This window comes from Streptomyces sp. NPDC017890 (genome assembly GCF_044328675.1).
In the GTDB taxonomy this organism is placed as follows: Bacteria; Actinomycetota; Actinomycetes; order Streptomycetales; family Streptomycetaceae; genus Streptomyces.
This window is the reverse complement of sequence record NZ_JBIRHU010000003.1, coordinates 1-57,671: the sequence shown is the minus strand read 5'-3', so window position 1 is coordinate 57,671 and position 57,671 is coordinate 1. Positions and strand designations below refer to the sequence as shown.

Genomic DNA, 57,671 nt, shown 5'->3' with positions numbered 1-57,671 from the left:
TCCGCTCCAGCCAGGCGTGCTGCTCGCCGCCGAGGATGGTGGCCTTCGGGTCCCACTGCTCGGGGCCGGAGACCTGCCACTTGTCGCCGTAGGGCTGGTTGGTGCGGTACTGGCGGGTGTCCAGCACGCTGAAGGTCGCGGTGGCCCCGAACTCCAGACGCCGGTACAGCGGCAGCTCCGTGTCCACCGGCTTGCGCAGGCGGCGCAGCGGCATGTGCTCCCAGTACGCCTGGTAGGCGGCCCGGCGGCGGGCGGCGAAGTGGGCGGTGGTGTCGTTGCCCTGGCCGGCGTCGCTGTTCTCCGGGCTCAGGTCGGCGTAGTTGTTGTCGGTCTCGTGGTCGTCCCAGGTGACGACGAACGGCGCCGTCGCGTGCAGCAGCCTGAGGTCGGGGTCGGTCTTGTACTGGGCGTGCCGCGCGCGGTACTCGGCGAGGGTGTTCATCTCGTCGCCGTGGTGGGTGCGCACCTTGCCGTTGACGCCGGCCGCGTACTCGTAGAGGTAGTCGCCGAGGTGGAAGACCACGTCGGGGCGTTCCTCGGCCATGTGCCGGTACGCCGTGAAGTGGCCCTGCTCCCAGTTCGCGCAGGAGGCGAACGCGAAGTCGACGGTGGGCGCGGTGCCGGGGGCCGGGGCGGTGCGGGTGCGGCCGACGGGCGAGAGGGCGTCGCCGGCGCGGAAGCGGTAGTAGTACTCGTGGTGGGGCCGCAGGCCGCGCACCTCGGCGTGGACGGTGTGCGCCTCGGCGGGCACGGCGTGCTCCACACCGCGCCTGACGATCTTCCTGAACCGCTCGTCGAGGGCGATCTCCCAGCGCACGGCGACGGGGCGCCGGGGCATGCCGCCGTCGTCGTCGAGCGGCTTGGGGGCGAGGCGGGTCCAGAGCACGACGCCGTCGGGGAGCGGGTCGCCGGACGCGACGCCCAGCTGGAACGGGTCGCCCGGGACCCGGGCCGGGGCGGCCGCGACGGGTGCGGCGCCGGTGCCGAGCAGCACCGCACCGGCGCCGGCGGCGCCCGCGATGCCGAGGAAGCCCCTTCTCTTCAGGGAGTTCGCAGAGGTGGTGCGCGGCGGGGTCATCGAACCTCCAGGGGACGGATGGCCGGACGACAACCAGGCAAACGGCACCGGGTGAACCCCGACTGCTGTGCTCGTGGACCGCGCTTGACCGATACATGTCCATGAGAATGATCGGCGGGGAGGGCTCAGGGGCGGGTCAGGGTGTCCCATTCGACGGTGCGGTCGCACCAGCGGTCGAGGAGGACGCGGTCGTGGCCGACGGCCAGCAGCCCCGCGCCGGTGGCGGCACGGTAGTCCTCCACGACCCGGACCAGGGCGGCGGTGGTCGAGGCGTCCAGCATCGCCGTCATCTCGTCGCACACCAGCCAGCGCGGGCGCAGCACCAGGGCGCGGGCGAGGCAGGCGCGCTGCAACTGGCCGTCGCTGACCTCGTGCGGGCGCCTGCTCAGCAGGTCGGCGGTGAGGCCCACGGTGGCGGCGAGTTCGGCGACCCGGTCGGTGACGTCCTCGCGCCGGCCGGTGGCGCGCAGTGGTTCGGCGATCAGGTCGGTGAGCGTCAGCCTGGGGTCCGCGGAGAGCCGGGCCTGCTGGAAGACGACGCCGAAGGCGGTGCGCTGTTCGCGCGGGGCGCGGTGTCGCCAGCGCCGTACGGGTGTGCCGTCGACGACCAGGGCGCCGGCCTGGGGGTGGTGGAGCAGGGCCGCGACACGCGCGAGGGTGGACTTGCCGCAGCCGCTCGGGCCGAGCAGCCCGACGGCCTCGCCCGGCGCGACGGACAGGGAGATGTCCCGGATCACGGGCGCGTTCCTGTCGTACCCGGCGGTGATGGCACGTAGTTCAAGCACGGTCGGCGGCCTCCGTGAGCGCGGCGTGCGGGTGGTGGCAGGCGACCGTGGCGGTCAGCGGCGGCAGCGCGGCGCAGTCGTCGGTCGCCCGGTCGCAGCGGGCGGCGAAGGCGCAGCCCTCGGGGAGGGCGCCGAGTTCGGGCGGCAGACCGGGGATGGGGGCGAAGGCACGGTCGGGCAGGGCGTCAAGCAGGCCCCGGCTGTAGGGGTGGCGCGGGCCGGGGGTGCCGAAGAAGTCACGGGCGTCGGCCAGTTCGACGATCCGGCCCGCGTACATCACGGCGATCCGGTCGGCGATGCGTTCGGCGGCGGCCAGGTCGTGGGTGATCATCAGCAGGGCCCGGTCCGCCCCGTCCCCGTCCGCACCGTTGTCGACATGTCGCCTCAACTCGTCGACGGTGCGGTCCACCAGGTCCCGGTCGAGGCCGGTGGTCGGCTCGTCGGCGAGCAGCAGCGGGGCGTCACCGACGAGGGCGAGGGCGGTGGCGGCGCGCTGGGCCAGGCCGCCGGAGAGTTCGTGCGGGTGGTGGTCGAGGTGGTCCACCGGGAACGCGGCGCGCTCGGCGGCGGCCTCGGCGGCCGTACGCAGGGCCGCGCGGCCACGGACGGCGGTGAGTTCCGCGACCGTCTCCTCCAGCTGCGAACGGATGGTGCGGACCGGGGTGAGGTGGGCGGCCGGGCTCTGCGGAACCAGGCCGATCATACGTCCCCGCACGGTGCGGGCGAACGTCCGCTCGTCGGCGGCGAGCAGGTCCAGGTCGCCGAGGAGCGCGCCGCCGGTGGTCTGCGCGTTGCCGGGCAGCAGCCCGAGCAGGGCGGAGGCGAGGACGGACTTGCCGCAGCCGCTCTCCCCGATCAGGGCGAGGCACTCGCCGGCCGCCACGTCGAAGTGGGCGTCGGTGACGGCGGCGATCCGGCGCCCGCCCGGCATCAGGAAGCGCACCGACAGACCGCGTACCGACAGCACGGGGGCTCGCTCGGTCACAGCATCAGCTCCGATCGGCGACGGGGGTTGATCCGCTCCCGCCAGGCACCGGCGAGACCGGCGACGGCGAGGGTGGGGACGATGATGAACAGGCCGGGGAAGAGGGTCGGCCACCACTGCCCGGCGAGCAGCGAACCCCGCGCCTCCTGGATCAGGTTGCCGAGGCTCGCGGTGTGGGTGGGCAGCCCGAGACCGAGGAAGGACAGGGCCGACTCGTGCCACATGGCGTGCGGCACCATCAGTACGGCGGCCAGCGCGGCCTGCGGCAGCACGCCCGGCAGCAGGTGCCGTACGGCCACCCGCCACCGGGACGCGCCGCCGGAGACGGCCGCGTCGACGTAGGGGCGCGAGCGCAGGGACAGCACCTCGGCGCGGACGATGCGCGCGGTCGACAGCCAGTGCGTGAGCGCGACGGAGATCACCACCGGCCAGACGCCCGGCCGGAACATCGCGACGATGAAGATGCCCATCAGCAGGTGGGGCACGGAGGAGAGGGTGTCGACGACCCGCATGACGGCGCGGTCGACCCAGCCGCCCAGCGCCCCGGCGGTGGCCCCCACGGCGGTGCCGACCACGGTGGCCGTCAGCGCCGCCGCCACCCCGACGAGCAGGGAGACGCGCAGGCCGTACACGCAGCGCAGCAGCAGGTCCCGCCCCACGTCGTCGGTGCCGAACGGGTGCTCCCAACTGGGGGCTTGCAGCTTCGCGGCCAGGTCGACGGCCTGCTGGTCGAGCTGCACCAGCGGCGGCACGAGCAGGACGGCGAGGACGGTCACGGTCAGCAGCGTGGCACAGACGCGCAGGCGCAGGGTGCGGGTGGAGCGGCGGTCGGCGCCGCGGGAGCGCCACGCGGGGCCGGCCTTCTCGGCGGCGACGTCAGCCATGGGAGTCACATTTCACTGAGCTTCACCCTCGGGTCGAACAGTCCGTAGAGCAGGTCGGCGAGCAGGTTGCCCGCGAGTACGGCGGCGGTGGCGAGGGTGGTCAGGGCGGCCAGCAGCGGGAAGTCCACGGCGGTGGCCGCCTCGACGGTGGCCGCGGCGATGCCGGGCCAGCTGAACACGGTCTCCACCAGCAGGGCGCCGGTGATGAGTTCGGGAACGCGGGAGCCGATCAGGGTGAGCACCGGCAGCAGCCCCGAGCGCAGGGCGTGCCCGAACAGGACGGTGCCCTCTCCGATGCCGCGGGCCCGCGCCCCGCGCACCGGGTCCTCCGTCAGGGCGTCGCCGACGCCCTGACGTACGTAGAGGATGAACCAGGGCAGCTGGGAGACGGCGAGCACCCCGGCGGGCAGCACGATGTGCCCGGCGACCTGTCCGAAGGTGACCTGTTCGCTCGCGGTGTCCGTCAGGCCGCCGGCCGGCAGCACGTCCCACTGGAGGGCGAACAGCCACACGGCGAGCAGCGCGATCCAGAAGACCGGTGCCGCCTCCAGGGTGTACGCGAGCGAGGTGACGGCCCGGTCGAGCATCGATCCGGGGCGGCGGGCGGCCAGCACACCGAGGAGCGTGCCGGCCAGGACGGCGACGGCGAAGGCGACGGCGCACAGCAGAGCCGACCAGACGAGGCGTTCGCCGATGACCTGCGCCACCGGCTGGCGCATCACCCCGGAGTGGCCGAGGTCACCGGTGAACGCGGAGGTCAGCCACTCCCACCAGCGGACGACGAACGACTGGTCGACGCCCAGGTTGTCCCGCAGCCGGTCCAGGGTCTCCTGGTCGGCGCCGAGCGCGGCGGTGCCGGCGTACGCCTTGACGGGGTCGAACGGGGAGGCGGCGGCGATGGCGAAGACGCCGAAGGTGACGACGAGGACGATGGGCAGGGCGAACAGGGCCCGCCGCCCGGCCAGCCGTGCCATCGCCCCCCAGGGCAGCCGCCGGGGAGACCGGGTCATTTCTTCGGCTGCCAGTCCTCGATGTTCCACCACGGCCCGCTGGCGAAGCCGTGCTCGTGCGGCTCCAGCTGCGTGGTCAGTCCGTCCCAGCGGTCGGCGAGGACGTACAGGTGGTCGATGTGGGTGAGGAAGGTGTAGCCGGGGTTCTCCACGAGCGCCTGCTGGATCTTCTCGTAGGCGGCCCCGCGCACCTTCCGGTCCTGGCTGCGGCGGCCGGCGTCGAGGGCCTCGTCCACCGCCGGGTTGTCGTAGTGGGCCATGTTGTTGAAGCCGTCGCCGGCGAGCGAGGAGTGCAGCAGGGTGTAGAGGCCGAAGTCCGGGTCGCCGACGCTGCCGAAGCCCGCCAGCACCGCGTCGCTCTTCATCCGCGGCTCGATGACCTCCCAGGTGGCGCCCTCCACCTTCACCTCGATGCCGGCCTTCTTGGCGTCGGAGGCGTAGGCGAGTGCGTGGTCCTGGCGGACCTTGTCGCCCGAGGGGTAGTACAGGGTGAACGAGGCGCGCTGTCCGTCCTTGGCGCGGATGCCGCCCGAGCCGGGCTTCCAGCCGGCGTCGTCGAGGACGCGCTCCGCCGTGGCGAGGTCGCGCGGGCGCTCGATGCCGCGCGCGTAGGCGGGGTCGTCCAGGGGCAGCGGCCCGTACGCCGGCCGGCCGGCGCCGTCGAGGATCTTGTCGACCATGGCCTGTCGGTCCACGGCGGCGTCCAGGGCCTGCCGGATCGCGCGGTCGCCGGTGACCTTGCCCGCGGTGGGCAGGGTGACGGCCCGGAAGTCGTAGGACTTCGCCCGGTACGTGCGCCTGCCGTCGTCCTTCTCGAAGGTGGCGGCGAGGTTGGGCGGCAGGACGGCGCCGTCGAGGTCGCCGGAGCGCAGTCGGGTGGCGCGTACGTTGTCGTCGGCGATGACCGCCATGGTGAACGACTTCACCGCGGGCTTGCCGCCCCAGTAGTGCGGGTTGGCCTTGAAGGCGAGCTTCTCGCCCTTGCTCCAGTTCGTGAGGACGTACGGACCGGTGCCGACGGGCTTGGTGTTGAAGTCGCCGGTGTTGGGGTCCTGCTTGCCCGCCACGTGCTCGGGGACGATGGGCAGCACCGTCCGGGCGGCGAAGGGCGCGTACGGGTACTCGAGGGTGAAGACGACGGTGTCGTCACCGTCCGCGCGGACGTCCTTGATCGCGTCCAGTTCGCTGCGGGCGGTGTTGTTGGTCTTGGCGTCGAGGACGGTGCGGTACGTGTAGACCACGTCCTCGGCCGTCAGCGGTTCGCCGTCGCTGAACTTCACGCCGTCGCGCAGGGTGTACGTGTACGTCCGGCCGCCGTCGGCGATCTTCGGCAGCGCGGTCGCCAGGGCGGGCTTCAGCTTCAGGTCGGTGTCGCGGGCGAGCAGCCCGTCGAAGATCTTGGAGTTTCCGTCCTTGCCGTAGCCGAGCAGCGGGCTGAGCGTGTCCGGCTCGGAGCCCACCCCGATCACGACGGACCCGGCCGCCTCGGCCTCGCCGTCGCCCGTTCCGCCTCCGGGTGCGGAGCAGGCGGTGACGCCCGCGGCAAACGCCGCCGCGGCGGCGGCACTTCGTATCCGACGGGTTGTCATGTCTCCCCCACACTTGTTGCCTGTACGGGGTTATTGCACATCAGTGGCAATTGAACGTCAAGCCAGGTGAGAAGGGCTCCAGGACGTGTGGAGGGGTGGACGAGTGGACGAGTGCGCCGCGGAGCCTGCGTCGTCGGACGCGGCGCATCGTCGCAATCGGCGGCCGGCCCGCCCGCCGTCCGGTCAGGCGGGGGCCAGCCGCTGCCAGACCTGGGCCTGGGTGCCGTTGCACTCGTGGATCTGGACCTGAACCCCGTTGGTGAAGTCCGAGTAGGGCACGTCCAGGCACTTCCCGGACTGGGGGTTGGTGAAGGCGGCCGACGTGGGCCGGTCGTACCGCCATTGCTGCGCACCGGTGCCGTTGCACGCGTAGATCTGCGTCTTGGAGCCGTTGGCGGTGCCCCCGTCGGCCACGTCCAGGCACTTGCCCGAGTTCGGGTTCACCAGGGTGCCCTCGGGTGTGCTCTTCCAGGTCTGCCCCGATGACCCGTTGCAGTCCCACAGTTGCACCCGCGCGGCGTCCTGCTTGCTCGCGCCGCTCACGTCGAGACAGTGCTCGCCGCCGTCGGGGCTGTAGGTGAACTCCGTGGGCGCGGGCGACGGACCGGTCACCTCGAACTCGCACCAGGCGGCCCAAGCGGAGGGGCCGTCAGCACCCTCGGCCCGGATCCGCCATTGGTAGTCGCCCGGGCTGAAGGTGCTGGTGGGGACTTGGACCGCCCAATCGCTGCCGATCGGGCCCGTACTGAGCTGAAAGGTGCGGAACGGCTGCTCGCCCGCTCGCGCGAGCTCCATCGTCCCGCGCAGATCGGGCCGCGGGGTCACGCCCTTCACCGAAGCGGCGAACGTCGGGCCGAAGCTGTTGCTCGTGCTGAACGTCGGTGGGGTCTGAGCGCCGCACAGCTGGAAGCCCGCGTAGGGGCCGTCGGAGATCCGCAGCGTCTCGGGGACGTCGGGGGTGGCGGCCCAGGCCGCGGTGGGAACAGCGAGGAAGGCGGCGGCCAGGCCCACGGTGAGCACAGCACGGGTACGTCTCATGGTCACTCCGTCATCACAAGATCAGTGGTCTGGTCGCTCCGGAGTCCACACCACCGCCCACCTCCGCGTCAGCTCCGAAGGTGCCGACGTAAGGATTACGTCATATGTCGATCCCCGTCGGCCGGGACCGGCCGTCGGGCCGGCGGCCGAGCGGAAGACGTCGAGCCCCGCTACACGCGGCACACGGAGGCCGGAGACGAAAGGGGAAGCGGGAGGCGGGAGGGGGAGGCGGAGAGACGGCGTACGCCAACAGCGCGCTGCCACTCCGGAGGCCTACGTCATATGTGGCGGACCACGGAGACGGTCACGTCTGCCGCAGCCTGCGCCACACGGCCTTCGCCGCATTGTGCCCCGACATGCCGTGCACTCCGGGGCCCGGCGGGGTGGCCGACGAGCAGATGTAGACGGCCGGGTGCGGGGTGGTGTACGGGAACAGGGACAGCTTGGGGCGCAGCAGGAGCTGGAGGCCGGAGACCGCGCCGGAGGCGATGTCGCCGCCGACGTAATTGGCGTTGCGCGCGGCGAGTTGGGGCGGGCCGGCGGTGGCTCGGGCCAGGATCCGGTCGCGGAAGCCGGGGGCGAAGCGCTCCAGTTGGCGTTCGATGGCGTCGGTGAGGTCGCCGGTCCAGCCGTTGGGGACGTGTCCGTACGCCCAGAAGACGTGCTTGCCCTCCGGCGCACGGGTGGGGTCGGCGACGCTGGGCTGCGTGGTGATGAGGAACGGCGCGTCGGGGGCGCGGCCCTCGCGGGAGGCGGCGTTCAGTGCGGCGCCGATCTCCGCGCTGTCGGCGCCGATCTGCACGGTGCCGGCGATGCGGGGTTCCTGGGCGGTCCACGGGACGGGGCCGTCCAGCGCGTAGTCGATCTTGAAGACGCCGGGCCCGTACCGGTAGTTCGCGTAGTGGTTCCCGAGGCCGGCGATGCGGGCCAGGGCGGTGGGCGAGGTGTCGAAGACGTAGGCGCGGGCCGGCGGCAGGTCGTCGAGGCGCTTGACCTCGTAGTCGGTGTGGACGGTGCCGCCGAGGTCCTCGAGGTAGGCGGCGAGGGCGTCCGAGACGGCCTGGGAGCCGCCGCGGGCCACGGGCCAGCCGCGGGCGTGCGCGGCGAGGGCGAAGACCATGCCTATGGCGCTGGTGGCGAAGCCGCCGAGCGGGGCCATGACGTGCGCCACGAGCCCGGCGAAGAGGCTCTTGGCCCTGTCGTCGCGGAAGCGGCGCATCAGCCACGTCGACGGGGGCAGGCCGACCAGGCCGAACCGGGCGAGGGTGACCGGGTCGCGGGGCAGCGCCGTGAGCGGCAGGGACATGAAGTCCCGGGCCAGGGTGTCCCACCTGGGGAGGAAGCGCTCGACCAGCCTGCGGTACGTGCCCGCGTCGCGCGGCCCGAAGGAGGCGGCCGTCTCGCCGACCGACCGGGACAGCACGGCGGCCGACCCGTCCGGGAACGGATGCGCCATGGGCAGCCCGGCGTGCAGCCACTCGAGGCCGTACCGCTCCAGGGGCAGGCCGCGGAACGCGGGCGAGTTGATGCCCAGCGGATGTGCGGCGGAGCACGGGTCGTGCCGGAAGCCCGGCAGGGTCAGTTCCTCGGTGCGGGCTCCGCCGCCCACGGCGCCCTGGGCCTCGAACACGGCCACCGAGAAACCGCGGCGGGCCAGCTCCACGGCAGCGGTCAGCCCGTTCGGCCCCGCTCCCACCACGACCGCATCGAGCATCGACGGCACCTTCGGACTCCTTCGTCAGCCGATGGCCACTGGGAATCAGGATATGCCCGGGGTCCGACAGCCCGCGGCCGTGGGCGGGCGGGCCGCGCGCCGGTCGCTGTACCGGGCCGTCGGGGCTGGTGACCTCGCCGCCCGCGGCGGGGCTCACGCCGCCGCGGCGGCCCGGAACCCGCTGGGGCTCAGTCCCCTGTGGCGCTTGAAGGCGGCGCTGAAGCCGAAGGCGTCGGCGTAGCCGACGGACCTGGCGATCTCCGCGATGCCCAGGTCGGTGTCGGCCAGCATCGCCTCGGCGTCGGCCATGCGGCATTCGGTGAGGTAGGCGAGGGGCGGCCGGTCCATCACCTGGGTGAAGCGCTTGGCGAACAGCGCCCGGGAGACGCCGGCTCGCGTGGCCAGCGACGCCACCGTCCAGGGCTCGGCGGGCCGGTCGTGGAAGGCCTGCAGGGCGGGGGCGAGGACCGGGTCGGCGAGGCCGCGGTACCAGTTGGGCGCGTCGACGCCGGCCTGGTCGAACCAGTTGCGCAGGGTGCAGACCAGAGCCCAGTCGAGGAGCCGGTCCATCAGCGCCTGGGAACCGGCCGAGCGCTGGGCGGCGTCGGCGGCGGCCGTCTCCAGCCAGGCGCAGACCTCGACGTCCTCGTTGATCACCAGGACGGGCGGCAGGGCGCGCAGGAGCCGTTCGTGGCGGTGGCCGGAGGCGCGGTAGGCGCCCACGATCAGCGCGGTCGCCCCGTCCGGGTCGGTGCCCCAGCGGATACCGCCGAGTTCCTGGGCCGTGCAGGCGGCTTCCGTGAAGCAGGCGATCTCGTACTCGGCGTGCGGGCGGTGGACGGTGCCGGGACGGTCCGCCAGGCAGAACGGTGCGGGACCGCGCACGATGGCCGTGTCGCCCACGCCGACGGCCCGCTCCGTTCCGTCGGGCAGCAGCAGGGTGCCGCCGCCGCGCAGCACGCTGACCATGGTGAGCGGTGCGCCGTCGGCGAAGCGGATGGTCCAGGGCGCCGTCAGTACGGCGTGACTGACGACCGAACCCTCGGCCCGGATGCCGCTCAGCAGCGAACTCAGGGGATCCACGGAAGACATCGTAGACGCTCTCCTATGTTTCGGAGGGTTTCTCCCATGGATCATCCAAGTGACCGCGGCTGTACTGGACTCGTCGAACTGATCGAGAACAGCCGGGAGACACCGTGACGCAGCACAGCAGCGACGCCAGGACGGCCCTCGTGGTCCTCGCTCACCACCGCACCGATTCCCTCACCGCGCACACCGCCCGTCGCACCGCCGACCGGCTCGAGGCCGCCGGGTACCGGGTCGACCTGCTCGACCTGCACGCCGAGGGGTTCGACCCGCGGATGAACGTGGCGGACCAGCCGGACTGGGGCGACCGGGAGAAGCCGTACTCGGACGAGACGCACGCCCACATGCGGCGCATCCTCGCCGCCGAGGTCGTCGTCGCCGTCTTCCCGGTGTACTGGCAGAGTGTGCCCGCCGTCCTCAAGGGGTGGATCGACCGCGTGTGGAACTACGGGTTCGCCTACGGCCGCAGCAAGCCCCGCCTCGCGGGCAAGCGCATCCTGTGGCTGGGTCTGGCCGGCGCCACCGCCGACGACGCCGTCGTGGAGGGCATGCAGTCCGTCCTGGAGACCAACCTGAGTGAGGGCATCGCCTACTACTGCGGCTTCTCCCGCTCCACCGTCGGTCTGCTCACCGACGCGGAGGAGCGCCCGCAGCGCGTGGACGCCGAGGGCAGCCTGCTGGTCGGCGACGCGGTCGCGGGCGCCGAGCGTGAGGCGCAGTACGCCGATTTCGACCGTCGCGCACGGGAGTTCGTGGAGAAGTTCCTCGCCGAGGAAGTGGTGGTGGCCTGACGGGCCGGTACCCGGTGGACGGTGACCGGGTACCGGCTTCGGCCGTCACAGGTCGAGCTGGTACTCCAGGGCCTTGTGGGTGGGGACGTATCCCAGGGCGTCGTTGATGCGCCGCATGTGTGTGTTGCCGTCGGCCGTGTCGGTGACCAGGCCGGCGAGTGCGGGGTGTCGCGTGCGGGCGAGGCGGATCGACTCGGCCTTCATCCAGCGGCCGAGGCCGTGGCCGCGGTGCTCGGGCAGTACGCCGGTGCCGTAGTGGAGTCCGTCGCCCTTGCCGTCGCCCGGCACGACGAGCTCCGAGAAGCCGGCGATCGAGCCGTCCGCCTCGTCGACCGCGGCCACCGTGGTGAGCAGGTCGCCGCGGTCGGCGACGGCCTTGGCTGCGGCCAGGACCCGTTCGACGTCCCAGACCACGATGCCGTAGTCGGTGTCCCCCATCGGCATGTCGTCCAGCGCGCGGCGTGACGCGGCGAAGGTCTTCGCGAGCTCGTCGGGGACGGTGCCGTGCCATGACACGAGGCGGTAGCCGGGATGCGGCCGGTCGGCGATCGCGTGGGTCCCGTCGGTCCGGTCGGCGTCGGGCTCGTCCAGGGCGAGCCGGGCGTAAGTCAGTCCCAGCACCACGCGGAAGCCGCTCGCGGCGAGGAAGCGGTCGCCGGGCGTTTCCGCGTCGGCCTGAGCGACCACCGACCGCCGGCCGTCCTCCCGCGCGGCGGCCACCGCCGTGTCCAGGAGCCGGGTCCCGACCCGCCTGCGCCGCTCCGCCGCGTGCACGTTCAGCCGCAGCTCGGCCAGGTGTTCCTGGCCTTCCTCGGTGAACAGGCGCAGGAACGCGTACCCGAGCGGGTCGCCGTCGTCCCCGCAGGCCAGCCATGCGAGGCGATGGCTGGACGGGGTGCGGTCGGGGTCGGTGAGGGCGGTGACATGTATGGGCAAGGTGACTCCGGTACGTCCGATGACGACTGTCTGAACCGACAGTCGATCACGCGACGGGTCACCGGGGCACGGGGATCTGCCGGGCGGAGCCGCACCCCGGCGGTCAGGCCTCGCCCGCCAGCAGCGCCACCACCTGGCGGGCCGTGGCCGCGTCGCGGGCCGCGGTGAACGGCAGTTCGTTGCCGCCCGTGATCCGGAAGGGCTCGCCCGTGCGGGTCAGGTGGGTGCCTCCCGCCTCCTCGACGAGGAGGAGCCCCGCGGCGTGGTCCCACGCGGCCTCCCAGGAGAAGGCCGTGGCGTCGGACTCACCCTGGGCGACGGCGAGGTACTCCAGTCCGGCCGAGCCGCAGGCACGGGGTGCCACACCCGGGGTGCGCAGGCCGAGCAGGGCCTGCTTCTGCTCGTCGGTCGTGTAGTCCGGGTGGGAGGTGGCGACCCGCAGGTCGCGGCCGGGCTCGGGCGGGCCGGCGTAGAGCCGCTCACCGTCCAGGAAGGCGCCCCGGCCGCGCACGGCCGTGGCGAGTCGGTCGTCGGCGGGGGCGTAGGTCCAGGAGGCGTGCACGACTCCGTGGTGGGCGAGCGCCACCAGTGTGCAGAAGCCCGGGTCGCCGTGCACGAACTGCCGCGTCCCGTCGACGGGGTCGACGATCCACACCGGCGCCTCGCCGCGTATCGCCTCGTACGAGGCGGGATTGTCGTGCACCGCCTCCTCGCCGACCACGACCGAGCCGGGCAGCAGGGCGGCCAGGGCCTCGGTGAGGTACAGCTCGGCCTTGCGGTCGGCGTCCGTCACCAGGTCGTGCGGGCCGGCCTTCTCGTCGACCTCGTGTGCCGCGAGCCGGCGCCAGCGCGGCATGATCTCCAGGGCCGCCGCCTGGCGGACGGCATCCTCCACCTCGTCGGCGTGCCGGGCGAGAAACTCGTCGATGGTTTCGTTGTTCTCGATCATGACTCCATGAGAGCACGCCCCACTGACAATCCCCACCCGGGTGGTGTACTCCGGGTGGAATCGGCACGAACATGAGGTTCGGGAGTCCGCGATCACGTGGGCGGGAGTCCACGCACACGAGGTCCGGGTGTCAGCGGCCGACCGCGTATCCCTGCATGCCGCGCGGGTTCGCCGCCGCCGACAGCACGCCCGTCTCCGGATTCCGCGCGACGGCGCACAGCCGCCCCTCCGACCAGGCCTCGCCGACCGTCACGTCGTGCCCGCGGCGCCGCAGCTCCTCGACGACCTCCGTCGGCACGCGGGACTCCACGGTGACGCCGCCCGCCCGCATGCCGCGCGGGAAGAAGGAGCCGGGGAAGCTGTCGTTGTGCCAGTTCGGTGCGTCGATCGCGCCCTGGAGGTCGAGCCCGCCGCGCACGTGCGCACGCAGCGCGACCGCCAGCAGGAAGTGCGTCTGCCACTGGTCCTGCTGGTCGCCGCCGGGCGTGCCGAACGCCATGACGGGCACCCCGTCGCGCAGGGCTATGGAGGGCGTGAGCGTGGTGCGGGGCCGGCGGCCGGGCGTGAGCGAGTTGGGCAGGCCCTCCTCCAGCCAGGTCATCTGGAGCCGGGTGCCGAGCGGGAAGCCCAGTTCGGGCACGACGGGGTTGGACTGGAGCCAGCCGCCGCTGGGCGTGGCCGAGACCATGTTGCCCCAGCGGTCCACGATGTCGAGGTGGCAGGTGTCGCCGCGGGTGCCCCCGTCGGCGCCGACGTCCGGTTCACCCGGCACCGGGGACGTCGGGCTCTTGGCGACCGTCGGCTCGCCGACCCCCAAGGCGTCGAAGCCCTCTGCCTCGACGGCCGCCACGCGCGCGTGGGCGCTGAGCCGCGGGGTGCGCCCGCCGGGACTGCCGGGCCGCAGCTCGAAGGACGCGGTGTCGCCGACGAGCTTGCGGCGTACCGCGTTGTACTCCGGTGACAGCAGGTCGCCGAGCGGCACCCCGGCCGCGCCGTCCGCGTCCCCGTACCAGGCCTCCCGGTCGGCCATGGCGAGCTTGCAGCCCTCGATCAGCAGGTGGACGTAGTCGGCGGAGCCGTAGGCGGGCAGTTCGGGCGGGAGCAGCGCCAGCTGCTGGAGCAGGACGGGGCCCTGGCTCCAGGGGCCGGCCTTGCAGACGGTCCAGCCGTTCCAGTCGTACGTCGCCGGGGCCTCGTAGGACGCGGACCAGCCGGCGAGGTCGGCGGCCGTCAGCGTGCCGGTGCGGCGCTCGCCGCTGGTGTCCATGGTGGGCCGCCCGGCCTGCCGCACGAGGGCCTCGGCGACGAACCCGGTGCGCCAGACCTCCCGGGCGGCGTCGATCTCCGCCTCCCGGCCCCCCGCCCCGGCGGCCTCGGCGAGCAGCCGTTTCCAGGTGGCGGCGAGGGCGGGGTTGCGGAAGAGCTCGCCGGGGCGCGGCGGACGGCCGTCCGGCAGGTAGACCCCGGCCGAGGTCGTCCACTCCGTCTCGAACAGCTCCCGCACGGTCTCGACGGTCTCCGTCACGCGCTCCACGGGCGGGTGCCCGTGCTCGGCGTAGCCGATGGCGTACTTCAGCACGTCGGCCAGCGGCTTGGTGCCGTGGTCGCGCAGCAGGAGCAGCCACGCGTCGAAGGCGCCGGGCACGGCGGCGGCGAGCGGTCCGGTGCCGGGGACGAGGTCCAGACCGAGGCCCTTGTAGTGCGCGACCGTCGCCCCGGCGGGCGCCACGCCCTGTCCGCACAGCACCTGCACCTCGCCGCCCGCCGGGGCGAGCAGGATCGGCACCTCACCGGCGGGCCCGTTGAGGTGCGGCTCGACGACGTGCAGGACGAAGGCCCCGGCCACGGCGGCGTCGTAGGCGTTGCCCCCGTCCTCCAGCACCGCCATGGCCGACTGCGAGGCCAGCCAGTGGGTGGTCGCCACCATGCCGAAGGATCCCTGAAGCGTGGGTCGGGTGCTGAACTGCATGCCTCACCTCGGTTTTCGCCTGCGTCGGCCGGCCTCGTCGGTGCCGCGGACCACATCGGGAAGAGTCCGGGGAGTCTACGCCCGGCTCGGATCGGCCCGGAGGAGAGACCAGGCAGTCGCGCGGGGCCGTTGCGCGGCGGTGGCCGAGAATGCGGAGACCGTCCAGGTCGCGACGCCGGCCCCGGTCACATGACGCGGCGGGCGTAGTGGCGGCGGGCCTTGGCGCGGTTGCCGCAGCCGGCCATCGAGCACCAGCGCCGGGTTCCGTTCTTCGAGACGTCGTAGAAGTGCAGCACGCACTCGTCGTTGGCGCAGGGACGGATGCGGTCGGGGCGGTCGGCGAGCAGCCGCAGGAAGTCTTCGGCTGCCGACCAGGCCGGCAGCCAGGACGGCGTGTCGACCTCGACCACGACGCCCGGCCGGCCGTCGGGCCCCAGCAGGTGACGGACCAGGCCGTGCGCCAGGACGTCGTTGAGGGCGGCCACGGCTTCCGGAGCCGGACGGTCCAGGGCGGCGACGGCCTTGTCGAGCGCCGCGCGCGCCTGGAGGAGCCGGTCCAGCGTCTGCTCGTCCACCGGTACGGGCCGGTCACCGAGACTCCGCCGGACCGACGGGCTGCCCAGCCACACCGCCAGGCCCGCGACGGAGTCGAGCAGCTCGTGACGGCCTTCGGCGTCGATCCACCGGGTGTTGAGCAGGTCGATGGAGAGAGGCTCGCCGATCAGCGGCCGAGGGTCGGTCTCGGGAGGTGACGGCACGGGCCGGGTCCTTCCTTGGAGTGGAGACGTGATCGCCCCACCAACGGTAACCGGTCATTCGCTGATCACCGGTTGACGGGCCGCCAACCTAACCACTAACTTCATTTTCACCGGTTACGAGGTTCTCCTCGCCCCTACGGAAGGCATGTGATCGACGATGAGCAAGGCACCCGACCTGCAGACCGGCCACGTCGGACTGAACGTCACCGACCTGGACCGCTCGCTGCCCTTCTACCGCGAGGTCTTCGACTTCGACGTCCTGGCCGAGGGCAAGGACGAGAGCCGGCGCTGGGCCTTCCTCGGCCGCGGCTCCCGCCTGCTCGTCACCCTCTGGCAGCAGAGCGACACCGCCTTCGCGGCGGACCGGGCCGGTCTGCACCACCTCTCCTTCCAGGTCGACAGCATCGAAGAAGTCAGGGCAACCGAAGAGGTACTGCGCGGCCTGGGCGCCGAGTTCAGCCACGACGGCGTCGTACCGCACGGCGAGAGCGCCACATCGGGCGGCATCTTCTTCACCGACCCCGACGGCATCCGGTTGGAGATCTACGCCCCCACCGGAGCCGACCCGGCCGACGCCCCGACCCCCGGCGCGCCGACCTGCGGCTTCTTCTAGGGAGCAGGCCCCGCCGCCCCCGCATCGACCGCTCCCCGACGCATCGGGCCCTCCGGAAAGGTATGCCGTGGCCACTTATCACAGCGGTGAGGTCGCAGTGCAGGAGCGATCGGCTCTCACCGACCAGGCACGCTTCTCCCTCGGCGGCATCGGCGACTCGGTCCCCGCCGTCGCGGCCGCGTTCCTCGCCGAACAGCCGCTGATCGTCATGGGGGGTACCGACTCCGCGGGCCGGGTCTGGGCCACCCAGCTGGCGGGGGCGCCCGGGTTCCTCCGGGTGCCCGATCCCCGCACCCTCGTCATCGACGCGCTTCCGCCCGCCGAGGACCCGCTGTCGCCGGTACTGGCGACAGCGGGGGCCGACGGTCCGGCCCGGATCGGCATGATCGCCGTCGAGCCCGCCACCCGGCGCCGGATGCGCATGAACGGTACGGCCGTCCGGTCCGGCGGCGGCCTGCGCGTCGGCCTGGACCAGGTCATCGCCAACTGCCCCAAGTACATACAGAAGCGCACCCACCGCATCCTCCCGCCGGCCGAGTGGGAGAAGGCGGCCGGCGCCCGTACCGTCACCGACGGCACGGAACTCAGCGCCGCCCAGCAGCGGACGGTGAGCGCCTCGGACACCTTCTTCATCGCCACCACCTCGGACCGGGGCGACGCGGACGCCTCGCACCGAGGAGGGAACCCCGGCTTCGTGCGGGTCCTCTCCCCGACCCTGCTGCGCTGGCCCGACTACGTGGGGAACGCCATGTTCCTCACGCTCGGCAACCTGCTGCTCAACCCGGCGGCGGGCCTCGTCTTCCCCGACTGGGAGACGGGCTCCGCACTGCTTCTCACCGGCACCGCGCACACCGTGTGGGACGCCGAGGAGATCGCGCGGACTCCCGGCGCGCAGCGCCTGGTGGACTTCTCCGTCGAGGCCGTACGGGAGATGCCGGCGGCCTCCCCCCTGCGCTGGACGGCGCCCGGCTACTCCCGCTTCAACCCGCCGGCGGCCTGAGTGGCACCGGCGCCCCTCGACTCGACCTCGCACCCGCAACGGAGCCAGACATGCAGATCACCGTGGACATGAACCTCTGCGAGAGCCACGGGCAGTGCGTCTTCGCGGCGCCCGGGATCTTCTCCTTCGACGACGAGGACCACCTCGTGTACGACGCCGGTCCGTCCGACAGCCTGCGCGACGCGGCCGAGAGGGCCGCCGCCGTCTGCCCGGCGCGCGCCGTCACCGTCCGGGCGGCCGCCTCGTGAGCCGTACCGCCCCACGGGAGCTGCTGGTGGTGGGCGCCTCCCTGGCCGGCCTGCGGGCGGCCCAGACCCTGCGAGCCCAGGGCTTCACCGGGACGCTGACCGTCGTCGGCGACGAACCGCACCAGCCGTACGACCGTCCGCCGCTCTCGAAGCAGGTACTGGTCTGCGACGGGCCGCCCATGCGCACCGAACTGCCGCTGTCCGAAGACCTCGGGGCCCGATGGCTGCTCGGCCGGCCCGCGGTAGGCCTCGAACCGCACACGAGGACCGTGACCCTCTCCGACGGGTCGCGCCTGCCGTACGACGGGCTGCTGATCGCCACCGGTTCGACCGCGCGCGGCTGGCCCTCGGACCGGCCCGCACCGCCCCACGGCGTGTTCACCCTCCGCGGCCGGGACGACGCGCTCGCGCTGCGGGCCGAACTCCTGCCCGGGCGGCGGCTCGTCGTCGTCGGGGCGGGTTTCCTCGGCGGCGAGATCGCGGCCGCCGCCCGTCGCCGGGGCCTCGACGTCACACTGGTCGAGGCGGGTCCCCAGCCACTGGAACGTGCCCTCGGCGCCGAGGGTGGCGCATACCTGGCCGCGCTCCATCGCGAGGCGGGCATCGACCTGCGGACCGGCACCACGGTCACGGACTTCTTCTCGTCGGCCGACGGCCGGATCTTTGGCGTCCGGCTCTCGGACGGCAGCGAACTGCCCGCCGACAGCGCCGTGCTGGCCCTCGGGGCGGCCCCCGCCACCGGCTGGCTGGCCGGCTCCGGCATCGCGGCCGAGGGCGGTGTGCGCTGCGATGCGTACCTGCGCGCCCTGCGCCCCGACGGGACGGTCGTGCCCGGTGTGGTCGCCGCCGGAGACGTCGCCAGGGTGCCGCAACCGCTGGCCGGCGGCGAGCCACTGGCGCCGGGGCACTGGACCGACGCCGTGGAACAGTCGACGACCGCCGCGCACACACTTCTCGATCCGGCCGCCCCGCGACCGTACACGGGCGTACCGTCCTTCTGGTCGGACCTGCACGGCGTCAGGATCCGCTCGGTCGGTCTGCCGGCCGCGTCGGACGAGGCCCGCGTCGTCGAGTACGACCTCAAGGCCCGCCGCCTCGAAATCTCCTACCACCGGGCCGGCCGACTGGTCGGAGCCCTCACCATCGGCCGGACGAGCCGCCTCGCGGCCTACCGCGCCGGACTCGGCGGCCTCACAACTGCTCCCCGCCCGGCCCGGGAGTGACGGCGGTGGGACCCGCGTCCTGTGATCCGGCTCCGGCGGTGCCCGGGGAACCGGGTTCGACGCCCTCGTCGGCGCGGCGGCGGGCGGCGTCCTCGTCGGTCCGGGCGTCGTAGCTGAGCAGCTTGGGCAGCGTGATGGTGAGCAGGCCCACCGCGGCGACGCAGGCCAGCCCGCCGGTCCAGATCGCCGGGCGGGCGCCGGTCCAGCCGGCCATCGCCCCGGCGCGGACCTGGCCGAGTTGCGGACCGATGCTGTAGGACAGGACCTCGATGCCGGCCAGCCGGCCGCGCAGCCGGTCGGGAATGGTCTGGTTCCAGATGGTGGAGCGGCCCAGCCCGCTGACCATGTCCCCCGCTCCCGCCAGCGCGAGGCACATCAGGACCAGCCAGACCTGTGACGTCCAGCCGGCCGCTGCCATGGCCAGTCCCCAGCCGGCGGCGCCGAACACCACGAGCAGGCCGTGCCGTCGCGTCCGTGACACCCAGCCGCTGGTCAGGCTGACCACCAGCGACCCGACGGCGCCCGCCGAGTACATCAGACCCAGCGACCAGTCGGCGTCGAGCTCGTCGGCGAGGAAGGGGAAGATGGTGTTCGGGAAGGCGAAGAACATCGCCGCCAGGTCGATCGCGTACGTGCCCAGCAGCACCGGCCTGGACCAGGCGTACCTGGCCCCTTCGGCGATGCCGCGCCATGACGGCTTGGCCGCGTGCTCGGCGGGCGGCACCGGCGAGAGCCTGCGGCACATCAGGATGGAGAGGGTGAAGCAGACCACGGTGGTGGCGTACGCGGGGATGTTGCCCGCGTAGGCAACGACGAGGCCCGCCGCCGCGGGCCCGGCGATCGCGCCGGCCTGCCAGCGCAGGGCGTTCAGCGCGGCCGCCGCGGCGAGCTGGTCGTGCGGGACGATCCGGGCCAGCAGCGAGTCCAGTGCGGGGCGTTGCAGTCCGGCGAGTGCCGCGACCGATGCCGCCACCACGTACAGGGGCCACAGTGCGGGCTGCGGCAGCATCGCGTTCAGCAGCAGGACGACCGCCAGCAGTCCCATTCCCGCTTCGGTCAGCACGATGACCTTGCGCCGGTCCACCGCGTCCGCGAGTGCCCCGCCGTACAGGCCGAAGACGACCAGCGGTACCAGTTCGACGGCGCCCATCACGCCCACCGCGAGGGGTGAGCCGGTCAGTTCCTTGATCTGGAGCGGCAGCGCGATCAGTGCCATCACACTGCCGAGGTAGGTGACCAGTCCCTGCGACCACAGGAGGCGGAAGTCCCGGGACGAGCGCCAGGGCGCGAGGTCGGGCATCAGCGCGGCGAGCTTCGAGGTCATGGCTCAGCGGCTCCCGGCCGGTCCGGGCGCCGGGCGCACGACTGGCGCACACCGCGGCGACGCGGCTGCCGCGGGGGGCGGCTGCGGGTGGGACGAGGGCATGGACGTACTCCGTGTTCCTGGTGCCGGGGGCGCCGTTCGGGCGTTCCGGGCGTGATCGGTGGTCTGGGACGCGCCGGGTGGCGGACGGGCACGGGGGGCGGCCTCGTCCCGTCCATGATCCGCGCGTGTGTGATGACGCCCCGGGCCGGGGTGCCACCACGCGTGGTCAGCCCGTGCTCCGCGCGGTCGAAGGGGCCCCGGCCGTGGCCCCGGCATCCGCCGCCGTCGAGTGGTGGCGGCCGATCGGCAGCACGAGCGGCTTGCCGGAGACCGGGTCCTCGATGACGCGGCTCTCCATGCCGTACACGGCCCGGACGGTGTCCTCGGTCATCACTTCCCCGGTCGTACCGGCCGCGTGGAGTCGTCCGGAGGCCAGGGCGACGAGCCGGTCCGCGTAGCGTGCGGCCAGGTTGAGGTCGTGCAGGACCATGACGATCGTGGTGCCGCGGGTCCGGTTCAGGTCGGTCAGCAGGTCGAGGACCTCGATCTGGTGGCTGATGTCGAGGAACGTGGTGGGTTCGTCGAGGAGCAGCAGGTCGGTCTGCTGGGCCAGCGCCATCGCGATCCACACGCGCTGGCGCTGGCCGCCGGAGAGTTCGTCGACCGCCCTGTCCATCAGGTCGGTCGTGCGTGTCGCCTCCAGCGCGGCGGCGACCGCCTCGTCGTCCTTCGCCGTCCAGCGGGAGAAGGCGCGCTGATGGGGGTGGCGGCCCCGGCCGACCAGGTCCAGCACGGTGATGCCCTCGGGCGTGACGGGTGACTGGGGCAACAGGCCGAGGGTACGGGCGAGTTCCTTGGCGGGGGTGCGGTGGACCTCCCTGCCGTCCAGGACCACGCGGCCGGTGCGTGGGACGAGCAGTCGGGACATCGCGCGCAGCAGCGTCGACTTGCCGCAGGCGTTGGCGCCGACGATCACCGTGATCCGCCCGGCCGCGAGGGTCAGGTCCAGGCCCTCGATGACGGCTCGGTCGCCGTAGCCGAGCGTGAGGTCCTCGGTGGCGAGGGTGTGGGACGCGGTCACAGTGAGCCTCCGGCCCGGTTGGTGCGGACGATCAGGTAGACGAGGTAGGGCGCGCCGAGGACGCCGGTGACGATGCCCACGGGGTAGCGGGTGTCGAAGGCGTACTGGCCGGTGAAGTCGGCGACCAGCACGAGCAGGGCGCCGACGAGGCCGGCCGGCACCAGCAGGGATCCTCCGGTCCCCGTCAGCCGGGCGGCGATCGGCCCGGAGAGGAACGCGACGAAGGCGATCGGTCCGGCGGCCGCCGTGGCGAACGCGATCAGTCCGACGGCGGCGACGATCACCGTGACGCGGGTGCGTTCGACGCGGACGCCGAGCGCGGAGGCCGTGTCGTCGCCCAGACTCAGCGCGCTCAGGTCGCGGGCCCGGGACAGCAGCACGGGTCCGAGTACGAGCACGGCGAGGACGGCGGGCACGGTCTCCTCCCACGTGGTGCCGTTGAGGCTGCCCGTGAGCCAGCGCATCGCCTCCTGGAGGTCCCATTCACCGGCCTGCGACAGGACGTAGGAGGTGACGCTGTCGAGCAGGGCGGCGACACCGATGCCGATCAGGATGAGCCGGGTGCCGGCGACCCCGTCGCGGAACGCGAGGGTGTACATGAGCAGCGCCACCCCGAGCGCGGCGGCGATCGCCACGACCGACACCTCGGTGCCGCTCATCGAGAACGTCACGATGGCGATGGCCGCCGCCGCGCTCGCTCCCGAGCTGATGCCGATGACGTCGGGGCTGGCGAGCGGGTTGCGGAGCATCGTCTGGAAGGTGACGCCGGCCATGCCGAAGCTGAATCCGGCGGTCAGGGCGAGCACCGCCCGCGGCAGCCGCAGCGTGCCGACGGTGAAGGACGCGCCCGGGACCTGCTCGCCCATGACCACGCGCAGCACGTCGCCGGGCGGGTAGAAGGTGTGGCCGGCCATGAGTGTCATGACGAACGCGGCGACGACGAGGAGCAGCAGCGTCAGGACGAGAAGCCGGCGCCGGTACGCGCCGCGGACCCGTGCCCGGGTGACGGCCGCCCGCGTGGACGGGGCGCGGACGGCTGGGGCGCTCACAGGGACCTGACCTTCTGCCGGCGGACGATGTGGATGAAGAAGGGGGCGCCGACGATGGCGGTCAGGATCCCCACGTCGATCTCGGCCGGCCGGGCCACGACCCGGCCCACCACGTCCGCGGCCGTCAGGAGGACCGCGCCGCTCAGCGCGGAGAACGGCAGCAGCCAGCGGTGGTCGACGCCCGCCAGGAGCCGGCAGGCGTGCGGTACGACGAGACCGACGAAGACGATCGGTCCGGCGACGGCTGTGGACGCGCCGCACAGCACGACCGCGCCCAGCGCCGCGCCGGCCCGGACGAGGGCCACCCGCTCACCGAGCCCGGCGGCCATGTCGTCGCCCAGTGCCAGCGAGTTGAGGGCGCGGGCGGAGGCCAGGCAGATCACGAATCCGGCGGCGAGGAAGGGCAGGACGCTGCCGAGCTGGCCGTAGGAGGCGCCTCCGACGCCGCCGATCTGCCACAGCCGGAAGGCGTCGGAGATGTCGTTGCGGGGCAGTACGACGGCACTGACCAGTGAGGTCAGCGCGGCCGTGATGGCGGCACCGGCGAGGGCCAGCTTCAGGGGGGTGGCGCCGCCGCGGCCCAGCGAGCCGATGGCGTACACGAAGCCGGCGGTCAGCGCCGCCCCGAGCATCGCCACCCAGATGTACCCGGACACCGACGCGAGGCCGAAGTAGGCGATGGCGGTGACCACGGCCAGGGAGGCGCCCATGTTGACGCCGAGGATGCCGGGGTCGGCCAGGGGGTTGCGGGTCACCCCCTGCATGACCGCGCCGGAGAGTCCCAGGGCGGCGCCCACGACGACGGCGAGGAGGGTGCGGGGGATGCGCTTGGCGACCGCGGCCTCCTCCAGGGTGGACTCCGCTCCGCCGAGCGCCGCCCACACGTCGGACCAGGCGACGGTGCGGGAGCCGAAGGCGAGGGAGGCCGTCATGGCGGCGATGAGGACCGCGGCGACCACGAGGAGCCACAGGACGCGGACGCGCGCCGGACGCCGTACGAGGACGGCGTCCGGCGCGATCGGGGTGTCGGTGACGGTCACTTGACCTTGTCCGCGGCCGCGGCGAGCGCCTTCACGTAGTCGTCCAGGACGTACGGGATCGACAGCGGGGTGGGGTTGGCGGCGGTGGCCAGCGGGGTGCTGCCGGGCAGCAGGTAGATGGAGTCCCGCTCGACGGCGGCGAGCTTCGAGGTGAGCGGGTCCTCCTTGAGTGCCTTCAGCAGTTCGCCCGTGTCGTCGCCGTAGCCGGTGATGATGTCGACGTCGTTGAAGTCGTCAATGCGCTCGGCGCTCTTGGTGAGGACGAACTTCTTCGTCGACTCGGACGGCCCCGAGACGCTGGCGGGGATCTTCATGCCGAGGTCGGTGAAGAACTGCGTGCGGGTGTCGTGGGTCGTGTAGAAGCCGACCTGGCTGACGTCCTTGGACGACACGTGCGTCATGAACATCGCCGTCTTGCCCTTGAGCTGCGGGTACTTGGCGGCGGTCTCGCTGATCCGGCCCTCGAGCCCGCCGATGAGCTTGTCGCCCTCGTCGGCGAGTCCGATGGCCTTGCTGTTCTGGCGGATGATGTCGCGCCACGGGGTCGCCCAGGCGGCCTCGGGGTAGGCCACCACGGGGGCGATCTGGCTGAGGGTCTCGTAGTCCTGTTCGGTCAGCCCGGAGTACGCGGCGAGGATGACGTCCGGCTCGGTGTCGGCGACGGCCTCGAAGTCGATGCCGTCGGTCTCGTCGAACAGGACGGGCGTCTTGGCGCCGAGTTCCTCGAGGCGCTTCTCGGTCCAGGGCAGGACGCCGTCCGCGTCGTCGTCGCCGAAGGTGGCCTTGGCCATGCCGACGGGTACGACGCCGAGGGCGAGCGGCACTTCCTCGTTGGCCCAGTTCACGGTGGCGACGCGCTTGGGCTTCGAGGGGATCTCGGTGGTCCCGAGCGCGTGCTTGATCGTCACGGGGAACTGGCCGGAGCCGTCGGCGCCGGCACCGGCACCGGCGGCGCTGCTGTCGTCCTGGTCACCGTCCTGGCCGCCGCAGGCGGTGAGGACGGACAGGAGGGCCGCCGCGAGGGCGAGCGCGGGAAGGCGTGGAGGTCTCATCGACGCGTGTCGTCACTTTCGATGCAGGGTGCGACTTCAGAGGTGCACGGCAACTTAGGTAAGGCTTGCCTGCACAGCGTATGGAGCCGGTGTGCGCACATCAATCGAGCCTTTTCGACAGCCCTTGTAGCGATCGGGACATCGGCGGACACGGGCATCGCTACGGAACGGCGCCGGCTTCCGGGCAGGCCCTCGCCGCCCCCGCTGTGTCAGCGCGCCCGGAACCTGCCCGGAGTCGTGCCCGTCGTCCGCCGGAAGGCCGCCCCGAAGGCGCTCGCCGAGCGGTAGCCGACCGCGTCGGCCACCACGTCGACCTCGAATCCGCGGGAGAGGAGCTGCACGGCGTGCTGGGCCCGTACCGCGGCGACCCACCGGGCGAAACTCGTGCCCGTCTCGGTCCGGAACGCACGGGTCAGGGTGCGGGCACTGCACCCGAGGGAGGAGGCCCAGCCGGTCAGCGTCCGCTGGTGGGCGGGGTCGGCCCGTACCGCGTCCACGATGGGCCGCAGCAACGCGGACGTGGGCATCTGCACCAGCAGTGCCCGGGCCGACGGCCGCAGGACGTCGAGGACCATCGTCTCGGTCACGGCACGGGAGCGCGACGGCAGGTCCGCCTCCTCGAGCCGCTCCAGGAGGAGCCGGAGCAGCGGGGTGATGTCCACGGCGACCGGCACGTCGGGCAGCGCCGACACCGTGCCGTGCCGGAAGAAGTGGGCCCGGTACGAGGTGCCCGCGACCGCGGAGGCGGAGTGCAGCTGGCCCGCCGGCATCCACAGTCCCAGTGTCGGCGTGACGCACCACACGTGGGAACCCACCACGACCGTGGACGCGCCGTGCTCGTTCCACAGGAGTTCGTGCCACGGATGCGAGTGTTCGTTCCAGGCCGTGTCGTCGGCGACGACCTCCTCGTACCCCTTGATCACGAAGGGCACGTCCACTTCGCCGGCGGCGAGCGACGGCAGCTCCCTGGTGACACGCATGCGGTCAGGCTAACCGGCGTCGGACAGGGCGATGCGGGCCGTGATGCGTTTGCCGGCCGGCTCCTGCTCGATGAACAGGTCTTCGGTGACGGCCTTGACGATCTCCAGGCCGTGCTGGCCGATTCTGGCGGGATCGGCGGCCCGCGCGGTGGGAACGGTGGGGTCGCTGTCCCACACGACGACGTCCACGCGGCCGGCGGTGACGCGCAGTTCCATCAGGACGGGGCCGGGGGCGTACTTGCGGGCGTTGGTGACCAGTTCACTGACGACCAGTTGGGTCAGGTCCCGCACACGTGCGGTCACGGGCAGGTGGTGGTCGGCGCGGGCCCGGTCGAGGAAGACGGCGGCGTGGTGCCGGGCGTCCGCGATGCAGCCGTCGTCCCCGCCCAGGGCGTAGCCGGCGCGCATCGCGTGCTCGTCCGCTCCGGTACGACGGTCGTCGTCCGCGTGGGATCCCAATGGTCCCGCCCTCCTTCCCCCTCGCCCGCGCGGCAGTACCCGCCTCGCGGTCACCCGTTCCACAGCGGTGGCGCCCGGCAGCCGCACGAGCGCGTCCGGCCGGGACGGCCGAGCAGGGACACTCGCGTACGCCCCTGGCCCGGAGCAAGCGTAGACGCAGTCGGGGAGACGGTGACCGGCAACGGGAAAGCAGGCGGGGCGGGCGGCTGTCCGCCGGGTCCCGCGTGTCCGCGGTGTCCTCGTCGTGACCGGACCGCACGGTCACCGAGGTTCAGGGGTGGGCGTACCGCTGGTGCGGCGGCGCTCCGGACGGTTGCCGTGCCAGTCCAGGATCAGTGTGGTGGCATCGTCGGGCAGTGATCCCCCGCACGCGTCGTGGACCGCCGCGGTCAGCGCCCGGACCGCTTCACGGGGGTGTTCGTCGCGGGTGTCGCGGATGAGGGCCCGCAGGTCGACCGCGGCCGCGGCGCGGTCGTGCATGCCGTCGGTGATCAGCACCAGGCGGTCGCCGGGCTCCAGTCGCAGCCGCTGCACCTGGTAGGTGACCGGAGCGGGCACCCCGAACGGCATGTTCACCTTTATGGCCAGCTGGTCGACGCGGGTGCCGCGCAGCCGCAGGGGCCAGGGGTGGCCGGCGTTGACCAACTCGCAGGCGCCGGTGTCCAGCTGGACCCGCAGCAGCTGCCCGGTGGTCATGCCCCGGGCATGGCTGGTGATCGCCTCGTGGGCGGCGTACGCCTGGTCGAGGATGCCGCGTCCGGCGCGGCGTGCTCCGCGCAGCGCGTTGACGGTCAGCGTGGCCAGCAGTGCGGAGGCGGTGTCGTGTCCCATCGCGTCGGTGATCGACAGGTGGAGGGTGTCCTGGTCGAGGGCGTAGTCGTAGGTGTCGCCGCCGATGTCGTCGGCCGGGACCAGGCCTCCGACCAGGGTGAAGTGTTCGGCCTCGCAGCAGGGCGCCGACGGCAGCAGCTGGTGCTGGATCTCCGCGGCCAGGCTCATGGGGGTGGTGCGCCGGCAGCAGTGGTAGAGGTCGGTGAAGCGGCGGTCGGTGACCACGATGTACGCGAGCGCGTGCGCCGCCTGAGCCACCGCGTCGCGGACCGTGTCGTCCGCGTGCGGCACCACCAGGTCCAGTACGCCGATGCAGTCGCCTCGGTTCGTCACCGGGGCCACCATCCGGTGGCAGCCCTCCCCGTCGTCCTCCTGGTGCAGGCGCTGGGAGCGCAGTACCCGGTCGTACACGCTCCCCGCCAGCCCGAGTCTCTCCGGCTCACCGCGCTCCTGCTCCGCCGTACCGGCTCTGGGCAGCCGTACGGCTTCCCGACCGAGCATGTCGACGAACAGGAAGGACACTTCTCTCGCCGAGAACCGCTTCTCCAGGTTCCGGGCCACCACGTCCACCGACTCCACCGGCGCGGCTCCCTCCGCCGCCCGCAACACCTCGTCCAGGCCCAAGCCCTCACCACTCAGCACAGGCACCTCCCCAGTTCATCCACTTCGGATGCCCGGCGACCTGGCCCTTCACGCGTCGGCCCTCCGGCGGAGCGCGAGTCCGGTGCGGTGAGCCACACGCATACCGGCGCCGGTGCGAGGGCTGCGCTGCCCGGCTTCTGCCGCCGCTGACGCGCTGTGGCGTGCGGGACGGTCTAGCAGGCGGCGGCCTCCTCCACCGTCGCCCCCACCTTCAGGACGGTGTCGACTCCGGTGAGTTCCAGGATCCGCCGCAACTGCTGTGTCGGCGCGGCCACGCGCAGGTCGGTCGTGCGGTGGGTGAGGATCAGCAGGTTCAGCAGCGTCGAGTCCGCGAACGTGATGCCGGAGGCGTCCAGGACCACCTTCCGGTGCTCCGTGGCCGCGGTGTCCAGCGCGTCCGCCAGGGGCGTGATCGAGTGCATGTCGTAGGACCCGCGTGCGACGACGACCCAGGCGTCGCGCCATTCGTACTGCACCACCGCAGCCCCGTCCCACTCTCTCAGGCCGGCCTGTCCGGCCGACCGCTCCCCGATCCCGCCGCCCTCGCGCATGTGCCCTGATGTACAGGCCTCGTGCCAAGACACCCTCGGGCCCTCCTCTGAACTTTCCCGTGGGGTTCACGCCATCCGTTACGCGAAAAGTATGTCACGTATTCGGTGTCCGGCAACAAGGGTCCCTAGAATGCCCGCATGGTTGGACTGCCTGAATCTCACACCGGATGGACGTTCGTCACCAACCACGCGCGCGTGCTGGCGGCCATCGCCGACAACCCGAACGTCCGGATCCGTGACATCGCTGCCCACTGCCGGCTCACCGAGCGCGCCGTCCAGCGGATCATCTCCGATCTGGAGCAGGACGGTTACCTCTCCCACACCCGGGACGGGCGCAGCAACACGTACCGCATCGAGCCGGACAAGGTGCTGCGTCATCCGGCGGAAGCCGGCCTGTCCGTGGCCTCCCTGCTGTCGCTGCTCGTGCACGACGAGACCGACCGCATGCGGCCCGGGCCCCGGTCGCCGCACCCGGTGGACACCGGCGGGGCGAGGCAGCCCGGGCTGTAGCCCGTCCCGGGCGGTCAGGGCCGGCACGCCTCGCTCGTCCGGATACCGACGTGGCCCCCTCCTGCCCGCCGTGAGGACCGGCCCCGATGCGCTCGCGGAGTCAGGCGGTCAGGAGCGAGTCGTCCCCGGCGCGGGCTCCGGACAGCCGGCTGCGGGCGGCCTGCAGGGCGGCGCCGATGTCGCGGGTGCCGGTCGACACGCACAGCGTGTAGGCGACGTCGTCCATCCGTCGGCGCACTTCCTCACCGTTGCTCTCCGCGTGCAGGACGCGCAGCGTTTCGTACTGCTCGATCAGGTTCTTCAGCACGGCCGGGTGTGCCATGAGCATGGGGAGCCTCTCTTGTCACCACACGTCGCAGGGATTCTTCCCCGACCCGTCTGCCCCGGGCCCCGCCGGCCATTCTCGTCAAGAGCCGAACATGCTCCAGCAGCTCTCCGGCACGCGGGGATCCCTCATCTCCGCCCGGCGGCACCAGAGTTGGCGATGCCGAAGGCGCGCCCGCGCCCGCCGGGCCGACCGCCTGGGCGGGGCCCCCGCGCAGGGGCCGCGGGCCGGTCCCGGGCCGCACCGCTTCGATCAGCGAACCAGGGGTACTCGCGAAGCATGGACCGGAGCCGGGGGAATCACCGTGGATGAATCGTCGCTGCGGGCGGTGGGATGGGCGCGTTCGCTGCCGCTGCAGAGCAGCCCGAAGACGGCCCGCGACTGGGCCCGCGGGCACCTGGAGACGCTCGACTGGACCGACAGCGCTCCGCAGACGGTGGATGACGTGCTGCTCACCGTGTCCGAACTGGTCACCAACGCTCACGTGCACGCACATTCCCATGCTCAGCTGGTGATGACGTGGGACGGCCACTGCCTGCACGTCGCCGTGCACGACGCCTCCAGGGACCTGCCCGCACCGCGGCCCGCGAGCAGCCAACGCCTCGGCGGACGCGGCATGTTCCTCGTCGACGCCCTGGCCGACAGCTGGGAGGCCCGTCGGTGTCCGGACGGCAAGACCGTCATCGCATGTTTCCACCCGCCGACCGCGGACGGGGACGCTCGCTGAGGGGGCCTGCCGTTCGGCAGCGGAACCGGGCGGCGACGAGGGGACGACGCGCCCGAGCGGGAGCTCCACGCGGGCGCGTCCTCGGCGCGAGCGGGCGTTAGGGTGCGATACGAAGTATGTGCGCGTCTGTCCGGATGTCGGAGCAACTGGCTCACGACCCACCCCCGCGCACGGGAAGGGAACGAAGCCGTGCATGGCGAATACAAGGTGCCCGGCGGCAAGCTGGTCGTCGTGGACCTGGAGGTCGAAGGAGGTACCCTCCGCGACGTGAGAGTCGCCGGGGACTTCTTCCTCGAGCCCGACGAGGCGATCCTCTCGATCGACAACGCCCTGGAGGGCGCTCCCTCTTCGCTGGACACCGCGGGCCTGGCGGCCCGGATCACGGCGGCGCTGCCGGAGTCGACCGTCATGTTCGGGCTGACCGCGGAGGGTGTCGGCATCGCCGTTCGGCGAGCGCTGGCCCACGCGACCGAGTGGAGCGACTACGACTGGCAACTGGTGCACATGGAGCCGCAGGCCCCGGCCCTGCACATGGCACTGGACGAGGTTCTCACCGCCGAGGTGGCCGCCGGGCGACGGGCGCCCACGTTGCGGGTCTGGGAATGGGCCTCGCCCGCCGTGGTCATCGGCAGCTTCCAGTCACTGCGCAACGAGGTGGACCCCGAAGGGTCGGCGAAGCACGGAATGACCGTGGTGCGCCGCATCTCCGGCGGAGGGGCCATGTTCGTGGAGCCGCCGAGCACGATCACGTACTCCCTGTCGGTGCCGGAGGCGCTGGTCTCGGGCCTCTCCTTCGCCGACAGTTACGCCTATCTCGACGACTGGGTGCTGGGCGCACTCGGCGACATGGGCATCAAGGCCTGGTACCAGCCTCTCAACGACATCGCCACCGACGCCGGCAAGATCGCTGGTGCCGCCCAGAAGCGGATGGTCGGACCTGACGGTGGTCCTGGAGCCGTCCTGCACCACGTGACCATGTCGTACGACATCGACGCCGACAAGATGCTCGAGGTCTTGCGCATCGGCAAGGAGAAGATGTCCGACAAGGGCACCAAGAGCGCCAAGAAGCGCGTCGACCCGCTCCGCCGCCAGACGGGCCTAGCCCGGGAGCAGGTGATCGAGAACATGATCGCCTCCTTCCGCAACCGCTACGGCCTCGCGCAGGGGCACGTCACCCCGGAAGAGATGAGCCGCGCCGAAGAACTCGCCGCCACCAAGTTCAGTGGTGAGGAGTGGACCGCCCGCGTGCCGTAGAGCCCGCAGGCTCCGGTGGGCCGCGCTCCGGATGCCTCGCGGCCCGGTCTGCCGACCGTGCCGTGACCGCGGACCGGGCCGGCCCGCCTACCGCGCTCCGCGTGCCGCCACCAGGCCCGATTCGTAGGCGAACACCACGAGCTGCGCCCGGTCCCGGGCGCCCAGCTTGGTCATCGCCCGGCTGATGTGCGTCTTGGCGGTCAGGGGGCTGATCACCATGTGCCCGGCGATCTCCTCGTTGCTCAGTCCGCGGGCGGCGAGCGCGGTGACCTCGCGTTCGCGGCGGGTGAGGCAGTCCAGGCCGGGGGCGGTGGCCCGGTCCGGGGGCCGGGCCACGAACTCGCCGATCAGGGTGCGGGTGACCGACGGGGAGAGCAGCGCCTCACCGCGCGCCACCACCTCGATGGCCTGGAGCAGGTCGGCCGGCTCGGTGTCCTTCAGCAGGAAGCCGCTCGCACCCGCCCGCAGAGCCTCGAAGACGTACTCGTCCAGGCCGTAGTTGGTGAGGATGACCACCCGGACGGCGGCCAGGGCCGGATCGGCGGCGATACGACGGGTCGCCTCGATGCCCGACATCACGGGCATCTGCACGTCGACCAGTGCCACGTCGGGCACCTGGGCCCGCACCAGTGCCACGCCCTGTTCTCCGTCCGCGGCCTCGCCGACCACCTCGATGCCGTCCTCCGCGTCGAGGAGCGCCCGGAAGCCGGCGCGCATCAGCGCCTGGTCGTCGACGAGCACCACCCGCAGGACCTCGCTCACACCGTCTCCCCCAGTGGCAGCCGGGCCCGCACCGCGAAGCCGCCCTCCGCGCGCGGGGCGGCGGACAGGGTGCCGCCGAGAGCCGACACGCGTTCCCGCATGCCGGTCAGGCCGGTGCCCGGGGCCGGCGGGCGGGCCGGGTCGGCGGCTCCGTCGTCGTCCACGTCTATCGCCAACTCCCCGCTCCCTCGGCCGTAGTCGATCCGGACCCTCACCTTCGCCGGTCCCGCGTGCCGCGCCGCGTTGGTGAGCGCCTCCTGGACGATGCGATAGGCGGCCCGGTCGACGGCCCGCGGCAGCGGGCGCTCCTCACCGGTGACCGTCAGGCCGACGGCCAGACCGGCCGCGCGGGCCCGCTCCACGAGCAGCGCCGGGGTGCCGGCCGGTTCGTCGTCGCGCAGCACCTGGAGGGCGGAGCGCAGCTCACGCATCGCCTCGCCACTGGCCTCCTGGATGGCGAGCAGTGCCGGTGGCACCTCCTCGCCGCGTTTGCGGGCCAGGTGGACGGCGACGCCCGCCTGGAGCTTGACGATGGAGATGCTGTGCGTCAACGAGTCGTGCAACTCACGGGCGATACGCAGGCGCTCCTCGCCGGCGCGGCGCAGGGCCGCCTCCTCCCGGGTGCGTTCCGCCTCCATGGCGCGCTGTTCGGTCTGGCGCAGATACGCCTGCCAGTTCCGGTCGGCGAGTCCGGTCACCACCGCACACAGGAACCAGCCGGCGAGCAGCCCGGCCCGCTCGGCCACGTCCTGCGTGCCGGGGCCGGCCGCCACGTACCCGGCCAGGAACACCGCGCCGCCGGCCGCCGCCACGCCCCGGTGGCCGACCCGGGCCGCGGTGTGCACGGCGGCCAGCACGGGCAGCGCGGAGAGCGGCCCCGGGTGGGCGTGCAGGACGTAGGCGGTGCCGAGCACGGTGGCGACGGCGAGTACCGCGCGCGGGGCGGCGCGGTGGAAGGCGAGCGCCGCCGAGGCGAGGGCGACGAGCGTCCGGCCGAGGGCGTCCGTGCCGTCGTCGAAGGCGGCGGCGGTCGTACCGAGGGCACCGACCACGACCGCGAGGATCACGTCGGCGAGCCGTTCGCGATCGATCTGACGCCCACTCATGCCGGCACTTTAGACGGCGCGGCAGGCGGCCGCGTCGGCCCTGTGGACGGCTTTCGGACTACTCCCGGCGAAGTAGTGGCCGTCGGGGCCGGGCCTCGGCGGCGCAGTGCCGACTGCATCCGGCCGTACGACGACCCCGGGCACCCCGGTGACGGACGCTGCTGTCCATGCCCACACCCTTCCGTCACACCGAACCGCTTCCGCCGAAGGCGGCCACCGGCCGCGTCGCGGAGGTCTACGCGCAGATCGCCCGGGACTTCGGCATCGCCGGACCGTCCACCTTCGTCGTCCTCTCCTCGGCCCCCGCGCTCCTGGCCCCCGCCTGGGCCCTCATGCGCGAGTCCCTGATCGCCGGCCCCGGCGGCCGTACCGGCAAGGAGGTCGCCGCGTTCGGAGTGTCGCTCGCCAACAAGTGCCCGTTCTGCGTGGACGCGCACACCGTCCTGCTGCACGCGACCGGTGACCACGCCCTGGCCGAGCGGCTGGCCCGCGGACAGGAGCCGGAGGACGAGGGGCACGCGCGCGTGCTCGGCTGGGCGCGGCGCACCCGGGTTCCCGGGGCCGCCCGGGAGCCGTACCCGTTCCCGCGCGAGGAGGCTCCCGGCTACCTGGGCACCGTGCTGGCCTTCCACTTCATCAACCGTGTCGTGTCGGCCCTGGTGACCGAGAACCTGCTCCCGGGCGACGCCCAGCGGCTGCGCCCGGTACGCAGCCTGGCGGGCCGGTCGCTGTCCCGCGCCGTGCGCCGCCCCGCCGTGCCCGGCGCCGCCCTGCCCCTGCTCGACGGCCCCGGCCCGGGACCGGCGTGGGCGGCGGGCACGCCGGTGGGCCCCGCGTACGCGGCACTGCGCACCGCCGCCACGACGGGCGCGGGTCTCCTCGACGCCGACGACCAAGCCCTCGTCGGGCGGGCCCTGCGCGCCTGGGACGGCTCTCATCCGCCGCTCGCCCCGGACCCGTTCCCCGGCCGGCGGGAGCGGCCCGGCGCGCGGCTGGCGCTGCTGGCCGCCCTCGCGCCGTACCGGATCACGGACGCGGACGTCGCGGCGTGGCGCCGTCCCGAGCACACCGACCACTGCCTGGTGCACCTCGTCGCGTACGGCGCGTTCGCGGCCGTGGACCGCATCGAGACCGCCCTGACCGCCCCCACCGCCGAATCCGCCGAATCCACCGAATCCGTCGCTGTGCCCACCACCGAGGAGACCTCATGACCCTCACCGCCGGCCCTCGCCGGGCCGGAGACCGCACGGCCCTCGCCGCCGGCCCGCGCCGGGCCGAGGCCCACGGCGGCTACGGCGCGGTGGCCGCGACCGGCACGGTCGGCGCCGAGGTGGTCCGGGGCCGTGGCGCGCGGGAGGCCCTCGAGTTCCTGCTGTCACCCGTCCCCGGCGGCGCGCTCCCCGCCTCGCGGCTCGCCGGCCCGGCCGGGACGCCGTGTCCCTCCGCCACCGACGGCCGGGACGAGCCGGTGCGGCCGGCGGGTGGCCGGTGACGCCGGCCGGCCATGACGGCCCCCTCCTCCGGACCCGGCGCTCCCGTTCGTCTGCGTCACCGGGCGGCCACGCACCGAGTTCGCCCTTCCGCCTCACGGGGACTCGTGTGACACTGGCGTCCCGTCCGCAGTGCGGACCCTCTCCGCACCGTCCCCCACGAGAAGTGCGCCGTGCGTTCTCTTCCCCTGCCGCTTGCCCTGACCGCTCGCCTGGCGCCGGTCGCCGTGCTCGCCACGGCGGGCTGGGCGCTGTCGTCCGGGCCGGACACGTCGTCGGCCGCGAAGGACAAGACCCCTCCCGACACCACGAACCGGTCGGCCTCCGCACCGGCGACCGAGGCGGTGACGAAGACGTACGCCGCCGCCCCGGCGCCCTGCGAGAGCCTGGCCGGGAAGACGGTCACCTCGCTCGTCCCGGGCGCCAAGGCGGAGGGCAAGGAGATTCCGTCGACGGACACCGAGGTGCGCCGCACGTGCTCCTGGAACGCTCTCAAGGGGTACGACTACCGCTGGCTCGACGTCTCCTTCGAGGTGATGGAGTCGGACGAGGCGGCGCAGAAGTCGTACGAGGAGCGGACCGCCGGCAAGGCGGGCGGGGGCGCGGTACCCGGTCTCGGTGACGCCGCCTACTCCGTCGTGAACCTCACCACCGAGGACAAGCAGGAGACGCGCGAGGGCACCCTGATGACCCGTGTCGCCAACGCGCTGGTGGTCATCACGTACAACGGCAGCGACTTCGAGACGCGGAAGGCGCCCAGCACCGACGAGATCAACAAGGGTGCCATCAAGGCCGCCAAGGAGGCCGTGGAGGCCCTGGGGAACGGTCAGGGCTGACCGTGCCCGGAGGGCCGGCGCCCGCCGCGGGGCCCGGCCCGCCCGTCGTGCGGTCGTCGGACGGACCGGGCGCTTCCGCCTCCGGGCGCGGCTCGGCGCCGCTCGGCGGGATACGGCCGCGCGGTTCAGTGCCGCTCGGCGAGAAGCGGCGGTGAGACCGGTACGGGCTCGATGAGCTCGGTGTCGGACCGCAGGATCGCCTGTTCGAGGTCGCGGAGCTCCGGCCCCGGCTCGATGCCGAGTTCCTCCACCATCCGGTCGCGCGTGACGCGGTACGCGGTGAGCGCCTCGGCGACGCGTCCGCAGCGGTGGAGGGCGACCATGAGCTGCCCGACCAGCCGCTCACGCACGTAGTTGGTGCGGGCGGCGGCCATGAGGTCGTCCACGATCTCGTGGTGCTCACCCAGTCGCAGCCGCAGTTCGTACCACTCCTCGGCCACGGTGAGGCGCGTGTCCTCCAGACGGGCGCGCTCCATGTCCAGCATGGGGCAGTCGCCGACACCGGTCAGCGGAGTCCCGCGCCACAGGGTGAGCGACTGGTCCAGCAGTCGCGCCGCCTCGGCCGGGTCGTGCCGCCGGACGGCGCGGGAACGCCGCACGAGCTCCTGGAACCCCTCGACGTCGATGGCGTACTGATGGCCCGTCAGCCAGTATCCGCCCGACTTGGTTTCTATGAGCGGGGCCGGCAGTGCCTTGCGCAGCCGCCTGACGTAGTTGCGCAGGGTGACGGCGGCCGTCACCGGGGGCGTCGCTCCCCACAACTGGTCGATCAGTTCGGTGGAGGTCGTCACCCGTCCCCGGCTCAGTGCCAGGGTGGCGAGCGTCGCACGCAGCCGGGGCGCACGCACGGCCCAGGGAGTCCCGTCGTCGTCGACCACTTCCACCGCGCCCAGCAGCCTAATCTCCATGACAGGCCCCGAGCGCCGAGCCGGTACATCCCCGGGCACCCCGGCTCCGGACATGACGTCCGGCGTTGCCTCCCGGATTCCTTCCTTCGACACGGAACACTGCGTTCATCAGTACCACTCCCCCGGAATGCAATCGCTTGCGGGACGGCCGATCCGGCCTTCCACTCGCTGACCCGTGCGGCGGCCCTTCGCTGCGCGCGCCGGCGCCGCGGCGGTCGCTCACGTGGCGGCGAGCGCTTCGCGCAGCACCCGGGCACCGGGCGAGCAGCGCTCCTCCAGTGCGGCCAGCTCCCGCGCGGGCAGGCGCGAAGCCGCGCCGCGGCGGCTGCCGTCCAGAAGGCGGCGTCCGGCCTCGAGCCACTCCGCGTGCGGCTCCACTCCCGCGAACTCCGCGAGCCTGGTCAGTTCCTCGTCCGGCGCGGCGAGGAGCCGCTCGTATCCCAGCGCCGTCCGCGACGCGGCGGGCACCGCCGCCAGGTGGACGGCCCCCTGCTTGATCATTTCGGACCACACCGACCCGAAGACGGCCGGCGACGGGCTGTGATCCATGATCCGTACGGGGTCGAATCGGTTGGCGACCACCTCCGCCAGGCCGGTCGGCAGCTGCCGTACATGGGCGTCGGTCAGCTCGGAGAGGTGGTCGACCCCGGTCCGCTCCAGGATGTCGAGGGCCAGCCCCGCGGCCCGGTAGCCCGGGTGCCGGCTCATGGACAGCGCGCAGTCGGGGCCGTGGCGGTACATGTGGACGAACCGTGCCCCGGGGAACGACGCGTGGAGCGTGGGGACCCAGGCGAGGGAATGACCGGATCGCTCGACGACCGCCCGCCGCCCGAACCGGTCGGCCAGCAACGCGAAGAAGGATTCGTAGTGCCGTGCCGCCGGCCGTCTGGGCCATGAGGTGACACGCGGGGCGAGTTCGTCGAGCAGACCGTCGGGGTCGTCGGTGAGGTGCGGCAGCACCATGAGGCTGAGCGCCGGTGTCCCGGTGGGTCCGGCCTCGTGCCCGCCGGACCGCCGGGCGTGGAGGAACTCCGGCAAGGGTGTGCCCGCGCGGATCATCGCGTCGAACACCGGGTGCGGGTCGGTGAGGATCCGCCAGAAGCGCTCGCCGTCGACGGGCTCTCCGGTCAGTCCGGCCGGGCCGTTCAGCGAGACGAACAGCTCGTTGAGGCTCAGCACGTCGGGGTGGAGGTTCAGGATGCGGGACAGCGCGGTGGAACCGGTGCGGCCGGTACCCACGACGAAAGTCAGTGGTCGCATGCCCGCATTCCATCCGTGCGCTCTATCGCCTCCCTATTTTTCCGCGGAGCGCACGGTTCGGTTACCGGCCCGGGTGGCCGGTTCTGGCCGTCGCGCGACATAGACGATCTTCGGGTGCCGCTGCTCGTCGGCGGGCTGGACCAGCTTGCCGGGGGCGGTCATGTCCCCGAACCCGTACGAGCCGACCAGGTCCAGACCCGCGTCGGCGAGGGCGGCGCGGACCGTGTCGTCGCTGAAGTGGTGCTCCAGCACACTGGCGTCCCTGCGGGCCCACAGGCCGTCGCCCTGGTGCCGGAAGGCCGTCATACGGGCCTCGGCCGGGGAGTCGGCGGCGGGCTTCGCCGTCATCCCGGTCGCGATGAGAACGATGTCGTCGCGTTCGATGACGTTGCGGCGCCTGAGGCCGTAGCCCACGGTGAACGTGGCGAGGGTGTTGGTGTCGAAGACCAGGAGTCCTCCCGGGGCCAGCGCGCCGGCGCTGCTGCGCACGGCGGCTCCCAGGTCCGCGGGGCCGAGCAGGTGGTTGGCCACGTCGTCCAGCCAGTGGATGATGTGGAAGCCGTCCAGGGAGGACGGCAGCGAGCGCATGTCCGCCTGGAGGAAGGTGACTTCGCCCGCCTGGTCCTTGGCCCGCGCGACCTCGAGCATCCCCTCGGAGATGTCGCAGGCCGTGACCTCGAAGCCCCGGCGGTGCAGAGCCAGGCTGCTGGTGCCCGTTCCACAGCCGACGTCGAGGAAGCGGCGGCCGGTGCAGCCCTGCTCCTTGAGGACCTCTTCCAGGAGGTCGGCCCAGATCTCGTAGTCGGCGGGCGTCTTCAGCACGTCGTACACGTCGGCCAGGGCGTGGTGGTAGAGGTCCGCGGGGGCGGTGGTCCGTGTCATCTACGAACTCCGGATTCAGTGGTGGATCGTCTGTCGGGGCCGTGCGTTGCGGGACGCGGGCCGGTCACCCGCCCAGGGGCGACGGCTCGAGGCCGGCCGGGGGCTGCAGCCACAGCACGGAGGGGACGCGTTCGGGAGCGGCGAGGCGCATGAGTCCCATGCACACGCCGGCGGTGCCGATCATCATGCCCGGCACGTCCACGGGCGCGCCCGGTACGCCGCTGCGGACGCCCGTCTCGTCGATGCGGGTGAGGGTCGCCTGCGCGATGTGCTCCGCGGTCCGCCGCCAGTGCGCCGCCCGGTCCGCGTCGGGGAGTGTCCGGGCGGCCAGCGTGAAGAGCTCGAGGTTGCCGAAATCGCCGTGGCACAGGCTGTGGTTGTGCCCGAAGCCCCAGTCCTGCGCCGTTTCCAGCGCCACCCGGGCCTCGTCCAGCATCCGCTCGTCCGGCTCACCGCGTGACATCAGCAGCCGGGACAGGCCGATCCCGACACCGCCGTTGCACCACCAGCCGGCCTGCTCCTGCTGCCGGTCGGACGTGATGCCCTGCTCCTGGCGCAGATCGCGCCAGCGGCCTTGCTCCGGGACGAACAGCCGGCGGTCGAACTCCACGGCCTTCGCGGAGAGTTCCCGCAGGTCGGTTGAGCCGAACAGGTCGGCCAGTTCGGACAGCGCCCAGGCGATTCCGGCGGAGCCGTGCGAGAAGCCGCCGAGGGGCGGTGACTTCTCCGCCGGCTTCCAGCCTGCCGCTCCCCGGGACTCGACAGCGGTCTCGGTGAGACGGTGCGCGCACAGCTCGGCCACCTCACGCCACCGTGCGTCACCGTGGCGCCGGTACAGCCCGGCGGCGACGACACCGCAGCCGGCCAGGCCGCCGATCACGTCCGGCGCGGGCTCCTCCTTCGCCGTGCGCAGCAGCAGCGGTGCGGCGGCGGCGATCTCCTCGGCGTAGTGGGGGTCGCCGGTGAGCCACGCGAGGTGGTCCAGTGCGTACAGCAGTCCGCTGATGCCGTCGAAGGCTCCGCAGGACGCGCCCAGCCCGTGCTCCGCCGCGTCCCTGAGGTGGTCCACCACCGGTACCGCGCTGCGCCGGGCGAGGTCCAGGTACCGGTCGCTGCCGTGGAGGGCGGCGGCGTACCCGAACATCACAGCCGTGCCGGCGAGGCCGTCGTACAGCCCCGTGCCGAGCGGCTTGTAGGTGAGGGCGTCCTCCCGTCCGCCGTCGATGCTGATGCCGATCCAGCTGCAGTCGGTACGGCCGAGGACGACGCGGTCCGCCAGCTGGGCGGCGAGCCTGTCGGAGGCGGCCGCCGCGGCTTCGGGGGCGAAGGGCCGCCCGTCGCCCGGGGTCCGTCGGCGTGCCTGCCAGGCGCCGCCGGCCAGGGTGCTCATCGTCTCCCGGACGATGCGCTCCTGGACGTCTCGGTGGTCGGCTCCGTAGCGCCGGAACCGGCTGCTCATGACGTCGAGGCTCGGCCGGGTGAAGTAGCCGGGGACCTGTCCGTATCCCGGGGCGTCGAGTTCGGTGCCGCTCGGCCGGGTGCGGAAGCACGGGATGTCGCCGTGCAGCAGCTGGCGTTTCTCCAGCTCGACGAGCGGGACGAGGCCCGGGCGGGTGTCGGCCGCCGCCCACAGCTTGTCCAGGAGCCGCTCGCGGTCGAGTGCGTCGCGCAGGTAGTCCGGGTGGTAGCTCTCCGTCAGGAACAGGCCGTACCGCCGGGTCTGCCGGGCGAGGTGGCGGATCTCGACGTCGGCCGCCCGGTCGAGGATGCCCTGGAAGGCGTCGCTGTTCTTGGTGAGGATGTCGTACGTCTCGTTGAAACCGGCGACGATCTCCTCCGTGTGGTCCTCGGGCCGCACCTCTCCGTCCGTCGTGAAGGGCCGGTTGAGGGACTTCTGCATCTCGGGGAAGCGGGCCTCGATCCTCATCGTGTCCCGGTACTCGTCGACCACCGCCGGCAGGGCCCTGGACGCCTCCTGGGGCATACCGCCGCCGATGCCGCTGAGGTCGACGCCGCCCCTTCGGTGGTCGCCGAAGACCAGGGCGGGCAGCATCCCGGTGGCGAGCACGCTCTCGAAGAGCGTGTGCATCGCGATCTCGTGGGCGGTGATCGCCTCGTCCTCGTACGGAGCGTGCTGGAACACCGTTTCCAGGTCGACCGGGACGGGGTGCGCTCCGGCCGCGATGATGTTCTCGAGGTGGAAGTCGATGGCGCCGAGGTACAGCAGGTTCGCCAGTGTTCCGCCGACCCGCCGGTAGAAGGCGGGTACGTCCTCGGCCGACGCGCAGGGCACGTGCTCGACGAACTCGCACCACCCGTAGTCGTTCCGCTCGATCACCCGCATGGCCCGGTTGCCGAAGCGCGGCCCGTGGGCGTTGACCGCCCGCACGACCTCGCTGTACAGCATCTCCGTGGCCATCGAGCGTGGCTTGTAGACCACACGGCTGCCGTCCTCGAAGGTCAGCGCGACGACGGACCGCCCCTTGTTGTGGGGGTCTCCGAGGTCGAGCCGTATGTCGCGGGGGTCGCCGGCGGAGGGGCCGACGAGTCCGAGCGCGCGCAGTTCCGGCATGTCCGTGACCAGGCGGCCGAGCATCTCGGTGACGTGGGCGACCCACTGGCCGCCGCTCTCCGTCATCGACCGGCCCAGCACGGGGTACTCGTCGAACAGTGCCCGGAGGTAGGCGGGTTCGGTCAGCAGCTCCCTGCTGTACCAGTCGTAGCGCTCCTCGGGGGTGGCTCCCTCCAGCCGGCCGTCGACCCGTGCGACGTTGAGTTCCAGGATGAGGGTCCGCAGGGAGATCAGCAGCAGGCGGTTGGCGAGCGAGCCGAGCAGCTGGCCGCGCAGGGCGTGCGCGATGCGGCGTGCCGCCTCGGGCCGCGGTCCTGCGGCGAGCCTGTCCGAGAGCCGTCCTTCGTAGTGGGCGAGCAGCGGGCCCAGCAGGCCCTCGAACGGCAGTCGTGGGAAGACGGTGGCGAACTGCTTGGTGCTCAGTGCCAGGTCCACGGCGTCGAGGCACGGTGTCGCCAGCGCGGCGGCGAGCTCCTCGGTCCACGCGGTCGCCCCGGGCGCCGGGGTGAAGGGTCCCTCACCGATCCGGGCCCCGAAGGTCTCCTCCGTCAGGCCCGTCTGCCGCAGCCGGGTCCGGAAGGTCTCCTCGGACGTCAGCATCGACTCCCGCCAGGCGGCCACCGCCGGAGCGTTCCCGCCGCCGGTGCCCGGGTTCTCCGCCGGTGTGCGCTCGTGGCTGTAGGCGGCGTTGGCCGAGCGGGCGAACGTGGTCTCTTCGGCGACGGTCATGTCACTCCAAACGTGCGTCCGTGCTGACGGTGGGAGCCGGTGGGAAACGAGAGGGGCGGCGGCCGGGGCGGACCCCGGCCACCGCCCGCTCGGATTGACCGCCGGGTCCGCGTTCACGGACCCGGCGGGCTCTCATTCAGCGAGCGGATTCAGCAGCCGCACTCGGTGGTGATGGTGCAGACGTAGCCGCTGCTGAGCCAGTGAGCCTTGTGGTCCTCGCGCAGGTCCTCCAGCGCGAGCTCACCGAAACCGGCACCGGCCGGGTTCGTCTCGTCCTGGCCGTTCTTCCACTGCTTGGCCTCGACGCTCATGGTTGCCTCCTTGGATGAGAGTGCGTTGTCGCCGGCCCGGGACGAGTGGCCCGGGCCGGCGATCACCGAGTCTTCCCGACCGTGCGTAGTGCCGAGGTAGCTGGCCGGTAGCACCGGTGGTCAGAGGCGGTGCGGGCGGTTTTCGGGCGGCGCCGGCCGGCCGTGGCGCTACTCGGACCGGATGGCCTCCAGCGGGTCCATCCGCGCCGCGCGGGCGGCGGGCCACAGGGCCGCTACGACGCCGACGACGAGGGCGAAGACGAGGAACACCGCCATGCGTCCCGCAGGGAGGACGAGTTCGTAGGTCACCATGTGCTGGGCGACCAGCCTGCCCACCGCCCAGCCGAGGAACGCGCCGAGCCCGACACCGAGCACTCCGCCGAACAGCGAGATGGCCACCGACTCCAGACGGACCAGGTGCCTGACGCCCCCGCGGTGCAGCCCGATCGCGCGGAGCATGCCGATCTCCCGGGTCCGCTCCACGACCGACATGGCGAGCGTGTTGACGACCCCCAGGACCGCCACGACCACGGCCATCGCCAGCAGCGCGTAGACCATGTTGAGCAGCAGGTTGATCACCTTGGAGATGGACTTGGACACGTCGTCCTTGGTCTGCACCCTGATCGCGGGGTTCTCACCGAGCGCCGTCGTCAGTGCCTCCTCGACGGCGGCCGAGGCTCCGCCGCGGGTCTCGAGCAGCACGCTCGAGTCGCCGATGCGGTGCTGGTGCGGGGCGAGCGTGGCGACGTCCAGCATGACGCCCTTGAACAGGTCGTTGCCCTCGTACAGGCCGGAGACGGTCAGCCGCCCCTTGGTGTCGTCCTCGTAGGTCATCTCGAGGACCGAGCCGTTCGTCCAGCCGCGCTTGTCCGCCGTCTTCCTGTCGACGAGGACCCGGTCGCCGCCGAGTCCGCGCAACGAGCCGCCCGTGACGTCGAGCCGGGCCAGCTCGTCGATCGACCGGGCGTCGACACCGGTCAGCACGACCGACCGTCCCGCCACCCGGCCGGACGTGGCCCGCAGGGGGCTGACGGCCCCCACCTGGGGCTGGTCGCGCAGTGTCTTCTCCACCTCGGGGGACAGCGGCTGCCCGTTGGCCATGGAGACCATGTAATCCGCCCGCAGAGCGTCGGTGGCCATGTTCTCGATGCCCTTCTGCACGCTGCCGGCGATCACCGTGAGGCCCGTGACCAGGACGAGTCCGATCATCAGGGCCGACGCGGTGGTCGCGGTCCGGCGCGGATTGCGCATGGCGTTGCGGGCCGCCAGCCTGCCCGTGACACCGAGGCGTTGCAGCACGCGGCCGACGGAGCCGAGGAAGAGGAGCGACAGGAGCGGGGTCAGCACGATGACGCCCACCAGCAGTACGGCCGCGCCGGCCGTCATGAGGGCCCGGCCGTCCTCCGCGACGAGCGCGGCGAAGAGCACCAGGGCCAGTCCGCCCAGGGTGAGGACGGAGCCGACCGTGTTGCGCAGCAGCAGGCCACGGCGCGTCGCCGGGCCGTGCACGCTGCCCATGGCCGCCACCGGCGGGATCTTGGCGGCCCGCCGGCTCGGCAGCCACGCCGCGAATGCCGTCACGCCGACGCCGACGGCCAGCGCGGCCACGACCGTGGCCGGTGCCACCACGAGCGGCCCCTCGGGGACCAGGGCACCCGTGGAGCGCAGCAGCGGGCTCAGCAGTGCGCCGATCCCCACCCCCGCGAGCAGTCCGGCTCCCGCGGCCACGAGTCCCACCAGGGAGGCCTCGACGAGCACGGAGCGTGTCACCTGGCGGCGGGTCGCGCCGACCGCGCGCAGCAGTGCGATCTCCTTGGTCCGGGCGGAGACGAGCATGGTGAAGGTGTTGGCGATGAGAAAGACCGCGACGAACAGGGCGATGGCGGCGAAGCCGAGCAGTCCGGTGCGCATGGTGGTCGTGCTGGTGCGCAGTTGCGCCGCCTGGTCGTCGGCCAGTTGCCGGCCGGTGACCGCTTCGGTCTGCCGCGGCAGGACTTCCCCGACGGCGGACCGCAGGGCCGTCTGGGACATCCCCGGGTCCGCCACGAGTTGCACCTCGGTGAACCGGCGGGGCTCTGCCAGGAGCCGCTGGGCGGTCTCCTGGTCGAAGAGGACGAGCGTGCCGCCGGCCTCGACGTTGCCGTCCTCGGTGGTGAAGACGCCGACCACCTTCATGTGGAGTACCGGACCGTCCACGGAGAGGCGGACGGTGTCCCCGACGTCGTAGTGCGCCCGCTCGGCCGTCCTGCGGTCCAGCACCACTTCGCCGTCGGTGCCAGGCGGCCTGCCCCGGGTGATCGGGTAGCGGGGGTCCGCGCCGTCCACGGGTGTGTAGTAGTTCCCTCCCCGGGACAGGAACCCGTTGCCGACCGACTCGCCCTGCTCGTCGGCGACGGCGGTGAAGCCGGAGACGACGCCCGTCGCGGACCGCACGCCCGGCACCCGCTCCAGCCGGTCCAGCAGTTCCTGGGACACGAGTGGCGCGGTGCGCGGGCTGCCGCCCGGCTCGGTGCCGTCGTCCGGGCGGACGACGACGTCGATGGCGTCGAACCCTTTGTCGGTACTCCTTTGGAACGCCGCCGAGACGCTGGAGGAGAAGATCAGGGTGCCTGACATGAAGGCGACCCCGAGCATGACGGCCAGTGCCGTCATCAGAAGCCGGCCCTTGTGTGCCAGGACGCTGCGCAGGGCGGTACGTAACATGAGTGACGGGTCCTTAGGGGTGTGAGCAGGACATCGGCGACGGCGCGACCGGCTCGGGAAACCGGCGCCCGGGCGCGTCCCCACATCGTGGAGCTCCGTGGGGCGCGGGGGCGGACGGCTCACCGACTGCGCCGGCCGTACAGCCGGGCCGCGCGGTGGTCACCATGAACGCGCTCCTGTTTCACAGCCGATGTGGGGGGCCACCACATTCTCGACGTCCCGCGCGCCACTGGAGCCAGCCTGCGGTCGCAACTCTCGGGCGACTGAAGTAGGAGCCGTCGGCCGCCGACTACGCCTCAGGTAGGAGAGGATCGGCGTCGGGCCGTCCCGGGAACCCGCATCCACCTGCACCCGGCCCCTCAAGCGGGTACGGCGGACCCCCACTCGAACGCGTGTCTCGTAACGTGGCCGCGGAGGAGCCCGCCGGGGTCGTCACCGCGCCCCCGGTCACACCGTTTCGGCCCGCCCCCGCCCGGGCGGGACACCCCGCCGGCCGCGTCGCAGCGGGCGCCGCGCCCGTGCCCGCCGCGTCCGACGCGTGCCGCACGCGGCACGCGACATCTAGCAGCAGGGATGCATTGGATGGAATTCCGCCTTCTGGGCCCGGTCGAGGCCCTGGTCGACGGCCACCCGGTCAAGCTGCCCGGCAGCAAGATCTGCACCGTGCTCAGCACGCTGCTCCTGGCCCGCGGCAGATCCGTCACGTACGAGCAGCTCAGTTTCCGCCTCTGGGGCTGGTCCCCGCCGTCCTCGATGCACGCGCAGATCCACACCTACATCCACAAGCTGCGCAAGAACCTGGGCGGGGACCTGCGGCTGACCCGGCAGCACCGCGGCTACCGGCTCGACGTCGACGACGCCGCCGTCGATCTGGCGCAGTTCGAAAAGCTCGTCGACGCCGGACGCCGGGCGTTCGAGCAGGGTCATCACCGTACGGCGGCGGCCAGACTCACGGCCGGCCTCCAGCTGTGGCGGGGGACGGCACTGTCCAACGTCACCGATCACCTCGCCGAGCTCGAACGGCCGGCTCTCGAAGAGGCGTACGTGGCGGCCACGGAGCAGCGCATCGCGGCGGAACTGGTGCTCGGGGAGCACGCCCGGCTGATCCCCGAGCTGACGGGGCTCGTCGGCCGGCATCCGCTGAGGGAGACCTTCCGCGCCCAGCTCGTGGTGGCACTCGGGCGCAGCAGCCGCCAGGCCGACGCCCTGCTCACGTACCACGAGGGGCGGGCGCTCCTCGCCGAGCAGCTGGGCGTCGATCCCGGTCCGGAGCTGTCCGAGGCGTACCAGTCGGTCCTCGACGACCCGCCGGAACCGCCCTGCGGTCCGCCGCCCGCGGTGGTCGGTCAGGCGCGGCCGAGACGAACGGCGGCCGTGCTGCTGCCCGCGGACATCGCCCCCCTTGTCGGCCGGGGTGCGGAACTGGGGGCGGTCGAGGAGGGAGTGACCGCTGTCGCGGCACGCTCTCCCGGGTCGGCTCCCGCACGTGTCCTCGTCACCGGACCGGCCGGCTCGGGCAAGACGGCGCTCGCCGTGCGCGCGGCCCACAACTGCGTGGACATGTTCCCGGACGGCGTGCTGTTCGCCCGCACCGCACCGACGGGCGGGGGGGAACGCCGCGCCCGCGGAGTGCTGAGCCAGCTGCTGGGCGGCCTGGGACGGCAGCCTGCGCCGGACGCGCGGCTCGACGAGCTGATCGGGCAGTACCGCATCGCCACGCACGGCCGGCGCACGCTGATCGTCCTCGACGACGTGGACGCGGAGCAGGACGTCGAGCAGTTCGTCCCGGACAGCCCGCACGCGGCGGTCATCATGACGAACCACAGCCGCCTGCCGACCGTGACCTACGGTGACACCGTGTCCGTGGGCTCCCTGTCCGCGCGGGAGGGGGTGGAGCTCCTCGCCGCCATCGGAGGCGAGGACACGGTGCTGAGGGATCCGTCGGCCGCCCGCGCGGTCGTCGGGTTCTGCGACGGGCTGCCCCTCGCACTGCGTCTGGTGGGCGCGCGGCTGGCCACCCGGCCGCTGTGGACGATCGGCGACCTCGCCTCGCGCCTCGCCGACCCGCACCGCCGGCTGAGCGAACTGGCCCACGGCTCGCAGAGCGTCCGCGGCACCCTCATGGCCGCGGTGAGGCAGCTGCCGCCCCAGGCACGGGCGCTGCTGCCGCGCCTCGGCCGCATGACGCGACCGGAGTTCGGCGCCGACGCCCTCACCGACCGGGCAACGCAGGAGGCGGCCGTCGAGGAACAGTTGGAGATACTGGCCGACGCCTGGTTCATTGTCCCGTCCTCCATCGACGACCGGGGCCGGACGCGTTTCCGGTTCGCCTCGCTCGCCCGCCTGCTCGCCGCCGAACTGGCGAGCGCGGAACCGGCGTCGCCCTGCACTCCCCTGTTTCACGGTTCTCGGGAATGCGATGACGCATTGCACGGTGACTACGGCATCACCTTGAAGGGGCTGTGAGGGGTTGGTTAGGGGGCGGTGTGATCAGTGATGATGTGGCGGGAGGTGCGGTTTTCCAGCGGGCCGGAAGACGTAAAGGAATCAGTCACCTCCGGGACTGTTCAAAAGTCGTTGTCGGCCCAGCACGAATACGCGGACGCGGAAACTGACAGTGGGGAGCCCCAGGCTTTATGAGCACGTTGATTCTACCTGCGTCCGACATCGCCAGGATCGTGCGGCTGGTCGGCCGGGACGAGCTGATGGACCGGATGATCGACGCGATGGCGTCCGGCATCGCCGCGCTGGGCCGCGGTGAGGTCGGGGCGTCACCGCGTCGGGGCGGTTTCACCCGGGATTCCGCCGGGCTCGGGGTCATCGAGTGGATGCCGCACCACGAGCCCGGGTCGGCCATGACCCTCAAGACGGTGGGCTACACCCCGAGCAACCCCGTCCATCACGGACTGCCGACGATCCTGGGCACGGTGGCCCGCTTCGACGACGTGACCGGTCAACTGGTCGCACTCGCCGACGGCGTGGTGCCCACCGCGATCCGGACCGGGGCCATGTCCGCGGTGGCGAGCCGGCTGCTGGCCCGCCCGGACAGCACCACCGTCGGCCTGATCGGCGCCGGCGCCCAGGCCGTCACGCAACTGCACGCCCTGTCCCGCGTGTTCGACGTGCGCCGCGTTCTGGTGTCCGACATCAACCCCGACCACGCGGCGACCTTCGCCCGCCGGGCGGCCTTCCTCGGCCCGGACCTGGAGATCGAACCGGCCGCCGCGGCACGTGTGGCCGCCGAGTCCGACATCATCTGCACCGCCACCACGGTGGGCGTCGGTGCCGGTCCCGTCCTGCCCGACACCGCCATGCGCGAGCACGTGCACGTGAACGCGGTCGGCGCCGACCTGCCCGGCAAGACCGAGCTGCCCGCGGGGCTGCTCGGCCGTTCGCTCGTCACCTACGACCACCTGGAGCAGGCGCTCGCGGAGGGCGAGTGCCAGCAACTGGGCGAGGACGCCATCGGCCCCGCGCTGGCCGCGTTCTGCGCCGATCCGCGGTCCGCCGAATCCTGGCGGGACCGCAGCACGGTGTTCGACTCCACCGGCTTCGCCTTCGAGGACCACCTGGCGCTCGATCTCTTCCTCGAACTCGCCGTCGAGCACGGGCTCGGCCACACCGTCGAGGTGGAATACCACCCGGCCGACAGCCTCGACCCGTATTCGCCGCCCGCCGAAGCCGATTCCGCCGCTGCGGACACTTCCGCGCGTTCCGCCGTCTCGGTCGTCGCGGCCTGACCCGATCCATCAGCAGCAGTCGGCGGGATTCATTCCCCGACCATCCACAGAAGGCTGGACAATGGGGAACTCAGGCATGCCCAAAACCGGTGGGCTCGGCGCGGCGATGAGCAATCTCTTCGAGCGGACCCGCCGCACGGGACAACCCACCGGAATCGTTCCCGTCGCCAGGGACCGGCGGCTCCAGGCGTCGTTCGCGCAGACCCGGCTGTGGTTCCTCGACCAACTGGAGCCGGGCAACGTCTCGTACAACATCCCGCTCGCGATGCGCGTCACGGGAGCACTGGACGTCGCGCACCTCGCCCGGGCCGTCTCGACGGTGGTCGGCCGGCACGAGGCGCTGCGCACGACGTTCACCGAGGACGGCGGTGAACCCGTCCAGCGGATCGGGCCGGCCGAGGCCGTCCCCGTCCCGGTCGTGACCGTGCCCGGCGCCTCGCCCGCCGAACGGCTGGCGGCCGCCCGGGAACTGGCCGGTGCCGAGGTCGCCGAGCCCTTCGACCTGTCCGTCGGGCCACTGCTGCGGGCCAAGGTGCTGCGCCTGGACGAGCAGGACCACGTCCTGGTGCTGACCGTGCACCATGTGGCCACCGACGCCTGGTCGCAGGGTGTGCTGGTACGGGAGCTGTCGGCGGCCTACGGGGCGCTCACCGCGGGGCGTGCCCCCGTACTGCCGCCCCTGCCCGTGCAGTACGCGGACTACGCGGTGTGGGAGCGCGACCGGCTGTCCGGCCCGGCGCTGCGACGGCAGCTGGACTACTGGCAGAAGCACCTGGCCGGTATGCAACCCGCGCTGGAGCTGCCCACCGACCGGCCTCGCCCCTCGATCGCCCGCCAGGAGGGCGAGGCGGCACGCTGGGAACTGCCCGCCGAACTGGTCGACGCCGCCCGGAAGCTGGGCGCGGGCGAGGACGCGACCCTCTACATGACCCTGCTGGCCGCCTTCCAGCTGGTACTCGCGCGGTACGTCGACAGCGAGGACATCGCCGTCGGCACACCGGTGGCGAACCGGGGCCGGTCCGAGCTGGAGGGCCTGATCGGGTTCTTCGTCAACACCGTCGTCCTGCGCACCGACCTCTCCGGCGACCCGACCTACCGGGAGCTGCTGCGGCGGGTCCGCACCGTGACGACCGGCGCCTTCGCCCACGGCGAGCTGCCCTTCGAGTACCTGGTCGAGCACGTGCACCCCGAACGCGACCTGTCGCGCAACCCGCTCGTGCAGGTCCTCTTCCAGATGATCAACATCCCGGCGGAGCGGCTGTCGCTGGCCGGCCTGCGGGCCGAGCAGTTCGACCCGGGCCGGATCCTCACCCGGATGGACCTCGAGTTCCATCTGGTGGAGGGCGACGACGGCGGGCTGATCGGCCACATCGTGTTCAGCAAGGCACTCTTCGACAGGCGGACCATCGAGCGGCTGCTGCGCCACCTGGGTGTCGTCCTGCGGTCCGCACTGGCCGACCCCGACCGGCCGATCTCCGAGATCACCCTGCTCGACGACGCCGAACGCGCCCTGGTCCTGGAGGAGTTCAACGACACGTCGCGCCCGGTGCCCGAGGGCTCCCTCACCGACCTGTTCGGCGCGCAGGTGCGGCGCCGGCCGGATGCGGTGGCGGTGATCCACAACGACGACCGTCTCACCTACGCGGAACTGGACCGGCGGGCGAACCGGCTGGCACACCACCTCCAGAGCCGGGGAGTCGGCTCCGGGACCCTGGTCGGACTGTGCGTCGAACGCGGCACCGACGTGATCGTGGCGATCCTCGGCATCCTCAAGGCCGGGGCGGCCTACGTGCCGATCGACCCGAACCATCCGCGCGACCGCATCCGGTTCGTGCTGGACGACGCCAAGGTGGCCACGGCCGTCACCCAGCAGCGCTTCACGGGACTGTTCGAGGCCCCGGGCACCGACCTCGTCCTCCTCGACGCCGAACGCGAGGCGCTCGCCGGGCGGCCGGACACCGCGCCGTCGACACCCACGAGCCCGGACGACCTGGCCTACGTCATCTACACCTCCGGCTCCACCGGCGTGCCCAAGGGCATCCTGATGCCCGCCGCCTGCGTGATCAACCTGGTGGCGTGGCAGAAGCGGGCCCTGCCCGTCGGACCCGACGTCAGGACGGCGCAGTTCGCCGCGGTGACCTTCGACATCTCCCTCCAGGAGATCTTCTCGGCCCTGCTCTACGGCGAGACGGTCGTCGTCCCCGACGAGGAACTGCGGACGGACCCGGCCGCGTTCGCCCGCTGGGCCCACAGCCAGGAACTGACCCAGCTGTTCGTACCGAACGTGATGCTGCGGGCGGTCTCCGAGGAGGTCGACCCGCACGGCCCCGAGCTGTCCTCCCTGCGCCATCTCTCCCAGGCGGGTGAGCCGCTCTCCCTCCACCGGGACCTGCGCGAGCTGTGCGCGAACCGGGGGGAGCTGCGGCTGCACAACCACTACGGTCCGAGCGAGGCCCACGTGGTGACCTCGTACTCGCTGCCGGCGTCCGTGTCCGACTGGCCGCTCACCGCGCCGATCGGGAAGCCCATCGACAACACCCGGGTGTACGTGCTCGACCGTCGTCAGCAGCCGGTCCCGGTGGGTGTGCCCGGCGAGCTGTGCGTCGCCGGAGCCGGTCTGGCCAGGGGTTACCTCGGCCGGCCCGAGCTGACCGCGGAGCGCTTCGTGAGGGACCCGTTCGGCGCGGACGGTTCCCGGATGTACCGCTCCGGCGACCTCGTGCGCTGGCTGCCGGACGGCAACCTCGAGTTCCTCGGCCGGATCGACGACCAGGTCAAGATCAGGGGCTTCAGGATCGAACCGGGTGAGATCGAGTCGATCCTGGCCCGGCACGAGCACGTCCTGCACGCCGCCGTGATCGTGCGGGAGGACGTCCCCGGCGACAAGCGGCTGGTGGCCTACGCCGTCGCCGAGCCGACCGCGGCGGCCCAGGACGGCCGGCTGTCCGAGACGCTGCGCCTGCACGTCGAATCCGCGGTGCCGGAGTACATGGTGCCGTCCGCCGTCGTACTCCTGGACTCGATGCCGCTGACCACGGGCGGCAAGATCGACCGTGGCGCGCTGCCCGCGCCCGACCTGCGCACCGTGCTGGAGGTCGGTTACGTCGCCCCGCGCACACCCGAGGAAGAGGCGGTGTGCGCCGTCTTCGCCGACCTGCTGGGCGCGGAAAGGGTCGGCGTCGAGGACGACTTCTTCTCGCTCGGCGGTCACTCACTGATCGCCACCAGGGTGGTCGCCCGGCTCCGGGCCGCGTTCGGCGTCTCGATACCGCTGAAGGCGATCTTCCAGCAGCGGACACCTCGGGAGCTGGCGGTCACGGTGGCCGGTGCCTCCGCAGCGGGCACCGAGCCGGACCTTCCGCCGCTGGTCCCGCTCCGGCGCGACCGCTCCCTCCCGGTGCCGTTCGGTTTCGCCCAGCGGCAGGCCGACATGTTCTTCGAGGACATCCTGCGGGCGGGCCACTGGAACATCCCGTTGGCCGTGCGGGTCTCGGGCGACCTGGACCCCGTGCATCTGCGCCGGGCCATGGAGATCCTGGTCGCCCGGCACGAGGCCCTGAGGATCACGGTCGTCGGCGAGGCGGGCGAGTACGCCCAGGCCGTCCAGCCGAGCGCGCCGGTCCGCGTGGAGGTCACCGAGGTCGCCGACGCCGCGGAGGCATCGGTGCTGGCGGGCCGTGAGGCCGCCCGGCCGTTCGACCTCACGGGGGACGCGCTGGCCAGGCTGAGCGTGCTGCGGCTGGGCGAGCGCGACCACGTGCTGGTACTCGTCCTGCACCATCTGGTCACCGACGGCTGGTCCCGGGGCGTACTCGTCCGTGACCTCTCCGAGGTGTACTCCGCCCTGGTCGGCGGAACGGAGGCCCGGCTGCCCGATCTGCCCGTGCAGTACACGGACTTCTCCCTCTGGGAGCAGCGATGGCTGCGGGGACCCGTGCTCGAGGAACTTCGCGAGTACTGGCACCGCCACTACGACGGCATGGTGCCGGCCGAGCTGCCGACGGACCGCCCGCGCCGGGAGGTGGCCGCGTACGACACCGGCGTCCTGCACTGGCACCTTCCGCTGGACGTCGTCAGGGCCGCCCGCGAGCTCGGCGAGTCCGCCCACGCCACGCTGTACATGACCCTGCTGGCCGCGACGAAGCTGGTGTTGGCCGCCCGCTCGGCGAGCCCGGACGTCCTCGTCGGTATGCCGATGGCCGGCCGGGGCCGCGACGAGCTGGAGAACATGGTCGGTCTCGTCTCCAAGCTGGTTGCCGTGCGCACCGATCTGGGCGGCGACCCGACCTTCCACGATCTGCTGGTCATGGTGCGCGACGGGATGTCCGACGCGCACACCCACCAGAACCTGCCGTTCGTCGACGCCGCGGCCCGCTGGGCGGGCGGGGCCCCGCTGTTCCGGGACCCCCCGGTGAAGGTGGTCTTCCAGATCGTCAACACGCCGCCGCAGGAGCTGCGTCTCGCGGAGGCGACGGCCGAGCCGTTCGTGATGAGTCACCCTCCGGTCCGCTTCAACCTGGACATGGAGATCGACCTGTACGAGAACGCCGAGGACGGTTCGCTCGCCGGCACGGTGCTGTACAGCGCCTCCCTCTTCGACGGTACGACCGTCGAGGGTTTCTGCGACGACGTGGTGGCCGTGGTCGTGTCCGCGGCGGCGGACGCCGGACGGCCGCTCTCCCAGGTGTGGAGCGAGCGGTCGCGCGTCCGTTGACGAGCGCGCGGCAGGACGACTCCCGCAGGGCAGTGACAAGACATCCCGCCAGGACCCCGAGGATCAACATGGAAGCAGACGAGGCTGTCGCCATCGTCGGAATGTCCTGCCGGTTCCCGCAGGCTGCCGGCCCCGCGGCGTTCTGGCAGCTCCTGGAGAGCGGCACCTGTGCCGTCACCGACGTGCCGGCCGGGCGGTGGACGCTGCCGGGCTCGGCGGCCGGCGGCCTCGGCCGCGGTGGCTTCCTGGACGACGTCGACCACTTCGATCCCGCGTTCTTCGGCATCTCGCCACGCGAGGCGGCGGCGCTCGATCCGCAGCAGCGGCTGATGCTGGAGCTGGCGTGGGAGGGGCTGGAGGACGCCGGCATCGTTCCCGCCACCCTGGACGGCACGGCGGTCGGCGCCTTCCTCGGGGTGACGTCGCACGACTACGCGATGCTCTCCCGGGGCCGGCGCTCGCACCACACGCTGACCGGCACCCACCGGGCGATGATCGCCAACCGCGTGTCGCACACCCTCGGCCTGCGCGGCCCCAGCGTGACCGTCGACGCGGCCCAGGCCTCGTCGCTGGTGGCGGTGCACATGGCGGCGGAGAGCGTGCGCCGGGGCGAGTCCCCGCTGGCGCTGGCCGGCGGGGTGCACCTCAACCTGGACCCGGAGAGTGCCGCGGACGTCGCCGAGTTCGGTGCGCTCTCCCCCGACGGCCGCTGCTACACCTTCGACGCGCGCGCCAACGGCTACGTGCGCGGCGAGGGCGGTGGCATCGTCGTACTGAAGCCGCTGTCCCGCGCAGTCGCCGACGGCGACACGGTCTACGGAGTCGTCGCGGGCAGCGCGGTCAACAACGACGGCGGCGGCCGCTCGCTGACCACGCCGGACCCCCGGGGCCAGGAGGCCGTGCTGCGACTCGCCCAGGAACGGGCGGGCGTGGCACCCGGGGACGTGCAGTACGTGGAGCTGCACGGCACCGGGACCGCCGTCGGTGACCCGGTGGAGGCGGACGCCCTCGGACGTGTCTTCGGCCGGACGGCGGCGCAGGGGACCTGCGCGGCACGGGAGGGTTCGGCCGACGCGGCGACGGCCCGTCCGGCGGACGCCGGCCGGGTGGAGGCCGACCCGGCGGGAACCGACCGGGACGAGACCCGCCCGGCGGGAACCGACCGGGACGAGACCGGCCCGGTGGGGAACTGCCGGGTGGGGACCGGCCCGGTGGAGGTCGGCTCGGTGAAGACCAACATCGGTCATCTGGAGGGAGCCGCGGGCATCGCGGGCCTGCTCAAGACCGTCCTCGCCGTCCACCATCGCCGGCTTCCGGCCTCCCTCAACTTCGAGACCCCGCACCCCCGCATCCCGCTGGACACGCTGAATCTCGCGGTCCGCCGCACGCCGGGGCCGTGGCGCGCGCCGGACGCTCGGCTGGTCGCCGGGGTCAGCTCCTTCGGCATGGGCGGCACGAACTGCCACCTCGTCCTCACCGAGGCGCCGGGGCGGGCCGCCGACCCGGCGGGGACCGGTGCCGGAACCGGTGCGGGGGCTGGTGCGGCGGCCGGTGCGGGAACCGAGTGGGCCGGCCGCCCGCTCCCCCTGACCGTGTCGGGGACGACGGAGTCGGCCCTGCGGGACCAGGCGCTGCGGCTGCGGACACACCTGGACCACCCGCGGAACCTGTCCGACGTCGGGTTCTCCCTCGCGACCACGAGGTCCCACTTCGAACACCGCGCCGTCATCACCGCTCGGGAACCCGCCGACGCGGCACGGGCACTGGAGGCCCTGGCCCGCGGCGAGGCGGCCCCGGGTCTGGTCACGGGCGTCGCCCGGAACACGGGGAAGACCGCGTACAGCTTCACCGGACAGGGGTCCCAGCGCCTCGGCATGGGCCGCGGTCTCGCCTCCGCACACCCGGTGTTCGCCCGGGCCTACGACGAGGTCTGCGCGGAGCTGGACCGGCATCTGGACCGACCCGTCCGCGAGGTGATCGACGGAGCGGACGACCGGCTGCTGGAACAGACGGTGTACACGCAGGCCGCGCTCTTCGCGGTGGAAGTGGCGCTGTTCCGGCTGCTCGAGGATTGCGGACCGGCACCGGACATGCTGATCGGCCACTCGATCGGCGAAGTGGCCGCGGCGCACGTCGCCGGTGTACTGACCCTCGCGGACGCCGCCGCCTTCGTCGCCGCCCGCGGCCGGCTGATGCAGTCCGTCCCCCGGCCGGGCGCGATGGTGCTGCTGGAGGCGTCCGAGGACGAGGTCGTGGCCGCGATGGCGGACGGCGGCCGCGCGGCGACGGAGATCTCCGTCGCCGCGGTCAACGGCCCGGCCGCGACCGTCGTGTCCGGGGACGAGCAGGCCGTACTGGGTTTCGCGGCCGGCTGGGAGCGGCACGGCAGACGGACCAAGCGACTGCGCACCAGCCACGCGTTCCACTCCGCGCACATGGACCCGGTACTCGACGAACTGCGCGGGGTCGCCGAGGGCCTGTCCTTCCGGGAGCCCCGTATCCCTCTGGTGTCCAACGTCACCGGGGCACTGGCCACCGCCGAGGAGTTGTGCTCCCCCGAGTACTGGGTGCGGCACGTCCGCCGGACCGTGCGCTTCCTGGACGGCATCCGCTGCCTGGAGGCGGAGGGCGTCACCGCCTTCGTCGAACTGGGTCCGGACCGGGCCCTCACCACCGTGACCCGTGAGTGTCTGTCCCGCCCTGCCGTCCTGGTGGGTACCTTGCGGCGCGACCGCCCCGAGGCACAGGCGTTTGCCACCGCGCTGGCCGAACTGCACGTCTCGGGCGCCGAGGTGGCGTGGCACGCGATGTTCCCGGGCGGCCGACGGGTGCCACTGCCCACCTACGCGTTCCAGCGCCGGCCGTACTGGATCGACGCGGCCGGACCTGTCGGAGGCGACGAAGCACCGGCGCCGGCCGCCGGCCTGCCCGCCCCGCCGCACGACCGGCGCGACGACCTGCCCCCCGCCTCACTCGCACCGGCCGCACCCATCACACCCGCCGCGCCCGTCGCTGACGCGTCCGTCCGCACCCGCGCCGACAGCACCCGGGCCGCGCTGAAACTCGTCCGACAGCACGCCGCGATCGTTCTCGGTCACGACAGCGCCGCGGCCGTCGACGACGGACGGACGTTCAAGGAGCTCGGCTTCGACTCGATCACCGCGGTCGAGCTGTGCGAGCGGCTCGGCACGGCCACCGGCCTCAGCCTGCCCGGAACGCTGCTCTTCGACCATCCGACCCCCGGCGCGCTCGCCGGCCACCTGCACCGCCGTGTTCACGGCGCACCGAACGAGGACGTCGACGCCTCCACCGCACCGGTGCCGATGGCCGACGACGACCCGGTGGTCGTCGTCGGGATGAGCTGCCGTTTCCCCGGCGGGGTGCGTTCGCCGGAGGACCTGTGGCGGATCGTGGCCGACGGCGCCGACGTGATCTCCGCCTTCCCCACCGACCGGGGCTGGGACCTCGAAGGCCTGTACCACCCCGACCCCGACCAGCCGGGGACGTCCTACGCCCGGGACGGCGGCTTCCTCCACGACGCCACCGGGTTCGACGCCGGATTCTTCGGCGTCTCGCCACGTGAGGCGGCGGCGATGGACCCGCAGCAGCGGCTGCTGCTGGAGGCGTCCTGGGAGGCGATCGAACGCGCGGGCATCCCCGCGCGGTCGCTCGGCGGCAGCCGCACCGGAGTGTTCGTCGGCGCCTCGTCGGCCGGGTACGCGACCGGCGCCGGAGATTCGGCCGAGGGCTACCAGCTGACCGGCAGCTCGGCGAGCGTCGCCTCGGGCCGGGTCTCGTACACCCTGGGGCTGGAGGGTCCGGCGGTGACGGTGGACACGGCGTGTTCGTCGTCGCTCGTCGCCCTGCACCTCGCCGTCCAGTCCCTGCGGTCGGGCGAGTGCTCGCTCGCCCTGGCGGGTGGGGTGTGTGTCATGGCCACCCCCGGCATGTTCGTCGAGTTCTCCCGTCAGCGAGGGCTCGCGGCGGACGGCCGCTGCAAGTCCTTCGCGGCTGCCGCGGACGGTACGGGGTGGGCCGAGGGTGTCGGCATGCTGCTGGTGGAGCGGCTGTCCGACGCGCGTCGCAACGGGCATCAGGTGCTGGCCGTGGTCCGGGGCTCCGCCGTCAACCAGGACGGCGCCTCCAACGGCCTCACCGCCCCCAACGGCCCCTCCCAGCAGCGCGTCATCCGCCAGGCTCTGGCGACCGCCGGCCTCACTCCGCAGGACGTGGACGCGGTGGAGGCCCACGGTACCGGCACCACCCTCGGTGATCCCATCGAGGCGCAGGCGCTCCTCGCCACCTACGGCCAGGACCGCGACACCGGCCGGCCCCTCCTCCTCGGCTCGGTCAAGTCCAACATCGGGCACACCCAGGCCGCCGCCGGCGTCGCCGGGGTCATCAAGATGGTCATGGCGATGCGCCACGGCGTACTGCCGCAGACCCTCCACGTCGACGAGCCCACCCCGCACGTCGACTGGTCGGCTGGCTCGGTTGAACTGCTCACCGAGCGGACCGACTGGCCCGAGACGGCAGCCCCACGCCGCGCCGGTGTCTCCTCCTTCGGCGTCAGCGGCACCAACGCCCACGTCATCCTCGAACAGGCACCCGAGGAAACGGAGCCGGTGGAGAGGCCCCCTGTTTCATGGAGCGTGCTCCCGTGGCTGCTCTCGGGTCACGGCGACGCAGGGCTGCGTGCGCAGGCCGAGAGGCTGCGGTCGTTCGTCACCTCGGACGCGGACCCGCATCCGGCCGACGTCGGCTGGTCCCTGGCCTCGACACGAGCGACACTCTCCCACCGCGCCGTCATCATCGGCACCGACCGCGACGAACTCCTCCACGGACTGGACGCACTGGCCGACGGCAAACCCGCACCAGGCCTCGTACAAGGCACCACCACACCCGGCGACGTGGTCTTCGTCTTCCCGGGCCAGGGGTCGCAGTGGACCGGCATGGCCCTCGAACTCCTCGACACCAACCCCGTCTTCGCCGACCGCATGCGCGCATGCGCACAAGCCCTCGCCCCCTACACCGACTGGACACTCCTCGACGTCCTCGACGACGAAGACGCCCTCCAACGCGTCGACATCGTCCAGCCCACCCTCTGGGCCATCATGATCTCGCTGGCCGAACTC

Annotated in this window: 46 protein-coding genes (1 of these 46 running past the window's edge); 15 read left to right on the top strand and 31 right to left on the bottom strand. The window is 72.7% G+C overall.

Annotated elements, in window-relative coordinates; translation table 11 throughout:
* From ACH4F2_RS05175 to ACH4F2_RS05135, 9 genes are all read right to left on the bottom strand, one after another.
* Nucleotides 1-1,078, bottom strand: partial view of an alkaline phosphatase D family protein gene (locus ACH4F2_RS05175; protein WP_398131318.1) — the 5' portion only. The gene continues 515 nt to the left of window position 1, outside the view; the window shows 1,078 of its 1,593 coding nt (coding positions 1-1,078); its start codon is at nt 1,076-1,078; the stop codon falls past the left edge of the window.
* 125 nt (nt 1,079-1,203) lie between these two features.
* Nucleotides 1,204-1,863, bottom strand: coding sequence for an ABC transporter ATP-binding protein (locus ACH4F2_RS05170; protein WP_398131317.1), 660 nt, complete (start codon nt 1,861-1,863; stop codon nt 1,204-1,206).
* Nucleotides 1,856-2,848: an ABC transporter ATP-binding protein gene (locus ACH4F2_RS05165; protein ID WP_398131316.1), complete on the bottom strand. Its 993-nt coding sequence runs from the start codon at nt 2,846-2,848 to the stop codon at nt 1,856-1,858. The genes ACH4F2_RS05170 and ACH4F2_RS05165 overlap by 8 nt, the downstream gene beginning before the upstream one ends.
* A complete protein-coding gene (locus ACH4F2_RS05160; RefSeq protein ID WP_398131315.1) occupies nt 2,845-3,732 on the bottom strand; it encodes an ABC transporter permease in 888 nt (295 codons plus the stop codon). The genes ACH4F2_RS05165 and ACH4F2_RS05160 overlap by 4 nt, the downstream gene beginning before the upstream one ends.
* A gap of 5 nt (nt 3,733-3,737) precedes the next feature.
* Nucleotides 3,738-4,706 carry an ABC transporter permease gene (locus ACH4F2_RS05155; RefSeq protein WP_398131578.1) on the bottom strand — a complete coding sequence of 323 codons (969 nt, stop codon included), beginning with the start codon at nt 4,704-4,706 and terminating at the stop codon, nt 3,738-3,740.
* Nucleotides 4,707-4,738: 32 nt separating this feature from the next.
* A complete protein-coding gene (locus ACH4F2_RS05150) occupies nt 4,739-6,331 on the bottom strand; it encodes an ABC transporter substrate-binding protein (protein ID WP_398131314.1) in 1,593 nt (530 codons plus the stop codon).
* Between the two features lie 183 nt (nt 6,332-6,514).
* Complete coding sequence (locus ACH4F2_RS05145) at nt 6,515-7,369, bottom strand: RICIN domain-containing protein (protein ID WP_398131313.1); 855 nt, start codon at nt 7,367-7,369, stop codon at nt 6,515-6,517.
* Nucleotides 7,370-7,673: 304 nt separating this feature from the next.
* Nucleotides 7,674-9,083 (bottom strand): phytoene desaturase family protein, encoded by a 1,410-nt coding sequence (locus tag ACH4F2_RS05140; protein ID WP_398131312.1) that lies wholly within the window; start codon nt 9,081-9,083, stop codon nt 7,674-7,676.
* A gap of 153 nt (nt 9,084-9,236) precedes the next feature.
* A complete protein-coding gene (locus tag ACH4F2_RS05135; protein ID WP_398131311.1) occupies nt 9,237-10,175 on the bottom strand; it encodes an AraC family transcriptional regulator in 939 nt (312 codons plus the stop codon).
* A gap of 104 nt (nt 10,176-10,279) precedes the next feature.
* Between ACH4F2_RS05135 and ACH4F2_RS05130 the strand changes: the two genes are divergently transcribed.
* Complete coding sequence (locus ACH4F2_RS05130) at nt 10,280-10,960, top strand: NAD(P)H oxidoreductase (RefSeq protein WP_398131310.1); 681 nt, start codon at nt 10,280-10,282, stop codon at nt 10,958-10,960.
* Nucleotides 10,961-11,005: 45 nt separating this feature from the next.
* On the opposite strand, the gene ACH4F2_RS05125 is transcribed toward ACH4F2_RS05130, so the two are convergent.
* From ACH4F2_RS05125 to ACH4F2_RS05110, 4 genes are all read right to left on the bottom strand, one after another.
* Nucleotides 11,006-11,896, bottom strand: coding sequence for a GNAT family N-acetyltransferase (locus ACH4F2_RS05125; RefSeq protein WP_398131309.1), 891 nt, complete (start codon nt 11,894-11,896; stop codon nt 11,006-11,008).
* Nucleotides 11,897-11,999: 103 nt separating this feature from the next.
* Complete coding sequence (locus ACH4F2_RS05120; protein ID WP_398131308.1) at nt 12,000-12,845, bottom strand: inositol monophosphatase family protein; 846 nt, start codon at nt 12,843-12,845, stop codon at nt 12,000-12,002.
* Nucleotides 12,846-12,975: 130 nt separating this feature from the next.
* Complete coding sequence (locus ACH4F2_RS05115; protein WP_398131307.1) at nt 12,976-14,814, bottom strand: gamma-glutamyltransferase family protein; 1,839 nt, start codon at nt 14,812-14,814, stop codon at nt 12,976-12,978.
* Nucleotides 14,815-14,999: 185 nt separating this feature from the next.
* On the bottom strand, nt 15,000-15,572 hold the full coding sequence (locus ACH4F2_RS05110) for a CGNR zinc finger domain-containing protein (RefSeq protein WP_398131306.1): 573 nt from the start codon (nt 15,570-15,572) through the stop codon (nt 15,000-15,002).
* 157 nt (nt 15,573-15,729) lie between these two features.
* Between ACH4F2_RS05110 and ACH4F2_RS05105 the strand changes: the two genes are divergently transcribed.
* The 4 genes from ACH4F2_RS05105 to ACH4F2_RS05090 all read left to right on the top strand — a co-directional run bounded on the left by ACH4F2_RS05105 (nt 15,730) and on the right by ACH4F2_RS05090 (nt 18,656).
* Nucleotides 15,730-16,185: a VOC family protein gene (locus ACH4F2_RS05105; RefSeq protein ID WP_398131305.1), complete on the top strand. Its 456-nt coding sequence runs from the start codon at nt 15,730-15,732 to the stop codon at nt 16,183-16,185.
* A gap of 67 nt (nt 16,186-16,252) precedes the next feature.
* The gene (locus ACH4F2_RS05100) at nt 16,253-17,185 is read left to right on the top strand and encodes a pyridoxamine 5'-phosphate oxidase family protein (RefSeq protein ID WP_398131304.1); all 933 of its coding nucleotides are present in this window, start codon (nt 16,253-16,255) and stop codon (nt 17,183-17,185) included.
* A 50-nt stretch (nt 17,186-17,235) separates the two neighbouring features.
* Entirely contained in the window at nt 17,236-17,433 is a 198-nt protein-coding gene (locus tag ACH4F2_RS05095) for a ferredoxin (RefSeq protein WP_398131303.1), read from the top strand.
* On the top strand, nt 17,430-18,656 hold the full coding sequence (locus tag ACH4F2_RS05090; protein ID WP_398131302.1) for an NAD(P)/FAD-dependent oxidoreductase: 1,227 nt from the start codon (nt 17,430-17,432) through the stop codon (nt 18,654-18,656). The genes ACH4F2_RS05095 and ACH4F2_RS05090 overlap by 4 nt, the downstream gene beginning before the upstream one ends.
* Here ACH4F2_RS05090 and ACH4F2_RS05085 read toward each other — a convergent pair.
* From ACH4F2_RS05085 to ACH4F2_RS05045, 9 genes are all read right to left on the bottom strand, one after another.
* On the bottom strand, nt 18,625-19,980 hold the full coding sequence (locus ACH4F2_RS05085) for an MFS transporter (RefSeq protein ID WP_398131301.1): 1,356 nt from the start codon (nt 19,978-19,980) through the stop codon (nt 18,625-18,627). The two genes, ACH4F2_RS05090 and ACH4F2_RS05085, sit on opposite strands and share 32 nt — an antisense overlap.
* A 268-nt stretch (nt 19,981-20,248) precedes the next feature.
* The gene (locus ACH4F2_RS05080; RefSeq protein ID WP_398131300.1) at nt 20,249-21,103 is read right to left on the bottom strand and encodes an ABC transporter ATP-binding protein; all 855 of its coding nucleotides are present in this window, start codon (nt 21,101-21,103) and stop codon (nt 20,249-20,251) included.
* A complete protein-coding gene (locus tag ACH4F2_RS05075) occupies nt 21,100-22,152 on the bottom strand; it encodes a FecCD family ABC transporter permease (RefSeq protein ID WP_398131299.1) in 1,053 nt (350 codons plus the stop codon). Before ACH4F2_RS05075 ends, ACH4F2_RS05080 begins: the two co-directional genes overlap by 4 nt.
* On the bottom strand, nt 22,149-23,192 hold the full coding sequence (locus tag ACH4F2_RS05070; protein WP_398131298.1) for a FecCD family ABC transporter permease: 1,044 nt from the start codon (nt 23,190-23,192) through the stop codon (nt 22,149-22,151). Before ACH4F2_RS05070 ends, ACH4F2_RS05075 begins: the two co-directional genes overlap by 4 nt.
* Nucleotides 23,189-24,244 carry an iron-siderophore ABC transporter substrate-binding protein gene (locus tag ACH4F2_RS05065; protein WP_398131297.1) on the bottom strand — a complete coding sequence of 352 codons (1,056 nt, stop codon included), beginning with the start codon at nt 24,242-24,244 and terminating at the stop codon, nt 23,189-23,191. Before ACH4F2_RS05065 ends, ACH4F2_RS05070 begins: the two co-directional genes overlap by 4 nt.
* A 209-nt stretch (nt 24,245-24,453) precedes the next feature.
* Entirely contained in the window at nt 24,454-25,224 is a 771-nt protein-coding gene (locus ACH4F2_RS05060) for an AraC family transcriptional regulator (protein WP_398131296.1), read from the bottom strand.
* 9 nt (nt 25,225-25,233) lie between these two features.
* Nucleotides 25,234-25,683: an ATP-binding protein gene (locus ACH4F2_RS05055; protein WP_398131295.1), complete on the bottom strand. Its 450-nt coding sequence runs from the start codon at nt 25,681-25,683 to the stop codon at nt 25,234-25,236.
* 261 nt (nt 25,684-25,944) lie between these two features.
* Nucleotides 25,945-27,153: a PP2C family protein-serine/threonine phosphatase gene (locus ACH4F2_RS05050; protein ID WP_398131577.1), complete on the bottom strand. Its 1,209-nt coding sequence runs from the start codon at nt 27,151-27,153 to the stop codon at nt 25,945-25,947.
* A 176-nt stretch (nt 27,154-27,329) separates the two neighbouring features.
* Nucleotides 27,330-27,707, bottom strand: coding sequence for an STAS domain-containing protein (locus ACH4F2_RS05045; protein WP_398131294.1), 378 nt, complete (start codon nt 27,705-27,707; stop codon nt 27,330-27,332).
* A 138-nt stretch (nt 27,708-27,845) separates the two neighbouring features.
* Between ACH4F2_RS05045 and ACH4F2_RS05040 the strand changes: the two genes are divergently transcribed.
* Nucleotides 27,846-28,217, top strand: a complete 372-nt coding sequence (locus ACH4F2_RS05040) for a helix-turn-helix transcriptional regulator (RefSeq protein WP_398131293.1) — start codon at nt 27,846-27,848, stop codon at nt 28,215-28,217.
* A gap of 100 nt (nt 28,218-28,317) precedes the next feature.
* Here ACH4F2_RS05040 and ACH4F2_RS05035 read toward each other — a convergent pair whose 3' ends face one another.
* Entirely contained in the window at nt 28,318-28,545 is a 228-nt protein-coding gene (locus ACH4F2_RS05035) for a DUF5133 domain-containing protein (protein ID WP_398131292.1), read from the bottom strand.
* 301 nt (nt 28,546-28,846) lie between these two features.
* Between ACH4F2_RS05035 and ACH4F2_RS05030 the strand changes: the two genes are divergently transcribed.
* Together ACH4F2_RS05030 and ACH4F2_RS05025 are read left to right on the top strand one after the other, a co-directional pair.
* Nucleotides 28,847-29,269 carry an ATP-binding protein gene (locus ACH4F2_RS05030; RefSeq protein WP_398131291.1) on the top strand — a complete coding sequence of 141 codons (423 nt, stop codon included), beginning with the start codon at nt 28,847-28,849 and terminating at the stop codon, nt 29,267-29,269.
* A gap of 189 nt (nt 29,270-29,458) precedes the next feature.
* A complete protein-coding gene (locus ACH4F2_RS05025) occupies nt 29,459-30,523 on the top strand; it encodes a biotin/lipoate A/B protein ligase family protein (protein ID WP_398131290.1) in 1,065 nt (354 codons plus the stop codon).
* An 87-nt stretch (nt 30,524-30,610) separates the two neighbouring features.
* Here the strand turns inward: ACH4F2_RS05025 and ACH4F2_RS05020 are convergent, their stop codons facing one another.
* Both ACH4F2_RS05020 and ACH4F2_RS05015 read right to left on the bottom strand, forming a co-directional pair.
* Entirely contained in the window at nt 30,611-31,285 is a 675-nt protein-coding gene (locus tag ACH4F2_RS05020; RefSeq protein ID WP_398131289.1) for a response regulator, read from the bottom strand.
* Nucleotides 31,282-32,391 (bottom strand): sensor histidine kinase, encoded by a 1,110-nt coding sequence (locus ACH4F2_RS05015; RefSeq protein WP_398131288.1) that lies wholly within the window; start codon nt 32,389-32,391, stop codon nt 31,282-31,284. The genes ACH4F2_RS05020 and ACH4F2_RS05015 overlap by 4 nt, the downstream gene beginning before the upstream one ends.
* Before the next feature lie 167 nt (nt 32,392-32,558).
* Here ACH4F2_RS05015 and ACH4F2_RS05010 point away from each other — a divergent pair, with 167 nt between their 5' ends.
* The 3 genes from ACH4F2_RS05010 to ACH4F2_RS05000 all read left to right on the top strand — a co-directional run bounded on the left by ACH4F2_RS05010 (nt 32,559) and on the right by ACH4F2_RS05000 (nt 34,717).
* Nucleotides 32,559-33,602, top strand: a complete 1,044-nt coding sequence (locus ACH4F2_RS05010) for a DNA-binding protein (RefSeq protein ID WP_398131287.1) — start codon at nt 32,559-32,561, stop codon at nt 33,600-33,602.
* A complete protein-coding gene (locus tag ACH4F2_RS05005; RefSeq protein ID WP_398131286.1) occupies nt 33,599-33,883 on the top strand; it encodes a hypothetical protein in 285 nt (94 codons plus the stop codon). The genes ACH4F2_RS05010 and ACH4F2_RS05005 overlap by 4 nt, the downstream gene beginning before the upstream one ends.
* 171 nt (nt 33,884-34,054) lie before the next feature.
* Nucleotides 34,055-34,717: a hypothetical protein gene (locus ACH4F2_RS05000; RefSeq protein ID WP_398131285.1), complete on the top strand. Its 663-nt coding sequence runs from the start codon at nt 34,055-34,057 to the stop codon at nt 34,715-34,717.
* A gap of 125 nt (nt 34,718-34,842) precedes the next feature.
* On the opposite strand, the gene ACH4F2_RS04995 is transcribed toward ACH4F2_RS05000, so the two are convergent.
* From ACH4F2_RS04995 to ACH4F2_RS04970, 6 genes are all read right to left on the bottom strand, one after another.
* Nucleotides 34,843-35,625, bottom strand: a complete 783-nt coding sequence (locus tag ACH4F2_RS04995) for a BTAD domain-containing putative transcriptional regulator (RefSeq protein WP_398131284.1) — start codon at nt 35,623-35,625, stop codon at nt 34,843-34,845.
* Nucleotides 35,626-35,844: 219 nt separating this feature from the next.
* Entirely contained in the window at nt 35,845-36,885 is a 1,041-nt protein-coding gene (locus ACH4F2_RS04990; RefSeq protein WP_398131283.1) for a sulfotransferase, read from the bottom strand.
* Between the two features lie 33 nt (nt 36,886-36,918).
* Nucleotides 36,919-37,767, bottom strand: coding sequence for a class I SAM-dependent methyltransferase (locus ACH4F2_RS04985; protein ID WP_398131282.1), 849 nt, complete (start codon nt 37,765-37,767; stop codon nt 36,919-36,921).
* A gap of 64 nt (nt 37,768-37,831) precedes the next feature.
* Nucleotides 37,832-41,068, bottom strand: a complete 3,237-nt coding sequence (locus ACH4F2_RS04980; RefSeq protein WP_398131281.1) for a type 2 lanthipeptide synthetase LanM family protein — start codon at nt 41,066-41,068, stop codon at nt 37,832-37,834.
* A gap of 149 nt (nt 41,069-41,217) precedes the next feature.
* Nucleotides 41,218-41,379, bottom strand: a complete 162-nt coding sequence (locus ACH4F2_RS04975; RefSeq protein WP_398131280.1) for a hypothetical protein — start codon at nt 41,377-41,379, stop codon at nt 41,218-41,220.
* 168 nt (nt 41,380-41,547) lie between these two features.
* Complete coding sequence (locus tag ACH4F2_RS04970; protein ID WP_398131279.1) at nt 41,548-44,082, bottom strand: ABC transporter permease; 2,535 nt, start codon at nt 44,080-44,082, stop codon at nt 41,548-41,550.
* Between the two features lie 582 nt (nt 44,083-44,664).
* Between ACH4F2_RS04970 and ACH4F2_RS04965 the strand changes: the two genes are divergently transcribed.
* The 4 genes from ACH4F2_RS04965 to ACH4F2_RS04950 form a co-directional block, all read left to right on the top strand.
* Nucleotides 44,665-46,548, top strand: a complete 1,884-nt coding sequence (locus tag ACH4F2_RS04965) for a BTAD domain-containing putative transcriptional regulator (protein WP_398131278.1) — start codon at nt 44,665-44,667, stop codon at nt 46,546-46,548.
* 170 nt (nt 46,549-46,718) lie between these two features.
* Nucleotides 46,719-47,822: an ornithine cyclodeaminase family protein gene (locus ACH4F2_RS04960; protein WP_398131277.1), complete on the top strand. Its 1,104-nt coding sequence runs from the start codon at nt 46,719-46,721 to the stop codon at nt 47,820-47,822.
* A gap of 76 nt (nt 47,823-47,898) precedes the next feature.
* Nucleotides 47,899-52,536 (top strand): amino acid adenylation domain-containing protein, encoded by a 4,638-nt coding sequence (locus tag ACH4F2_RS04955; RefSeq protein WP_398131276.1) that lies wholly within the window; start codon nt 47,899-47,901, stop codon nt 52,534-52,536.
* Between the two features lie 68 nt (nt 52,537-52,604).
* On the top strand, nt 52,605-57,671 hold a 5,067-nt coding region (locus tag ACH4F2_RS04950), incomplete at its 3' end, for a beta-ketoacyl synthase N-terminal-like domain-containing protein (protein ID WP_398131275.1).

Bases quoted from the DNA above. Each gene is read 5' to 3' on its own strand.
- ACH4F2_RS05160 (WP_398131315.1), bottom strand. From the start codon at position 3,732: ATGGCTGACGTCGCCGCCGAGAAGGCCGGCCCCGCGTGGCGCTCCCGC.
- ACH4F2_RS05155 (WP_398131578.1), bottom strand. From the start codon at position 4,706: ATGGCACGGCTGGCCGGGCGGCGGGCCCTGTTCGCCCTGCCCATCGTC.
- ACH4F2_RS05150 (WP_398131314.1), bottom strand. From the start codon at position 6,331: ATGACAACCCGTCGGATACGAAGTGCCGCCGCCGCGGCGGCGTTTGCC.
- ACH4F2_RS05145 (WP_398131313.1), bottom strand. From the start codon at position 7,369: ATGAGACGTACCCGTGCTGTGCTCACCGTGGGCCTGGCCGCCGCCTTC.
- ACH4F2_RS05140 (WP_398131312.1), bottom strand. From the start codon at position 9,083: ATGCTCGATGCGGTCGTGGTGGGAGCGGGGCCGAACGGGCTGACCGCT.
- ACH4F2_RS05135 (WP_398131311.1), bottom strand. From the start codon at position 10,175: ATGTCTTCCGTGGATCCCCTGAGTTCGCTGCTGAGCGGCATCCGGGCC.
- ACH4F2_RS05120 (WP_398131308.1), bottom strand. From the start codon at position 12,845: ATGATCGAGAACAACGAAACCATCGACGAGTTTCTCGCCCGGCACGCC.
- ACH4F2_RS05115 (WP_398131307.1), bottom strand. From the start codon at position 14,814: ATGCAGTTCAGCACCCGACCCACGCTTCAGGGATCCTTCGGCATGGTG.
- ACH4F2_RS05105 (WP_398131305.1), top strand. From the start codon at position 15,730: ATGAGCAAGGCACCCGACCTGCAGACCGGCCACGTCGGACTGAACGTC.
- ACH4F2_RS05095 (WP_398131303.1), top strand. From the start codon at position 17,236: ATGCAGATCACCGTGGACATGAACCTCTGCGAGAGCCACGGGCAGTGC.
- ACH4F2_RS05085 (WP_398131301.1), bottom strand. From the start codon at position 19,980: ATGACCTCGAAGCTCGCCGCGCTGATGCCCGACCTCGCGCCCTGGCGC.
- ACH4F2_RS05065 (WP_398131297.1), bottom strand. From the start codon at position 24,244: ATGAGACCTCCACGCCTTCCCGCGCTCGCCCTCGCGGCGGCCCTCCTG.
- ACH4F2_RS05060 (WP_398131296.1), bottom strand. From the start codon at position 25,224: ATGCGTGTCACCAGGGAGCTGCCGTCGCTCGCCGCCGGCGAAGTGGAC.
- ACH4F2_RS05045 (WP_398131294.1), bottom strand. From the start codon at position 27,707: ATGCGCGAGGGCGGCGGGATCGGGGAGCGGTCGGCCGGACAGGCCGGC.
- ACH4F2_RS05040 (WP_398131293.1), top strand. From the start codon at position 27,846: ATGGTTGGACTGCCTGAATCTCACACCGGATGGACGTTCGTCACCAAC.
- ACH4F2_RS05035 (WP_398131292.1), bottom strand. From the start codon at position 28,545: ATGCTCATGGCACACCCGGCCGTGCTGAAGAACCTGATCGAGCAGTAC.
- ACH4F2_RS05015 (WP_398131288.1), bottom strand. From the start codon at position 32,391: ATGAGTGGGCGTCAGATCGATCGCGAACGGCTCGCCGACGTGATCCTC.
- ACH4F2_RS05010 (WP_398131287.1), top strand. From the start codon at position 32,559: ATGCCCACACCCTTCCGTCACACCGAACCGCTTCCGCCGAAGGCGGCC.
- ACH4F2_RS05005 (WP_398131286.1), top strand. From the start codon at position 33,599: ATGACCCTCACCGCCGGCCCTCGCCGGGCCGGAGACCGCACGGCCCTC.
- ACH4F2_RS04995 (WP_398131284.1), bottom strand. From the start codon at position 35,625: ATGGAGATTAGGCTGCTGGGCGCGGTGGAAGTGGTCGACGACGACGGG.
- ACH4F2_RS04990 (WP_398131283.1), bottom strand. From the start codon at position 36,885: ATGCGACCACTGACTTTCGTCGTGGGTACCGGCCGCACCGGTTCCACC.
- ACH4F2_RS04985 (WP_398131282.1), bottom strand. From the start codon at position 37,767: ATGACACGGACCACCGCCCCCGCGGACCTCTACCACCACGCCCTGGCC.
- ACH4F2_RS04980 (WP_398131281.1), bottom strand. From the start codon at position 41,068: ATGACCGTCGCCGAAGAGACCACGTTCGCCCGCTCGGCCAACGCCGCC.
- ACH4F2_RS04975 (WP_398131280.1), bottom strand. From the start codon at position 41,379: ATGAGCGTCGAGGCCAAGCAGTGGAAGAACGGCCAGGACGAGACGAAC.
- ACH4F2_RS04970 (WP_398131279.1), bottom strand. From the start codon at position 44,082: ATGTTACGTACCGCCCTGCGCAGCGTCCTGGCACACAAGGGCCGGCTT.
- ACH4F2_RS04965 (WP_398131278.1), top strand. From the start codon at position 44,665: ATGGAATTCCGCCTTCTGGGCCCGGTCGAGGCCCTGGTCGACGGCCAC.
- ACH4F2_RS04960 (WP_398131277.1), top strand. From the start codon at position 46,719: ATGAGCACGTTGATTCTACCTGCGTCCGACATCGCCAGGATCGTGCGG.
- ACH4F2_RS04955 (WP_398131276.1), top strand. From the start codon at position 47,899: ATGCCCAAAACCGGTGGGCTCGGCGCGGCGATGAGCAATCTCTTCGAG.